54 protein-coding genes and 1 pseudogene (1 of these 55 only partly in view) are annotated in these 56,709 nt (G+C 58.6%); 26 read left to right on the top strand and 29 right to left on the bottom strand.

Annotated elements, in window-relative coordinates:
• On the top strand, positions 1 to 640 hold the 3' portion of the coding sequence (locus K9B32_RS23960; protein WP_224566742.1) for an inositol monophosphatase family protein. It extends 206 nt beyond the left edge of the window; the window shows 640 of its 846 coding nt (coding positions 207–846); the start codon falls outside the window, past its left edge; it ends in the stop codon at positions 638 to 640.
• Here the strand turns inward: K9B32_RS23960 and K9B32_RS23955 are convergent.
• From K9B32_RS23955 to K9B32_RS23920, 8 genes are all read right to left on the bottom strand, one after another.
• Complete coding sequence (locus K9B32_RS23955; protein WP_224566740.1) at positions 631 to 1,482, bottom strand: glycerophosphodiester phosphodiesterase; 852 nt, start codon at positions 1,480 to 1,482, stop codon at positions 631 to 633. The genes K9B32_RS23960 and K9B32_RS23955 overlap by 10 nt on opposite strands.
• On the bottom strand, positions 1,475 to 2,554 hold the full coding sequence (locus K9B32_RS23950; protein WP_224566738.1) for an ABC transporter ATP-binding protein: 1,080 nt from the start codon (positions 2,552 to 2,554) through the stop codon (positions 1,475 to 1,477). Before K9B32_RS23950 ends, K9B32_RS23955 begins: the two co-directional genes overlap by 8 nt.
• Positions 2,555 to 2,591: 37 nt before the next feature.
• The gene (locus tag K9B32_RS23945; protein WP_224566736.1) at positions 2,592 to 3,416 is read right to left on the bottom strand and encodes an ABC transporter permease; all 825 of its coding nucleotides are present in this window, start codon (positions 3,414 to 3,416) and stop codon (positions 2,592 to 2,594) included.
• Entirely contained in the window at positions 3,416 to 4,294 is an 879-nt protein-coding gene (locus K9B32_RS23940; RefSeq protein ID WP_224566734.1) for an ABC transporter permease, read from the bottom strand. The genes K9B32_RS23945 and K9B32_RS23940 overlap by 1 nt, the downstream gene beginning before the upstream one ends.
• Before the next feature lie 11 nt (positions 4,295 to 4,305).
• A complete protein-coding gene (locus K9B32_RS23935) occupies positions 4,306 to 5,451 on the bottom strand; it encodes an extracellular solute-binding protein (RefSeq protein WP_224566732.1) in 1,146 nt (381 codons plus the stop codon).
• A 137-nt stretch (positions 5,452 to 5,588) separates the two neighbouring features.
• Complete coding sequence (locus K9B32_RS23930) at positions 5,589 to 6,056, bottom strand: MEKHLA domain-containing protein (protein ID WP_224566730.1); 468 nt, start codon at positions 6,054 to 6,056, stop codon at positions 5,589 to 5,591.
• An 819-nt stretch (positions 6,057 to 6,875) separates the two neighbouring features.
• On the bottom strand, positions 6,876 to 7,160 hold the full coding sequence (locus K9B32_RS23925) for a DUF982 domain-containing protein (protein ID WP_224566729.1): 285 nt from the start codon (positions 7,158 to 7,160) through the stop codon (positions 6,876 to 6,878).
• Positions 7,161 to 7,270: 110 nt separating this feature from the next.
• On the bottom strand, positions 7,271 to 7,468 hold the full coding sequence (locus K9B32_RS23920) for a hypothetical protein (RefSeq protein WP_224566727.1): 198 nt from the start codon (positions 7,466 to 7,468) through the stop codon (positions 7,271 to 7,273).
• 781 nt (positions 7,469 to 8,249) lie between these two features.
• On the opposite strand from K9B32_RS23920, the gene K9B32_RS29180 reads away from it, so the two are divergent.
• Genes K9B32_RS29180 through K9B32_RS23905 form a run of 3 tightly spaced genes read left to right on the top strand, consistent with a single transcriptional unit; the run spans position 8,250 to position 9,368 of the window.
• The gene (locus tag K9B32_RS29180; protein WP_224566725.1) at positions 8,250 to 8,462 is read left to right on the top strand and encodes a carbonic anhydrase; all 213 of its coding nucleotides are present in this window, start codon (positions 8,250 to 8,252) and stop codon (positions 8,460 to 8,462) included.
• Between the two features lie 52 nt (positions 8,463 to 8,514).
• Entirely contained in the window at positions 8,515 to 8,823 is a 309-nt protein-coding gene (locus K9B32_RS23910) for a DUF1778 domain-containing protein (RefSeq protein WP_224566723.1), read from the top strand.
• Positions 8,823 to 9,368: a GNAT family N-acetyltransferase gene (locus K9B32_RS23905; protein WP_224566721.1), complete on the top strand. Its 546-nt coding sequence runs from the start codon at positions 8,823 to 8,825 to the stop codon at positions 9,366 to 9,368. The genes K9B32_RS23910 and K9B32_RS23905 overlap by 1 nt, the downstream gene beginning before the upstream one ends.
• Before the next feature lie 1,144 nt (positions 9,369 to 10,512).
• Here the strand turns inward: K9B32_RS23905 and K9B32_RS23900 are convergent.
• From K9B32_RS23900 to K9B32_RS23885, 4 genes are all read right to left on the bottom strand, one after another.
• Positions 10,513 to 10,803, bottom strand: a complete 291-nt coding sequence (locus tag K9B32_RS23900) for a DUF982 domain-containing protein (RefSeq protein ID WP_224566717.1) — start codon at positions 10,801 to 10,803, stop codon at positions 10,513 to 10,515.
• A gap of 835 nt (positions 10,804 to 11,638) precedes the next feature.
• A complete protein-coding gene (locus tag K9B32_RS23895) occupies positions 11,639 to 13,930 on the bottom strand; it encodes a xanthine dehydrogenase family protein molybdopterin-binding subunit (RefSeq protein WP_224566715.1) in 2,292 nt (763 codons plus the stop codon).
• Complete coding sequence (locus tag K9B32_RS23890; protein WP_224566811.1) at positions 13,927 to 14,910, bottom strand: FAD binding domain-containing protein; 984 nt, start codon at positions 14,908 to 14,910, stop codon at positions 13,927 to 13,929. The genes K9B32_RS23895 and K9B32_RS23890 overlap by 4 nt, the downstream gene beginning before the upstream one ends.
• Positions 14,910 to 15,383 carry a (2Fe-2S)-binding protein gene (locus tag K9B32_RS23885; protein WP_224566713.1) on the bottom strand — a complete coding sequence of 158 codons (474 nt, stop codon included), beginning with the start codon at positions 15,381 to 15,383 and terminating at the stop codon, positions 14,910 to 14,912. Before K9B32_RS23885 ends, K9B32_RS23890 begins: the two co-directional genes overlap by 1 nt.
• Positions 15,384 to 15,619: 236 nt before the next feature.
• Here K9B32_RS23885 and K9B32_RS23880 point away from each other — a divergent pair, with 236 nt between their 5' ends.
• Positions 15,620 to 16,213, top strand: a complete 594-nt coding sequence (locus K9B32_RS23880) for a TetR/AcrR family transcriptional regulator (RefSeq protein ID WP_224566711.1) — start codon at positions 15,620 to 15,622, stop codon at positions 16,211 to 16,213.
• A 98-nt stretch (positions 16,214 to 16,311) separates the two neighbouring features.
• Here K9B32_RS23880 and minE read toward each other — a convergent pair whose 3' ends face one another.
• Genes minE through minC form a run of 3 tightly spaced genes read right to left on the bottom strand, consistent with a single transcriptional unit; the run spans position 16,312 to position 18,142 of the window.
• Positions 16,312 to 16,572 carry a cell division topological specificity factor MinE gene (gene minE / locus K9B32_RS23875; RefSeq protein ID WP_007797130.1) on the bottom strand — a complete coding sequence of 87 codons (261 nt, stop codon included), beginning with the start codon at positions 16,570 to 16,572 and terminating at the stop codon, positions 16,312 to 16,314.
• Positions 16,569 to 17,387, bottom strand: a complete 819-nt coding sequence (gene minD, locus K9B32_RS23870) for a septum site-determining protein MinD (protein ID WP_224566709.1) — start codon at positions 17,385 to 17,387, stop codon at positions 16,569 to 16,571. Before minD ends, minE begins: the two co-directional genes overlap by 4 nt.
• A 32-nt stretch (positions 17,388 to 17,419) precedes the next feature.
• Entirely contained in the window at positions 17,420 to 18,142 is a 723-nt protein-coding gene (gene minC / locus K9B32_RS23865) for a septum site-determining protein MinC (protein ID WP_224566707.1), read from the bottom strand.
• A 335-nt stretch (positions 18,143 to 18,477) separates the two neighbouring features.
• Here minC and K9B32_RS23860 point away from each other — a divergent pair, with 335 nt between their 5' ends.
• A complete protein-coding gene (locus K9B32_RS23860; RefSeq protein WP_224566705.1) occupies positions 18,478 to 18,819 on the top strand; it encodes a hypothetical protein in 342 nt (113 codons plus the stop codon).
• Entirely contained in the window at positions 18,819 to 19,634 is an 816-nt protein-coding gene (locus tag K9B32_RS23855) for a nucleotidyl transferase AbiEii/AbiGii toxin family protein (protein ID WP_224566702.1), read from the top strand. Before K9B32_RS23860 ends, K9B32_RS23855 begins: the two co-directional genes overlap by 1 nt.
• Positions 19,635 to 19,840: 206 nt before the next feature.
• On the opposite strand, the gene K9B32_RS23850 is transcribed toward K9B32_RS23855, so the two are convergent.
• A complete protein-coding gene (locus K9B32_RS23850; protein WP_007797120.1) occupies positions 19,841 to 19,978 on the bottom strand; it encodes a DUF1127 domain-containing protein in 138 nt (45 codons plus the stop codon).
• Between the two features lie 366 nt (positions 19,979 to 20,344).
• Between K9B32_RS23850 and K9B32_RS23845 the strand changes: the two genes are divergently transcribed.
• A complete protein-coding gene (locus K9B32_RS23845) occupies positions 20,345 to 22,426 on the top strand; it encodes a transketolase C-terminal domain-containing protein (RefSeq protein WP_224566700.1) in 2,082 nt (693 codons plus the stop codon).
• Between the two features lie 3 nt (positions 22,427 to 22,429).
• A complete protein-coding gene (locus K9B32_RS23840; protein WP_224566698.1) occupies positions 22,430 to 23,656 on the top strand; it encodes a dihydrolipoamide acetyltransferase family protein in 1,227 nt (408 codons plus the stop codon).
• A 50-nt stretch (positions 23,657 to 23,706) separates the two neighbouring features.
• Here K9B32_RS23840 and K9B32_RS23835 read toward each other — a convergent pair whose 3' ends face one another.
• The 4 genes from K9B32_RS23835 to K9B32_RS23820 all read right to left on the bottom strand — a co-directional run bounded on the left by K9B32_RS23835 (position 23,707) and on the right by K9B32_RS23820 (position 28,601).
• Positions 23,707 to 25,689: a tyramine oxidase gene (locus tag K9B32_RS23835; RefSeq protein ID WP_224566688.1), complete on the bottom strand. Its 1,983-nt coding sequence runs from the start codon at positions 25,687 to 25,689 to the stop codon at positions 23,707 to 23,709.
• A 30-nt stretch (positions 25,690 to 25,719) separates the two neighbouring features.
• Positions 25,720 to 27,126 carry an aldehyde dehydrogenase family protein gene (locus K9B32_RS23830; protein ID WP_224566686.1) on the bottom strand — a complete coding sequence of 469 codons (1,407 nt, stop codon included), beginning with the start codon at positions 27,124 to 27,126 and terminating at the stop codon, positions 25,720 to 25,722.
• A gap of 112 nt (positions 27,127 to 27,238) precedes the next feature.
• Positions 27,239 to 28,165 carry a helix-turn-helix domain-containing protein gene (locus K9B32_RS23825; RefSeq protein ID WP_224566685.1) on the bottom strand — a complete coding sequence of 309 codons (927 nt, stop codon included), beginning with the start codon at positions 28,163 to 28,165 and terminating at the stop codon, positions 27,239 to 27,241.
• Positions 28,166 to 28,382: 217 nt separating this feature from the next.
• Positions 28,383 to 28,601 (bottom strand): hypothetical protein, encoded by a 219-nt coding sequence (locus tag K9B32_RS23820; RefSeq protein WP_224566682.1) that lies wholly within the window; start codon positions 28,599 to 28,601, stop codon positions 28,383 to 28,385.
• A 115-nt stretch (positions 28,602 to 28,716) separates the two neighbouring features.
• On the opposite strand from K9B32_RS23820, the gene K9B32_RS23815 reads away from it, so the two are divergent.
• The 12 genes from K9B32_RS23815 (at position 28,717) to K9B32_RS23760 (ending at position 41,746) form a co-directional block, all read left to right on the top strand.
• Positions 28,717 to 29,589: a LysR family transcriptional regulator gene (locus tag K9B32_RS23815; protein WP_224566681.1), complete on the top strand. Its 873-nt coding sequence runs from the start codon at positions 28,717 to 28,719 to the stop codon at positions 29,587 to 29,589.
• Positions 29,590 to 29,841: 252 nt separating this feature from the next.
• The gene (locus K9B32_RS23810) at positions 29,842 to 31,584 is read left to right on the top strand and encodes a putative bifunctional diguanylate cyclase/phosphodiesterase (RefSeq protein WP_224566672.1); all 1,743 of its coding nucleotides are present in this window, start codon (positions 29,842 to 29,844) and stop codon (positions 31,582 to 31,584) included.
• Positions 31,585 to 31,643: 59 nt separating this feature from the next.
• Entirely contained in the window at positions 31,644 to 32,102 is a 459-nt protein-coding gene (locus K9B32_RS23805) for a ubiquinone biosynthesis methyltransferase UbiE (protein WP_224566809.1), read from the top strand.
• Positions 32,099 to 33,277 carry a class I SAM-dependent methyltransferase gene (locus K9B32_RS23800; RefSeq protein ID WP_224566671.1) on the top strand — a complete coding sequence of 393 codons (1,179 nt, stop codon included), beginning with the start codon at positions 32,099 to 32,101 and terminating at the stop codon, positions 33,275 to 33,277. The genes K9B32_RS23805 and K9B32_RS23800 overlap by 4 nt, the downstream gene beginning before the upstream one ends.
• Positions 33,274 to 35,631: a SpoIIE family protein phosphatase gene (locus K9B32_RS23795; RefSeq protein ID WP_224566670.1), complete on the top strand. Its 2,358-nt coding sequence runs from the start codon at positions 33,274 to 33,276 to the stop codon at positions 35,629 to 35,631. The genes K9B32_RS23800 and K9B32_RS23795 overlap by 4 nt, the downstream gene beginning before the upstream one ends.
• Positions 35,632 to 35,635: 4 nt before the next feature.
• Positions 35,636 to 36,190: a slr1658 superfamily regulator gene (locus tag K9B32_RS23790; RefSeq protein ID WP_224566669.1), complete on the top strand. Its 555-nt coding sequence runs from the start codon at positions 35,636 to 35,638 to the stop codon at positions 36,188 to 36,190.
• 18 nt (positions 36,191 to 36,208) lie between these two features.
• Positions 36,209 to 36,547: a slr1659 superfamily regulator gene (locus tag K9B32_RS23785; protein ID WP_224566668.1), complete on the top strand. Its 339-nt coding sequence runs from the start codon at positions 36,209 to 36,211 to the stop codon at positions 36,545 to 36,547.
• 60 nt (positions 36,548 to 36,607) lie between these two features.
• Complete coding sequence (locus tag K9B32_RS23780; protein ID WP_411969745.1) at positions 36,608 to 37,780, top strand: helix-turn-helix domain-containing protein; 1,173 nt, start codon at positions 36,608 to 36,610, stop codon at positions 37,778 to 37,780.
• A 311-nt stretch (positions 37,781 to 38,091) separates the two neighbouring features.
• Positions 38,092 to 38,313, top strand: coding sequence for a hypothetical protein (locus K9B32_RS23775; protein WP_007797076.1), 222 nt, complete (start codon positions 38,092 to 38,094; stop codon positions 38,311 to 38,313).
• Positions 38,314 to 38,606: 293 nt separating this feature from the next.
• Positions 38,607 to 38,984 (top strand): VOC family protein, encoded by a 378-nt coding sequence (locus K9B32_RS23770; protein WP_224566805.1) that lies wholly within the window; start codon positions 38,607 to 38,609, stop codon positions 38,982 to 38,984.
• 50 nt (positions 38,985 to 39,034) lie between these two features.
• A complete protein-coding gene (locus K9B32_RS23765) occupies positions 39,035 to 40,579 on the top strand; it encodes a DHA2 family efflux MFS transporter permease subunit (RefSeq protein WP_224566666.1) in 1,545 nt (514 codons plus the stop codon).
• Between the two features lie 144 nt (positions 40,580 to 40,723).
• The gene (locus tag K9B32_RS23760; RefSeq protein WP_007797066.1) at positions 40,724 to 41,746 is read left to right on the top strand and encodes an LLM class flavin-dependent oxidoreductase; all 1,023 of its coding nucleotides are present in this window, start codon (positions 40,724 to 40,726) and stop codon (positions 41,744 to 41,746) included.
• A gap of 14 nt (positions 41,747 to 41,760) precedes the next feature.
• Here K9B32_RS23760 and K9B32_RS23755 read toward each other — a convergent pair whose 3' ends face one another.
• The 4 genes from K9B32_RS23755 to K9B32_RS23740 all read right to left on the bottom strand — a co-directional run bounded on the left by K9B32_RS23755 (position 41,761) and on the right by K9B32_RS23740 (position 44,088).
• Positions 41,761 to 42,348 carry an IMPACT family protein gene (locus K9B32_RS23755; protein WP_224566664.1) on the bottom strand — a complete coding sequence of 196 codons (588 nt, stop codon included), beginning with the start codon at positions 42,346 to 42,348 and terminating at the stop codon, positions 41,761 to 41,763.
• A 106-nt stretch (positions 42,349 to 42,454) separates the two neighbouring features.
• On the bottom strand, positions 42,455 to 42,772 hold the full coding sequence (locus tag K9B32_RS23750) for a plastocyanin/azurin family copper-binding protein (protein ID WP_224566662.1): 318 nt from the start codon (positions 42,770 to 42,772) through the stop codon (positions 42,455 to 42,457).
• An 11-nt stretch (positions 42,773 to 42,783) separates the two neighbouring features.
• Positions 42,784 to 43,308 (bottom strand): DUF4142 domain-containing protein, encoded by a 525-nt coding sequence (locus tag K9B32_RS23745; protein WP_224566660.1) that lies wholly within the window; start codon positions 43,306 to 43,308, stop codon positions 42,784 to 42,786.
• An 87-nt stretch (positions 43,309 to 43,395) separates the two neighbouring features.
• Complete coding sequence (locus tag K9B32_RS23740; RefSeq protein ID WP_224566658.1) at positions 43,396 to 44,088, bottom strand: RNA polymerase sigma factor; 693 nt, start codon at positions 44,086 to 44,088, stop codon at positions 43,396 to 43,398.
• A 244-nt stretch (positions 44,089 to 44,332) separates the two neighbouring features.
• Between K9B32_RS23740 and gabD the strand changes: the two genes are divergently transcribed.
• The 4 genes from gabD to K9B32_RS23720 all read left to right on the top strand — a co-directional run bounded on the left by gabD (position 44,333) and on the right by K9B32_RS23720 (position 51,040).
• Positions 44,333 to 45,787 (top strand): NADP-dependent succinate-semialdehyde dehydrogenase, encoded by a 1,455-nt coding sequence (gene gabD, locus K9B32_RS23735; protein ID WP_224566656.1) that lies wholly within the window; start codon positions 44,333 to 44,335, stop codon positions 45,785 to 45,787.
• A 409-nt stretch (positions 45,788 to 46,196) separates the two neighbouring features.
• The gene (locus tag K9B32_RS23730) at positions 46,197 to 48,146 is read left to right on the top strand and encodes a PrkA family serine protein kinase (RefSeq protein ID WP_224566654.1); all 1,950 of its coding nucleotides are present in this window, start codon (positions 46,197 to 46,199) and stop codon (positions 48,144 to 48,146) included.
• A gap of 25 nt (positions 48,147 to 48,171) precedes the next feature.
• The gene (locus K9B32_RS23725; protein ID WP_224566652.1) at positions 48,172 to 49,488 is read left to right on the top strand and encodes a YeaH/YhbH family protein; all 1,317 of its coding nucleotides are present in this window, start codon (positions 48,172 to 48,174) and stop codon (positions 49,486 to 49,488) included.
• Between the two features lie 10 nt (positions 49,489 to 49,498).
• The gene (locus K9B32_RS23720) at positions 49,499 to 51,040 is read left to right on the top strand and encodes a SpoVR family protein (RefSeq protein ID WP_224566650.1); all 1,542 of its coding nucleotides are present in this window, start codon (positions 49,499 to 49,501) and stop codon (positions 51,038 to 51,040) included.
• 129 nt (positions 51,041 to 51,169) lie between these two features.
• Here the strand turns inward: K9B32_RS23720 and K9B32_RS23715 are convergent, their stop codons facing one another.
• The 3 genes and pseudogenes from K9B32_RS23715 to K9B32_RS23705 form a co-directional block, all read right to left on the bottom strand.
• Complete coding sequence (locus K9B32_RS23715) at positions 51,170 to 52,447, bottom strand: DUF3422 family protein (RefSeq protein WP_224566648.1); 1,278 nt, start codon at positions 52,445 to 52,447, stop codon at positions 51,170 to 51,172.
• 440 nt (positions 52,448 to 52,887) lie between these two features.
• Positions 52,888 to 53,106 (bottom strand): annotated as a pseudogene (locus K9B32_RS23710) (alkylhydroperoxidase domain protein); the annotation flags it as partial.
• A gap of 101 nt (positions 53,107 to 53,207) precedes the next feature.
• Positions 53,208 to 54,956, bottom strand: coding sequence for an adenylate/guanylate cyclase domain-containing protein (locus K9B32_RS23705; RefSeq protein WP_224566646.1), 1,749 nt, complete (start codon positions 54,954 to 54,956; stop codon positions 53,208 to 53,210).
• 255 nt (positions 54,957 to 55,211) lie between these two features.
• Between K9B32_RS23705 and K9B32_RS23700 the strand changes: the two genes are divergently transcribed.
• Positions 55,212 to 55,550, top strand: coding sequence for a hypothetical protein (locus K9B32_RS23700; protein ID WP_224566644.1), 339 nt, complete (start codon positions 55,212 to 55,214; stop codon positions 55,548 to 55,550).
• A 130-nt stretch (positions 55,551 to 55,680) separates the two neighbouring features.
• Here the strand turns inward: K9B32_RS23700 and K9B32_RS23695 are convergent, their stop codons facing one another.
• The gene (locus K9B32_RS23695) at positions 55,681 to 56,181 is read right to left on the bottom strand and encodes a hypothetical protein (RefSeq protein WP_224566642.1); all 501 of its coding nucleotides are present in this window, start codon (positions 56,179 to 56,181) and stop codon (positions 55,681 to 55,683) included.
• A 36-nt stretch (positions 56,182 to 56,217) separates the two neighbouring features.
• On the bottom strand, positions 56,218 to 56,397 hold the full coding sequence (locus K9B32_RS23690; protein WP_132595277.1) for a hypothetical protein: 180 nt from the start codon (positions 56,395 to 56,397) through the stop codon (positions 56,218 to 56,220).
• Positions 56,398 to 56,709: the final 312 nt, after the last annotated feature.

The raw sequence follows: 56,709 nt of genomic DNA, 5'->3' as shown, positions 1-56,709 counted from the left end.
CATCGTCGATGAAATGAACAGGTCATTTCCCTCCTACGCGATCAAAGGCGAGGAAGCGGTTGGCAACCGGAATGCAAAGGATGGCGTGCCTGTCATCTACATCGATCCAATCGACGGGACGACAAATTTCGCCTGGGGCATCCCACATTTCGGCATGACGATCTCGATCGTCGAAGACGCTGAGATCGTCGCCGGCGTCGTCTATGACGCAATGCTGGATGAGCTCTTCAGTGCAGAGCTCGGCGGCGGATCGTACCTGAACGGCGAGCGGATCGGGTGCGTGAGTTCCAAGGGGATCGAAGACGTTCTCGTCGGGGCTGGCTTGCCGATTCCGGGCCAACTCAAGGCCGTGCCCGAGGACGTCTATTTCAACGCGCTCAAGCGGTTGATGGCAACCACCGCTGGCGTGCGTAGGCTTGGTTCAGCGGCATTATCGATCGCCTATGTCGCCTGTGGCCGCCTGGACGGCTTCTTCGAGGATGGTCTCTCGTTGCACGATTATGGCGCTTCCGCCTTGCTGGTGCGCGAAGCGGGTGGCGTGGTTTCCGCTTTCAATGGTGGGCCCGTCACCTCAAACGGAGACATCCTTGCTGGCAACCGGGTTCTACACCCCTGGCTCGTTGAAGGCTTTCAGGCCTGATCTTCCATCAGAAGCCGTTCCAGGCCGACCGGGTCATCCGTTGTGATCTGGTCAGCCTTCAGCTCGATAAGGCGCCTGACGCCCGGTAGGGCGGACGGAACGGCCGAGTTGATCGTGTAGGCGTCAACGACCCGCCCCGCATCATGAAAAGCACCGATCAGATCATAGCCGGCCTGATCGGCGAAGAGTACCAGGCGGTAATCGAGATAGATCATCCGTGCACGGGGCACGGCGCGTTGGGCGTCAGCAACGAAGCCTGCGAAATCGCGGGTTTCCATCAACCTTTCGATAGCGCCGCCGTGACATGGGTCGTAGCCGATTGCCATGTCAGGTACGGCCGTTGAAAGCCGCGCAACAGCAACCGAATCGCCGCCTGAAAGGATGACGGTGCCCGCGACCGGCGAAATGGCTGCCGTAAACGCGGCAAGGTCGACGTCGCGTATGGTGTTTGAACTCTCCTTGAGGTCAAGCTGCAACACAGCGCCAGCATCCCGGTTGATCTGAGCCAGAAGTTGCGCAAGATCGCCAAGCATCATGACCTTGTGCCCACTTGGCGCCCCGAAAGGATCCCGTAGATAAAGGCCACGCAAATAGGCCTCGGATGCCTCGCGAACCGGACCGGATCCTGTTGTCGCCGCGTCAAGGGTCTCGTCATGCAAAACAGCGAAGCCAACCCCGCCAAAGCGCACAAGATCGATCTCGACGCTGGCCCCGAGCTCCATACCTTCAACGATGCGCTCGCCTGTAAAGGATATATCACCGGCAAAACGGTGGCCGCGATGCCACTTCAGCCAGGTGCGATGCCCCGCTTTTTCAATTGCAACTCCACGGCCTTCAAGCATGCCCAAACACCCGATCGTTTTGTCGAGCCGATACGGGGGCGAATTCGTAAACAAGCCGATTTTCGCGGAACGCCCTGAAGGCCGCGGCCACTGGCTCCACGGGCGCGCCCTTTGTCCAGTTGCTGTCGCTCGATGTCATTACCTTCAGCCTTGTTCCGTCGGCGAGATCGACATCGACGATCTTATGGGTGCCAAAATCGATGCTGCGATGAACGATGCCGGTACCTGTCCCCTTCGTCGCGGCAAGCGACAGGGCTTCTGGCCGAATGGCAAGCACGACTTCGCCGTCTGCAACGGGAACCGGGAGCGCAAAGACTGCATGCTGGCTCAAACCGCCCTTCACAATCGCGCAAATGAAGTTCATCGAACCGATGAACCCGGCGACGAATTCCGTCTCTGGTTCTCGATAGATACGATCGGGCGGCCCGATCTGCTCGGTGCGGCCATCACGCATGACGACGATCCGGTCGGCGAGCGCCAGCGCCTCGTCCTGCCCGTGCGTGACGAAGAGCGTGGTAATGCCAAGCCGCTGCTGGATATCACGCACCTCCTCGCGCAACCGCTCGCGCAAGTGCTGGTCGAGGCTTGCGAAGGGTTCGTCGAGCAGAAGGATCTTGGGTTCGAGGACAAGCGAGCGGGCAAGCGCCACACGTTGCTGCTGACCACCAGACAGCTGCGTGGTCATGCGTTTGCCGTAGTCGGCAAGGCCGACGAGCGCCAGCGCCTGTTCGGCGCGTTCCCGGATCTCTCGTTTCGGCAGGCGGCGAAGCTTGAGACCGAACGCAATGTTGTTGAAGACGTCCATGTGCGTCCACAGTGCATGGCTCTGGAACACCATCCCTGTCGGCCGCTTTTCCGGCGGCATTGACGTAACATCCTTTGCATCGATCAGGATGCTTCCCGCAGTCGGCGCTTCGAAGCCGCCAATCATGCGCAACAGCGTCGACTTGCCTGAGCCGGAAGGACCAAGCAGGCAGACCAGTTCTCCGTCTTCGACATCGAGCGAGACATCGCGAACCGCATGGGAGGCGCCGAAGCTCTTCGAGACGCCCTTTATGGTCAAGCGTGCCATGTGAATCCTTTCCTGGCTTCATTCGCCGCAATGAGCCTCATGCTCCCAACCCCTTTGCAAAGGTTCCTGTGCCGACCACCCTGCGAGCAAACATGAGCGCCATGAAAGAGGGAACCCACAGCATCACGGAGAGCACGGCGCCGTATTGAACGACGATCTGATTGTTGATGAAGGTGACCATCAGCACCGGCATCGTTCGGATTTCCGGCGCTCCGATCAGCCATGCTCCTTCTGTTTCGTAGAACGTCCCGACAAAAGTCAACAAGACGGCCGCTACAATCGTCGGCGCCGCTTGCGGCAGCGTAATCGACCAGAAGACGCGCAAAGGGGCGGCGCCAGCATCGCGCGCTGCCTCCTCCATCCGGCGATCGACATTTTGGAAGGCAGCGACCGGAATCCAGATCATCAGCATCAAGGTTCCGACCAACTGGATCAGGACGACGCCCCAGAACGTGCTGATCAGCCCGATTTGCAGAAAGATGCCAGCAATTGCGACCAAGAGCCCGAATTTCGGAAATGCATGCGAGGCGAGGAACGACAGAAAAAGGACATTCCTGCCCGGAAACTTCATGCGCGCGAAGGCATAGGCGGCGGGAAGACAAATGACGGCGGAAAGAATTGTCACAGTGGTTGCCAAGCGCAGGCTAAGGAAAAGGGCCTCCCAGACATCGGTTCGCGACAATGTGAGCGACCAGTAGCGAAGTCCGAATTGTTGCGGGATCACGGAGGGGTAACGCCAGACTTCGCTGAAGGCCCAGGTTCCGACAACAAGGAGCGGCAAAGCAATAAAGAGCGTCAACAGCAATGCCAGCAAGGCGCCGATCCAATCCGCCTCCGCGACGGCAAGCCTTACAGGCTTCATCACACGCCTCCCCTGTTTCGGGCGATAGAGCGCACGTAGAAAATTCCGAATACGAGGCAAAAGCCGAAAGCGATGACAGCTTGCGTCAGGGCGTTGACCGGGTCGTTCATGTCCGAGAACGTCCGCTGCATGAAGGGACCCATCATCTCTGGCGACGCCGGCCCGAGAAGATAAGGGAGCGTGAAGGACGAGAAGATCCCGAGGATCGCAAAAGAGGTCGTGACGAGCAGCGAATTGCCCATTCGCGGCAGGATGATCGACAGGAAGACGCGTAGTGGCGCAGCACCGACATCGCGCGCTGCCTCGATTGAGCTCTTCGCAATATTGCCCAACCCCGCCGTGAGCATCAGGACCGTGAGTGGCAGGTTGTCCCAGACGAGCCCAATGACCGGTCCCCATGGCGTCAGATAGGGGGATGGCAGCTTTGGCAAACCGACCGCATTCAGCAGCACGTCGACGGCGCCGTTTGGACCAATGGTGCGGATGAGCGCGTAGGACAGGATGATCGACGGCACGAACATCGGGAAGATGGCGAGCCCTTGCACATAGGCGCAGAGCGGCCCCCGAGAAAAGCGGAGGTAGAGCGCGATCGGCAGACCGATTGCCAGCAGCAGCACGCCGCAAACCAGCGTCGTCCAAAGCGTGATCCAAAGATTGGCACGACTGTATTGGTCGCCGAAGAAGAAGCGGTAGGAGGCCAAGGAGAGCACCGATGCTCCGTCCGGCTGGGCGACGAAGACCGTGCTCGCCACCGCCGACAGGATCGGGTAGAGGATCAACCAAGCTAGAAGAAGCACAGGCAGGGCAACCAACGGAAGCCCCACCCAGCCCTGCCCACTCGCCGGCGCAGAAAGCCGCGCCAGCAGCGGAAGTGTCATGGACCTGCGCATCAGGTGCGGCTGATGCCCGGCGCGACGTTGCGATACCAGCCGTCGTTGATGGTGGTTTCCCAGTCACCAGCCGGGAAGGTAGGGATCGTCGCCGGAATGACGTCCGCATACTTCTGGCGCAGCTCATCCGAAATGTGATCCCAGGAGACGCCGGGGAAGCCGCCGATTTCGGTGATGATAGCTTCCTGCATCTCCTTGGTCAGCAGGAAAGCAGCAAGCTTCATCGCTGCGTCTTTGTTGGCGCCATTCGAAAACACCGTCATGCGAGAAAAGCCACCGCAGAGCGCCAGGTCACCCAGCTGGACGAGGCCGGTGGTTTCCGGCAGGACGCCCTGCGAAATCGCTTGCAAGACCTGGTCGGACCAGACTGGCGTCATTGTTACGACGCCTTGCGCAAGAAGCTGGATCGACTGCGTGTTTCCGGCCGTATAGGCGCCCTTTTCGTAAAGCGAGGGCGCCAGATCGTTAAGAAGCGCCCAGGCTGGCGTCAATGCCTGGTTGGCGTAGTCGGCTGTGAAGTTGTCGATCGTGAACTTCTTCGGGTCACGGCCGTTGGCTTCATGAATAGCGCGGCGCACGAAGTTTCCGCCGGAACCGCCCTTATCGGGGCGGTTGTAGATGAACTGGCCCGGATTGGCCTTGATCCACGCCGACAGTTGCTCCCAGCTCTTCGGAGCATCCTTCGGATCGAGCTTGGTCTTGTCATAGGCGAGCAGCACCTGCGATCCGCGATAAGGAAGAGAATACTTGCTGTCGACTGCCAACGGGTTGACGTGGTCAAACCCTTCGATGTTCTGCGCGGAGAACTCCACCCATAGACCGGCCTCCGCGCCAGCTGGTGGAAGGCGAGGATCAAAATGCTCAAAGATATCGGCTTGCGGATCCGTCTTCGTATTTAGCGCCGCAAGGGCGCGGTCTGCAATCGCGCGCAAGCCAGTGTTGTCACCGGCGTCGGTGATTTTCACGACCAGATCCGGATGAGCCTTTTCGAAAGCCGGGCGAACGATGTTATTCCAGAAATCGATGATGTTCGCGTCCGATCCGCTGTAGAGATCGATCGTCGTTGTCGCGGCCGATGCAAGGCGTGGCAGCATCAGCATGCCCGCGGCTGCGGTGGTGGTGACAAGGAAATCGCGTCTGTTCATAAGCCCTCTCCATTGGCTCGGATGTAGAAGGCCGTGCTACGCCTCGAGCGTAACAGAGTCATGACAGCAGGGCGATCTCAGCGATAAATTGCACAGCTGTGCAATCCATTGTCGCGATGGCGGATGGGTGAAGCCGATTAGACATCGGTCCAGTTGGAAAAAGCTGCTGCCTGGCCTCGCGACCTGCCGCGCTCATCAAGCAACTGCCAGACAATTCCATTCTCCATCCAGAAGTGCTTTCCAGACTTGGTGACGCGCAGGCCCCGGTAGTCGGCGACATAGCCTTGACGTTCGACGGCATCGAGAAGCAATTGGCGTTCTTTTCGATCCGGAGCCTCGGCAGACAAGCGCGACGGCAGCTTCGTGAACTCATCCCACGTATATTCGAAACGCGTCTGGGCGGCGATATTGGCATAAATGAAGCGCGGATCAGGATCCGTATTGTGGACCAGAACGACAAAAGGCGCTTCACGATAGAGCCAGCCGGGCCCCTGCCCCGGTTGAACAAGCGCCTTGCCGACGAGCCGGTGAAAGCTACCGGTCAACAGCTTGAAGAACTCCAAGTCCGCAGCCAGATCGACTGGTTCAGGCAGCTTGCTTTCCATTCTTCATTCCACCATCTGCAGATAATCGACGAAGATCATCGTCGAGCAAAATGCTAAGACCACCGAAGGGGCAGGACCACCACACGCCAAAGTGTGATCCGACAAGGATTCTAGGCGTCAAATAGCGACGAAGGCAACTCAACGGTTATTCGGCTCGGTCCTGCGAGGCGCGTTGCCACAGCTTCTCGCAGCAGGGCAAAGCGGAGTTCCAACGCAGTGATCTCCGGTGACCTTGGCAGCATGGCCAATTCAGCTGCGAAAAGATCAAACTCCCTTCCCAGGGCGGTCTCATCAAAAGGTGGGTTCACGTGCTCACGACCGATAGATTGCTTGAAGACGCACTCAACCATGGACTTACAACGAGCGCTCAGACTGCGCTCAACCCGCGTGTAGACATGCTCAATATCCAATTAACAAGCTTGCGCAGTGTAGAAAACTGGCACGAGCGACGGCGCGCCTGCTCGCAACCCTTCTCTGCTGATATAGCTCCCAATAAATAGCACGGATCCCAACAATCTACAGCGCGGTCTTTGGAGCTCGCTGAACACCCATCCCTTGCCTAGCCGCGGAGTTTGTCCGGCCACCAATGGCTGGCCAGAACGGCGTAGGTTAGTGGAGTTAGGTCTCGCTGCGCGCCGCAAGGGTTCATGTTCTCGCCGGCAGGTACGGCGCGGCTGGGTACCCCACCCGCGCATGGGCTCGCAAACCGGAGCTTCGGGCAGTAAAGGTTCGTTGCGCAAGCACGACACTTACGGTCCCGTTCGATATCATACAAAGAAGGGGGGACGTAAGCAGAGGCGACGACCGCGATCTGTCAGTTCAAGCACCGCCGAGATTGCCACCGGACAACTGCTGGAAACGCGCAGGCACATCTTCGACCCTGACAAACTGCTCGTGGCTCTTCAGAAATTGCCTGAAACGCTCCTGCGCGACGGCGACTGGACGTTCCCTGCAGGCGGCTTCTCGGACAACTTTCACGACCGTTTCGTAGGTCTGATCTCGCTTGCTGGTCGGCCATTCATCGAGAAAATCGAACACGTCGTCCAGGCCCGCGATTTCCTGGATAAAGTGCTTACGTTGCGCAAAAATCGGCGCATCAAACAAGTCAAGTGCCACTCTATCTCTCCCTGGTTGGGCTTGTTTGGCAAATAGGAGTTATTGGCCGCCTATTGGAGCTCAAAGTCCCCTGCTGATAGCGCAAAGCGTTTCGGCATTCAGTGCGAAGTGATCGCACGTCGCTCATCACACGCCAGGTGCTCTATAATCGCGCGCCGGATTTCGGTAACCGTGTCGAAGAGCCTGTTGTCCAGGTCGATGACATTGAACCGGACAGCGATGAACTTGAGGCGGTTTTCGACAGGAACCGCGATCCCAACTTCCTGACCGTTAAATACGACAGCTTGCTTTTGCATAACAAACCTCTGGCACGCCACACGGGAGCACCATCTTAGAAAAGTGGAAAACGGATTTACGACGCGTCAGTTTGCCGTCGTAGGTCGGTATCGGATCAAGACGCGATCACGCACCCGCTGCACCATTGCGAAGAAACGAAGTCGGACAAACAACGTCACCATCCTCCCTCAAGCGGGGTCAAACCACGGCTGAGTATCGTCGGCAAGGACCTGCATTTCGGAACTCTTCTGCAAAAACGTAGTCGAGAAAATTCGAGCAAGCAACTGATTTTTGTTATTATTTAGCGTTCTGAATCGTATGACAATTACCGCAGGTGCGAAGTGAAAAATGACGTACGTTCGTCCGATCTTATCTTCGCAAGGTTTGACGTTCTCCGCCATAGAAGGCGTCAACCACCAAGGATGCGTTCGTTCGTGCTGGTTTTGGCTACTTATTCATTGGAGGCTCTAGCGTCGCTGCGCCGGACCGGCTCTCCGGCTTCGACGTTGTCAACCTCGGAAGGCGAAAATGAATGCTCTCGCGCGCGACACTGGCGTGTGGTGCGGCGCGTCGACTGTTCGACGGATCGGGCGGACCTGTCGAGCGAAGTCGCTGTTCACGCGGCTCCCGTGCAGCGCATTCGGGACCGCAGCGGTTTTTGGTCAGCAGCCCTTTCATCAACTAAGCCAGCGGCCGCACAAGGCACACTGAGCAAGCGCTCCGTCGGCGGGGCGGGTCTCTCAACGAAGACCGTCGATCCTCAAGGGCAAAGCGGCAGAAAACCAGGAGCCGTTCGCGGCGGTGTTGTCATGCGTCGATTCACGTGTGCCGGTGGAGCTTGTGTTTGACCAGAGCATCGGTCACCTCGTCGTCGTACGTGTCGCAGGGAAATGGTCACACCGGAAATCACCGTCAGCCTCGGATACGGCATTGCTGTTCTTGGAACCAAACGTCTCATGTGTTTTGGCCACAACAGTTGTGCTTCACCGTCTCAACGAACTTACGTCATGGTGAATGGAAAGATCCATTTTAACGTACAAATTCGCGTTACAATCAGGAGGCCACGATGCTTGCTTTCAAAGACATGACTGCAGATATTGAAGAGCCCAATGATGCGCGGATGAATTTCCGGACGAAGAAACGGATCAAGAAGGCTATTCAGCGTGCGGCCGCGCTCTCGGGCGTCGATGACTCTGCGTTCACGATCAACGCGGCATATCAGTCCGCCATGGCGACCATTGCAGCTCATGAAGTGACAGTATTGTCGTCGGCAGACTATAAGGCGTTTTTTGACGCACTCGACAGTCCTCCTGCGCCGACGAACAAGCTGAAAGATGCCTTCAAACGTCATGCCGAGACTGTAGTATCTAAGTAATGGCAGACGAGGAAGTTTCCAAACGTGTCATCGAACCGCTCGATCCTACAAAGCACGATCGGGCGGCTTTTTCTTACGGTATCGGCCAGGTTGACAACTTTTTCAAGAAGACCGCTAACAAGCTGTCAAAGGCCGACAACCTCCGCGTCTACGTGATGACCGACGACGATGGAAAGACCGTAATTGGCTTTTATGCCATCAACACGCATTCCATCCACTACAGCGAACTGCCCGAAAAATACGCCAAGACGCGCCCGAACCACGGAAACATTCCGGCAGCCTATATCTCGATGATAGGACGGGACGAAAGGTACAAAGGCGGCGGGTTTGGCGGAGACCTCCTTGTCGATTGCCTCAAGCGAATCGCCGGGATCGCAGAGCAAATCGGAACGGCAGTCGTCTTGTTGGACGTGCTTGATTGTGGCGACCCCGAGAAAACCAAGCGCCGGATCGCTCTCTATACCGGATACGGTCTCCAGCCTCTGGCATCGAATCCGATGCGCATGTTCCTGCCAGTCGGGACGATCAAGCGGCTCTTAGAATAGCGATGGCTGCTGCCGATTTCCGCTGCCACTCGACGCGGCAATCCTCGCAGCTGGATTAACGGCCCAATTACCGTTGTCAACCAGCTTCAGAAGGCCAAGACATCAGCCCGAGGCCCAGCCCGTGCGGCGTAGGAACAGCCACACGCACCGCGCGGCGGCGGCTGCTTCCCGACTGCTTGCGGGTTCAACGGGCGTTAGCTAAACACTCCCAAGCACCAACATCCCAATGGCAATCCAGAACAGCGCACACACTTCTGCCGCCACCAAGTAACCAATTGCGCGATCACTCATTAATGTCCCCTCCTCAGACGACCTTTCAAATACGTCTACTCCACCAAGACGTGTCTCTTTCGCCATGCAATGTCCCGCGCTCGCAGCAGTTCGACGTACCTGCGCCGAAGGATCGGAATGTCAATGTCGCCTTTTGCCCACTCCTCCAACCAACTTTCGAATTCAGCGGATCCCTCCAGGGGCAGCCCGACCTCTTTGGCACGGTTGAATGCCCTGGCGATAATTGCGCGCCGACCTTCAATTGACATCGCATTCCCTCAAAATAGGACGCCCGTGCCCGCAAACTAGTTGTCAAATGCTTTGCGGCACCAGCAAACGTGACGCGATATCGTGCATAACGCAACGATTTTATTTAAGACGGCACTAAAGTGCAGCCATCCGTCAAACATGGCGGAGTGCAATTTCCCTTCTTCGCTTTGCACAACGGGCAGCGAGTAGGCGCGTTGCTAGAGGAACGACCGCGACACCTTGGCGAAGGCTCAGAACAAGCTCTATTCTTTCAGGACCTCCCCAAGGTTGCTCGACCGACCACTCTCTTTTCCAAGGGCCTTGACGAAATCAGAGCCTTCACCGGACAGCAGAAACGCAGTGTCATCGTGAAACCCACTGCAGCGGTCGGGGCCGACATGCCGTTGCATTTTCTTGGTTGAGAAAGGCGCCTCGTCATCGCGCTCTGCCAACACCCATGCGCTTGGCTGAGCAGCGAAGATTTGATCATTGATGCTTGTCACGAAACGAAGATGAGAACTGCTTATCTTGAAGGCCCCGAATGCGAGGCGTATCGTCCGTTTGTTGCCCGCTCTAGGGCACTGCTCATCATTCTTGAGCCCTGCTCTCTGCAGGGCTCTCTTTTTCAGCCGGCTTTGCGCACCTTCGCCGCGTCATCCGGCAAGACCTGAAGACCTGCCTCGTGGGCGGCTACAACGAATGCCGCTCGAGCACTTGCCGCGTCCGTATAGAATTCCAAGGCTTCCAAAGTCGACATGAGTGCGTGATGGAAGGATGGAACATTGGACCAATCCCATTTGCTGCTTAGGAGAATGGCGGCGAGGTCCTCGACTGTATCAGCATGCCGATAGCGGCCGGTGTTGCCTTCAAATCCAACGTCCATCGGGCTGATAAAAACAGGAATCTCGCCGGCCATCTCCTAAACCCCTTGACACCAGAGAATCCAGTAAATGGAAAAGCGATTCGTTTCGTCCAGTGCCGTTGCGCAACATCGCGCTTGACGACATGCCAAGATGGAAACAAAATGAGAATATTCAGTCGGAAGTTCTCATGACCCATGCGGAACAAGTCATTGCGAATGCCCTGGCAGTGGTTGCCAGCATCCGGTCCGAGCGGGAGCGAGATGCCGAAAGGCGAAAGCGAGTCTTCGGCAAACTCGATGTCAGCCGCCCGCTACCGACAATCCGGGGCAGCAGCTCACGCTTGACCTTCAGTCACCGCAGCTGACTTGAAGCGGAGTTTCGGACAGGCTTTTGTCGGGCGACGGATTCATGTCCGGAGAAATCTGAGCAATGAATAGGATATTCGGCAGCCCCGGCACCGCGGTTACCGTTCAACGCGACGAGGCTCTTGGCACGCTTGAGTGACGCGCTCTGTGCGTTGTGGTAGCGCGCCGATTTCCATCATCGCCACGATGCCCGGCATGAACTCCAGCTCGCTGATGGTGTCTTCCCTGTCGACCCCAGGCCGAGGGGCATGTGCAGATCGCAGATGCCGGGCGCCGTCGATTCTTCCCAGATACGACTTGTAGAGGGCCTCTGCGAGGCCGAAGGCACCGGCTCCTTGATACCTTGGGGTGGGGTCACCCGACGGTCGGCAAGCAAAGGCGCCGACCTTACCCGTTCCTTATTCCGTATGAATTTTGCTCCCGCGCACTCCAATCATGGCGCGCGAGAACTCGCTATTGCGTACGACTTTATGCTGCACGGACACATCGCCCGAGTAACAACGCAACCGATGAAACGCTCAAGTCACAGCAGCTTCTCAAGCGTTATCGGCAGGTCGCGGACGCGTTTTCCGGTTGCGTGAAAGACGGCATTGGCGATTGCCGGCGCGACACCGACGATACCGACCTCGCCAACGCCTTTGCCTCCCAGAACCGAGGCATTGAGGTCGGGGACGCCAACCGAGACAACCTGGATGGGCGGGATGTCGGCATTCGTCGCAACGAGGTAGTCACCGAGATTGTTATTGATGACTCGTCCGTTGCGCGGATCGACCAAACCTTCTTCGAGCAGCGCTTGACCGATCCCCATGATGATGCCGCCGCGCCATTGGCTTTCGGCGAGCTTGGGGTTGTAGATCCTGCCGCAATCGAATGCCGAGACCATTCGAGACACGCGGATCGTGCCGAAGTCTTCGTCCACCTTGACCTCGACGAAATGCGCGCACCAACTGTGCATGGAGAATTCGCCCGCGGTCGGCCCTTGGATGCTTCCCATGGTCGTCCAGGCCTTCTTGTGACCCTCCGGCCCCTGCTCTCCTTCTGGAAGGGTGTTTCGCCGGGTCTCGATGCTGTCGCGACCAAGGGCCGTCATGAGTTCCGAAATGGAGACGGACAGTCCCCCATCGCGGGGCACAGAGATCCGGCCATCCGCGACCAATAGCGTATTGGCGCCCGTATCGCGGAAGGGCGAGGAGCCGTCGTTGAGAGCAAGTTCGATCAGTTCGTCGCGAGCAGCCGATGCCGCCTTGTGAACGGCTCCGGTGATGGCGCCGGCAAGCATCGAGCCGCCAGCGACCGTGGCGCCAGGAAGCGATGAATCGCCAAGTCGGACATTGATGCTTTCCGCGGGAACGCCGAGCACCTCGGCGGCGGTCTGAGCGAGGATCGTATAGGTACCCTGCCCCATGTCGATTGCGCCGCTGACGACTTCCACAGAGCCATCGGCGAGGATCCGGATCAGTGCCTCGCTGGATGCGCGCAGAACGGGGAATGTGCCGCACGCGACGCCCCAGCCGATCAGTTGCCTGCCATCTCGCATCGAGCGCGGGGCAAAGCTGCGGTGTGACCAACCGAACGCCTTACCGCCCTCGGAAAGCGCCTCGCGCAGCCGGCGGGTCGACCACGGCTTGCCTGATTGCGGATCACGCTCCGCGTAATTGCGAAGCCTGAGTTCAACCGGATCGATCCCGACCGCATAGGCAAGCTCATCCATGGCGCATTCGAGGCCGAAGGTACTGGGGTTCTTGCCAGGCGCACGCAGGGCTCCAGGCATGACCGTGTTCACCCGCACGAGGCCGTGTTTCGCGCTGAAATTTTCCACGGCATACATCAATGGGGTCGCCGCGCTTGTCTGCTCGGGAAAATCCGCATAGGTGGCGGTCTCGCTGGCACCCTCATGTACGATCGATTGCAGCACGCCATCGGCATTGGCGCCGAGCGCGATCGTTTGTCTTGTCGCGGCGCGGCCGCCAAAAGCGGTGAACGTCTGCGGGCGCGTTAGAGCGAGCTTCACCGGCCGGCCAAGCTTGCGGGCTGCGGCCGTTGCGATAGCGCCATAGGCGTAGGCTGTGGCCTTGGAACCGAAGCCCCCACCGATAAACGGCGAGACAATACGAACATTCTCATATGGCAGCCCGTACCACTCGGCATAGGTGCGAGCCATCCCGTGCGTCCACTGGCTGGGTTCCCAGATGGTCAGTTGGTCGCCTTCCCACTTCGCAACGAGGCCATGCGGCTCGATCGCCACGTGATATTCGCGCGGCGTTCGGTATTCGGCCTCGATGCGGACCGGCGAAGTGGCGAGCGCGGTCTCTGCGTCGCCCCAAGTCACCGTAAGCGCATCGAGCGGCCTTTCCTCACCCGCCTTGGGATCATCGAAGTCAACGATCGCCGACACCTCCTCATAGGTGACGTCGACCAGCCGGGCAGCTTCGGCAGCCTGCTCCAGCGTTTCACAGATCACGGCAGCGACCGCCTGGCCGTTGAAGGCGATATCGTTGGACAGAGGATAGTAAGGCTGGTTCTCCGGCCGGTTTCCGTACCAGTCGGAAGCCGTCTTCAAGCCGAGTTCGACATCGGGTGTCAGCACCAACAGCGTACCGGGCGCCGCTTGCGCCTTTGTCGCGTCAACCTTCACAACCCGACCCGCGGCGATCCGGCTCGGCACGAGGACCGCGTAGACCAGACCCTCGACCGGTTGTTCCAAAGCATATGTCGCTGCGCCGGTGATTTTCAGCCTTCCATCGAAGCGCGAGAGGCGACCGCCGATCGTACCGTCAGAGGCATCGCCGCGTTTGCGGGGTTCCATGATGGTCATGCGTGACCTCCCATATTCAGAATGGCGCGCGCAACGACACGCGGCGCAAGTTCGATCTTGTAACGATTGCCGCCGTCAGCAACGGCGCCTTCCATGGCCAATCGGCTTGCTTTCTCGACTGTGCCGGCATCGAGGACCTTGCCGATCAGCGCCTTCTCGACCGAGCGTGCGCGCCACGGCTTGGTGGCAACGCCACCCAAGGCGACGCGGATGTCGCGGATCGTCTTGCCGTCCGCCTCCAACTCCAGCCCGACGGCTGCGCTTGCGGCAGCGAACTCATAGGACTGCCGATCGCGAACCTTGAGGTAGGTCGAGGTCCTGGCGACCGGCGACGCAGGAATGTTGATGGCCATCACCATCTCGCCACGCTCAAGGAGCGTTTCACGTTCTGGTGTGTCGCCGGGAAGCACGAAGAAGTCTTCCGCCGTGACTTCGCGGTCACTGAGATCGATCGTTGCCTCCAGGGCTACCAGTGCAACGGCAAGATCACCCGGATAGGAGGCAATGCAGGCCCCGCTGGTGCCAAGCACCGCGTGATTGCGCGTCACACCACCAATCGCAGAGCAACCGGAGCCGGGATTACGCTTGTTACACGCGGAAAACGTTCCGGGATCGCGGAAGTAGGGACAGCGCGTCCGCTGCAGAAGATTACCGCCGATCGTCGCCATGTTGCGCAACTGCGGAGATGCTGCCAGCAAAAGCGACTGCGAAATGGCGGGATAATTTGCCCGGATCCCCGGGCTACCGGCCACATCTTCCATTTTCGCAAGCGCACCGATCGTAACGCCATCGGCATCGGCCAAAATCTGCGACATCCCGGCAAGGTGAGTGATGTCGATAACGGAATCGGGCTCGACAACACCGCATTTGGCAAGATCGAGAAGCGTCGTACCACCGGCGAGCAGCATCGCGCCTGATTGCAGGGCATGCTGGCGGGCATCGTCGAGCGAGCCAGCTCGGAAGTAGATGAAGTCCCTCATCATGCCATCTCCGCCGCTTCGCGCACTGCCGTCACGATGTGATTATAGGCACCGCACCGACAGAGATTGCCGGCCATGTATTCTCGGATCTCTTCGTCCGAGCCGACCCGCCCCTCACGGATGCAGGCAACGGCCGACATGATCTGGCCAGGTGTGCAATAGCCGCATTGGAAGGCGTCGTGCTCCAGGAAGGCCGCCTGGACCGGATGCAGGTCGCCGTTTTCGGCCGCAAGCCCTTCAATCGTCGTGATGTTCCGCCCTTCAACCTGTGCGGCAAGCGTCAGACAGGCAAGCACGCGCTTGCCGTCGACATGGACGGTGCATGCACCGCATTGTCCCTGGTCGCAGCCTTTCTTTGTTCCGGTAAGACCCAGTTGCTCACGCAACGCATCGAGTAGCGTCGTGCGCGGATCGACATCGAGCTCATGCTGCCCTGCGTTGATGTCCAAGGAGAGATGAACCGTTCGTGTCATGATAAGCTCCTGCTATCGTCACGAGATTGGAGGTCGAAATCCAAAAAAAGAGGTGGCGGCTCAGGATCAGCGCGCTAGCTAAGCTCATGGGAAGCAAGCCTGGGCACGTTTGAACATGACATCCTGCCCCGTTCTGGATTAAGAGGTAAAAGGCACTCCATAAAAACGGAGGAGCCTCCGTTTAATCTAGTGACTTGCCGCCGAGCGTCAAGTCCTGAATGTGCTTGGAGCTTATTTTGGCCTCGGCCCCGCCGAAGACGGAACCGTCCACACCACCGCCAATGCGCGCGGATGCACGCCGCAATCGCGAGAAACTCGTCGACGTTGCAGCAGCCGCCTTTGCGGAGGCAGGCGTCGAAACTTCGCTGGAAGACATTGCCCGCAGGGCCGGCGTCGGCATCGGCACGCTCTACCGGCATTTTCCGACGCGTGAGCATCTGGTTGAGGTGGTCTACCGCCGTGAGTTGGAAAGCCTAGCGGCTGCCGCGAGGCAACTGGCGGCAAGCCATGCGCCTGATGTTGCACTCGAAGAATGGATGCGCCGCTTTGTTGGTTATATCGCCGCCAAGCGCGGGATGGCGACCAGCCTGAAGATCCTGATGGACTCCAATGCCTCTTTGTTTGCTGAAGGCAGCGGCCTTTTGCGAGGTGCCGTCGACGGGCTGCTCAAGGCAGCCGCTGAGCAAGGCCTCATTCGAAGCGATATCGATACGACGGACCTTCTGCATGCCCTTTCGAGTATCTATTCGCTGCCGGCGTCCCCGGAATGGCGGGATCGCTCGAACCGGCTTATCGGCTTGTTGATGGACGGGCTGCGGACACAGAAATAGTCGCCTCACTCTCCGTGAGACGACGTGGCACCGCCTGATTGCATATGTGCTCTCTCGAGGCAAAAAAGAAGCGGCGCTCTTGGCGCCGCTCTCGTCTTTCAGGCCGCCCGAACGCTCGCGCCCAGCGGAATTTCCACATCGATTTCGAGGATCGACATATGCTCGTCGCGATCCATCGTCACCCGAACTCTTTCGCTATCGACCTGCACATGCTTGGCGATAACGGCGAGGATTTCCTCGCGCAGCAAGGATACGAGGTCGGACCCTGCCGAGACACGCTCATGCGCGAGCAGCACCTGTAGACGTTCGCGGGCCGCCGGCGCGGTCCTCTGTTTGCCAAAGAAGCTGAAGATGCTCATGCAGCGGCCCTCCGTCCGAAGATCTTGCCGAAGATGCCCCGCTTCTCTCCCGGGATGGTGACCGGCAGCTCTTCGCCGGCCAATCTGCGCGCAGCATCGAAATAAGCCATGGCAGGTGCGCTGCGGCTGTCGGCCAGGGTGACTGGGGCACCGATATTGGACGCACGCAGCACATCCGTGCTTTCAGGAATGATGCCGAGCAGTGGAATGGAGAGGATCTCCAGCACGTCATCGACTTTCAGCATATCGCCGCGTTCAGCACGGTTGGGGTCGTAACGCGTCAGGAGCAGATGTTTTTCCATCCGTTCGCCACGTTCGGCCTTCGCAGTCTTCGAGTCGAGCAACCCGATGATGCGATCGGAATCACGGACCGAAGAGACTTCGGGATTGGTGACGACCACGGCGATGTCGGCGTGGCGCATGGCGAGCGTTGCGCCACGTTCGATCCCGGCGGGGCTATCGCAGATGATCCAGTCGAAATGACGCTTCAGATCGTTGATCACACGCTCGACACCCTCAGCCGTGAGGTTGTCCTTGTCACGCGTTTGCGAAGCCGGCAACAGGAAGAGTGTCTCCAGCCGCTTGTCGCGGATCAGCGCCTGAGAAAGCTTGGCGTCGCCCTGGATGACATTGATAAGGTCGTAAACGACTCTGCGCTCAGCGCCCATGACGAGATCGAGATTGCGCAGGCCGACATCGAAGTCGACCACGGCCACCTTCTCGTTCCTCTGTGCTAAGGCCGCTCCGAGGGCTGCAGTGGATGTGGTCTTGCCCACTCCGCCCTTGCCCGAAGTGACGACGATGACTTTCCCCATCTTTCTCTCCTGTGTGATAGCCAGCTTCGGGCCTAGATAAGTTTCTCTGCCTTGATCGAGTCGCCTTCCAGCCAGAGCTGGACGGCCTGTCCGCGCAGGTGCGGCGCTATGTCTTCCGCCATCTTGTAGATACCGTCGATCGCGACCAGTTCGGCTTCAAGCTTGCGGCAGAAGATGCGCGCCGACGTATTCCCGACTGATCCCGCCATCGCGCGCCCCCTGAGCGTGCCGTAGACATGAACCGAGCCCCCGGCGATAATTTCCGAACCGGATGCGACGGAGCCGATGACCGTGACATCGCCTTCCGGAAAAATCAGCGACTGACCCGAGCGAATCGGCTCGCGAATGACGATCGACTGCAGCGCCGGCCGTGTCTCGACGGCCGCTGACTGCGTGCGAACATCGATGACCGGTTCCTGCTGCGGAACCTCGAAGTCCGAGACCGGGCGCCCGCCCTTGAGAGCCGGCGGCATCCCAGGCCCGATCAGCGAAGGCCGGCAGCCCTCGATGCCCATGATACTGACGTTGCGCTGCGCCAACTCAGCGATCAAACCCTTGAGCTGCGCCCGGTCAATCTCCAGGTCGCTGACATCAAGGACGACCGGTCGCCCCAGGAAGAAGCCGGCGGAGCGCGCGGCAAGATCGTCTAGTCTTACGAGCCAGTCATCGAAGGGAAGATCTGGCGAAAGCATGACCGCCAGGAAAGAGCGGCCCTTGATGCGGATCGAGCGAGCGTCTGTTAGCACTTTGGTCATCTAGGTTAAGAAATCGTTGAACATTTCTATGTCTGATTTGGTTAACAAATGGTTAATTTCCGATGCCCGGATCGTTAACAAATCTGAGTTCGCGCACACCCAAAACTCGCAGCTGAGCGTCGGGTTAGCGCTCGATGTTCGATGCGATTCCATTTGCTCGTCGGGGGGGGGTGAGGGCGACGGCTACCAGGGTGTCCGTGATGAATCGATCGGTTTTTTGATCGAATTCAGCCTGGAGAACTCAGACTAAAAACTTTGTGCTTTTCGTCACAGATATAGATACTTGATGAGTATCCGGGATACGCCTATATTGGTCCCATGTAGGGGCTTTCACTATGTCTGCAAAAGAACGCATCAAGAAGTACCGAGAAACTGGAGGAGCATCCGATCTCGTGAGGGTGGAGGTTCTCGTTCCCAAAGCACGCAGAGATGAGATCGTGAGTGTCGCGGCAGAATTGCGCTCTGCGCATCGGGCTGAAAAGAGGCGTCTTGTGGAATTTATCAGGATTGCTACCGAGAGGTATGGGCTGAGAGTTTTCGATAACATCGACATCGAAAAGCTGAACGATCTTCCGCAGAAGGCGCGAGTTGTCGCCAACGCCCTTATGGAGCGCGGTGATGCGCGAGCTTATGCGATGGGACGAAAAATGGTCGTCCAGCTAGGAGATGGGCGCTGATGGCACTGACACAGATCCAAAAAGAAATCATGGCCTCCATCGCCGGGAACAGATCTGACACCAGCTACATTGCTGGCGGCCTGGTCTTAAATATGGATTGGCCACGAATGTCCGATGACATTGACATCTTTCATGATACCGACGAGGAAATTGGGGTTTCTGCGGATACTGATATCGCGAAATTAGAGGCTGACGGCTTCAAAGTCTCGATCGAAGTCAACATCTACGGTTGCGTTGAAGCAAGTGTAAGGCGCGGCGGGGAACGCACCCTTGTCCAATGGATGAGCGAGACCCGGACACGCTTCTTTCCACTTGTCAGAGATGATGAATGGGGAGCCCGTCTACACCCTGCAGATCTTGCCGTGAACAAGGTGATCGCTGCCTCTACGCGGACGAAGGCTCGCGACTACGTCGATCTGCTGATGATCGAAAACCACATGTGCCCGCTAGGGCCAGTAATTATGGCCGCGGCAGGCAAACCTCCTTACTTCTCGCCATTGCGTATAATCGATGAGATTCGGCATAAAGCCTTGTCCGTCACGAATGAGGACTACACGACGGTTCGTGGCCTACCTTCTGATTGGACTGCCGCAATGATCCGGGACGAACTCATTATTGCTCTGGACCGCGCAGAGAACTACCTGCGCAATGCGCCTCCCGAACTCGTAGGGATATTGGCCATAGACACTGCGGGCGTTCCGTTGGAGGTCTATGACCTCAACACCGCTGGGATCGGATATCGGAAAGCGACCTCTGAGCCTGAAGTGACGCCAGATTTGCCTGAAGCAGGCAGCCGCTGGGAGGATAAAGCCTAACTCGGCATGAGTGGGTGCTGTGGACTTCTCACTCCTATCGCCTGGTGGCAGTTGCTAATTCCGGAGTTCTCCTCGTTCGGCCCTTCGTTCGCGCCAGAGCTGCGACCAGCTTACAATGGGATCTCCACCCACAAGAGTGTGCCCATGCTGGCGCACCAACAAAGCAACGCTCGAGCGGGCCTTGATCTCTTGGTCTTCTGGAGGTCTTAGCGACCGTAAACCAGGCGCTTGATATCGCCACGGGTGACGCCGATGTCCTTCAGTGCTGCGTCGTCGAGTCTGGAAAGATCCCGGTATGCCTTACGGAGCTGAAGGAACTCTCCGATCCTGTTGCCGATTTTCATGTCATATCTCCTTGTGCGTTGCACAATTATATAGCTCATTGCTTCCTCAATGAGCACTTCGAAAACCGCATAAGAGGCATCTCGAATTTGCAATCTCGACATGCAGGTTGAGAAGAAGCACGCGGGGCAAGGCACTTGGCGTCTCGCGTCCGATTTGCCGGCACCTCACCGCCCGACTCAGCACCCGTCAGACCAACGCGAGCCAATCAGCGAACCAGAACGAGCATTTCGAATTGATTCTTCGCAATTGCGCGCTACGGCGAAATGAACGTTTCACCCTACTGCTTTTTTCTCTCAAAACTGAAACGCAGTCCTTCTTAAATCGCACTAAACTCATCAGAGATCAGAGATTTAGGAGAATCGACGATGGCGCAGGCAACAGCGGTTCTATTGCGTGGCAGGAACGCACCCGATGAGGGAATCGACTGGCAACGCGTTACCTACCTTCTGCACCTCTCGCGAATTCTTGACGAGATGGAGGAGACGCGGCTCGTCCCGGAGAAGAAGGTCCTCTATCAATTCTCCGCCCGTGGCCATGACATGGCGCAGATCATGCTCGGCTTGCAACTCACGAACCACCACGACGCCACCTGCGGCTATTACCGGTCGCGCCCGCTGCTTCTTTCGCTCGGCGTTGATCCGGCCGATGCGCTCGGTTCCGCCATGGGTCGCGCCGGCGGCTATTCCGATGGCCGCGATATCGGCGTGGTCTTCAACTATCCGAACCGCAACGGCGCTTCAGCTCTGCCGATGTGCGGCGGTGTCGGAGCTCAATACACCCCGACGGCGGGCTGGGCCCAAGCGCTGCAATATTACGCAACGGTGCTTCAGGAGCATGACTATCGTGATGCGATCGCTGTCGTGCTTGGCGGCGACGGTTCGGTCGCATCGAACGGTTTCTGGTCTGCGCTGACGATTGCCACGACGCAGTCGCTGCCGATGTTGTTTTACGTCGAGGATAACGGCTTCGGAATCTCGGTCCCTTCCGACATGCAGACGCCTGGCGGAAACATCGCGGCCAATCTCGCAAGCTGGCGCGGCCTGACGATCTTTGAAGGCGATGGGTGCGATCCCGCAGCGGTGGCGCGATTGACGCAGCAGGCAGTCGGCTTCGTCCGCGAGCGTAGAATGCCGGCACTTTTGCGGCTTACTGTTCCCCGATTGGAGGGGCACAGCTTCCAGGACACCCAGTCGTATAAGAGCGAGGCGCTGGTCAAAGCGGAGTGGGCTCGCGATCCGCTACCACGCCTGCGAGACTACCTGGTTCCCGCAGTGATGAGCTCGGACGAGTGGGAAGCCTGCCGGCTTGAGGCTGAGGGCACGGCAGAAAAAGCGCGCGCCGAGGCCGAGGACCGGGTTGTTGCCGCTCCCGAAACGGTCACCCGCCATGTCTTCTTCGACGGCGAAATGCAGGCGATGGGTGGTCAGCATTGCGACGGCTATCGTGCCCCGGAATGCACCGACGAGGCGGCACCGGACGGCCAGCGTATCAATATGGTCACGGCGATCAGGCGTACGCTCGATCACGAATTGACGATCAACGAGCGTGTGGTGCTGTTCGGCGAGGACATTGGCCCGAAGGGCGGCGTTCATGCGGTCACGCTGGGACTGCAAGACAAGTTCGGCAAGGAACGGGTCTTTGACACATCGCTCTCGGAGGAAGGCATCGTCGGCCGCGCCGTCGGGATGGCGCTTGCGGGTCTCGTTCCCGTTCCTGAAATTCAGTTCCGCAAATATGCCGAGCCCGCGACCGAACAGATCAATGATTGCGGCACGATCCGCTGGCGCACCAACAACCGGTTCGCCGCACCTGTTGTCCTGCGCATGCCGGGCGGTTTTTTCAAATGTGGCGATCCTTGGCACAGCCAGACGAACGAGGTCGCCTTTGTCCACCAGCCGGGCTGGAAGGTCGCCGTGCCCTCGAATGCGGAAGATGCCGTCGGGTTGCTGCGCACCGCCTTGCGCGGCAACGATCCTGTCATCTTCTTCGAGCACCGCGCCATGCTCGATCATCCGTGGGCACGACGCCCTTACCCGGGTGACAACTACGCCCTGCCCTTTGGCAAGGCACGCTTTACGCGCAAGGGCGATGCGATCACGATCGTCACCTGGGGCGCCATGGTTCCCCGCTGCGAGGAGGCGGCGGAAGGCATCTCTGCTGATGTCATCGATCTTCGCACGTTGATGCCCTTCGACCGCGCAAGCGTCGTTTCCTCCGTCCGTCGCACGCGACGGTGTCTCATCGTCCATGAGGATCTTGGAACCGGTGGCTTCGGCGCGGAAATTGCCGCCATCGTTGCCGACGAGGCCTTCATGGATCTCGACGCACCGGTCTCGCGATTGACGATGCCGGATATCCCAAGCCCGCACAATCCGGCCTTACTCGACTGGGCGGTGCCGTCAGTTGACCGCATCAGGCAGAAGATCACGACGCTCGTGGAGTACTAAGACATGGTTGATTTCGCCGAAGTCCTCGTCCCCGTCGAACAGGAGGGCACGAAGGCAGTTGTCCGCAACTGGCTGAAGCAACTGGGAGAGGCGGTTGCTTTGGACGATCCACTTGTCGAGCTTGAAACGGACAAGGTCACGCAGGAGATTTCCGCACCCGCGGCCGGAATCCTCGACGAGATCGTCATGGCATCAGGTGCGGATGCCGAGCCCGGCGCGGTTCTCTGCCGCATTCGTCTGAGGGCAAGCACTGCCGGAGAGGACCATGCGCCGGAGGCTCCACCCTTGCCACCGGGCGAGACTGGCAGTGAGAGCGGCGACCGCTTCTCGCCGGCAGTTCGCAGTGCTGGCGAGCAATACGGCATCGACCCGGCTGAGGTCGTCGGCACCGGCAGGGATGGACGTGTTACGCGTATGGACATGGATGCGGCGTTCGCGCTGAAACAGAAGATCGAGCGCGATGAGATGCCATCGTCCGTCAGGACCCCGATCAGCCCCGATCCAGGCGTGCTCGCCCGCGATCAGATCACTCACCGCTCGCACATGGTTGCTCACACTCCCATGCGGCTTTCCATCGCGCGGCACATGCTGGAATCGGTTACGACTGCCCCACATGTCACGGCGATCTTCGAGGCCGATTTCAGCGCGATCATCAAGCATCGCGACAAGAGCAAGGCGGCATTTGCCGCCGACGGCATCAATCTTTCCTATACGGCCTATATCATCGCCGCCTGCGTCGCGGCGATGCGGGCTGTGCCTGAAATCAATGGCCGTTGGCATGACGATCATTTGGAGGTCTTCAACGATATCAACATCGGCGTCGGCATGGCGCTTGGCGACAAGGGCTTGGTCGTTCCGGTCATTCCGCAAGTCCAGGATCTCTCGCTGGCTGCGATTGCTGCCAGACTTCAGGACCTGACCATGCGTGGGCGCGCCGGCGGCCTCACCAAAGCCGATATGCGCGGCGGTACCTTCACGATCTCAAACCACGGGGTGTCAGGCTCCCTGATCGCTGCACCCATCATCATCAATCAGCCGCAATCGGCGATCCTTGGCGTAGGAAAAATGGAAAAGCGTGTTGTCGTGCGAGAGGTCGATGGCGTCGATACCATCCAGATCCGACCAATGACCTATGTGTCCTTGACGATCGATCATCGCGCGCTGGACGCTCATCAGACAAACGCCTGGCTGACGCGTTTCGTCGAAGCCCTCGAAGGCTGGCCGGCATAGCGCCGGCGGCCCCGCAAAGGAATGGGGCACCGTGAGGCGCCCCTTTGCTATCATTTGGCGTTGCGGATCGTCAGCGCCGGATTATGCGCAAAGAAATTGTGCGGCTCGATATGGATCGTTTTCCATTCGGTCGACATCACGGGCCAATCCTCCATGCGCGGGATATGGTGGAAGCCGGCCGTGAACCAGGTCACGATATCCTTGCCCATCAGCGGCTTGTTGGCCTTGACCCATTCCGGCAGCGTATCCGCGCCATCGCTCTGCATCGCATACTTGCCGCCCGCATACTGCTGATCGATGTTGTAGACGGTGTTCCAGACCGAATACTCGATGTAGGCGTTGCGCTTCATCGGCGGATCCTTGGCAAAGTCGAACGGGCCGTAGGCAACGTCGCCATGATGGATCATCCAGCCCGGCTCTTGGCCGAGATAGCCTTCGCGGGAGGGATCGGAAATCATGAAGTAGCGCGGCTTCATCGCCGACAGTTGATAGCGCGCCTCCATCTCGGTCTTCGGCATCGTGTGCTGCACCGTCCACATCGAGCGCCGCGGGTTCTTCGCGTCGACCTTGGCCGGAACGATATCCATCGTCCCGAAATGGTTGTCCGGCTGATCGACGTCGAAATCGATGCGGAAATTGAAGTAGTGGTCATGGTTTGCCGCCACCAGGTTCGGTGCGATCAGCGTTCCATGAGCCGTGTCTTCCGCGGCCGTCGGATCGTTCATCGAGGTCGATGCAACGCCCTTTACTGCGTCCAGACCCGTTGCCCCGATCATGATCCTGATCTGACCGTCCTGCTGCAGGCGATAGTCGATCAGATAGTCATAGTTTCCGACTTCGGAGGCAGTGCGCACGACCAGTTCCGTCGCTGGACGGCCCTCGGCCGGGATCGGCTTTTCCGGGGTCTGTGCGAAGACTTCGAAATGGCGCCATGCCGGATCGCCGATGCTGCGCTCGAAGACGCAGATTGCGTTCGGAATGGTCAGCGGATTGCCCTTGTCGTCGGCAATCGTTGCGGGCAGGAAGGTCGCATAGTCGGGGCAATCGACACCAGAGCGCAGCGGGCTCAGGAACAAGCCGAAGCCATACTCCCCGCTGTCCATATAGGTACGCCAATACCAGCCTTCTGTCGGGTCCATGTAAGGTACGAACACCTCGGACAGATGCGACTGGTAGATCACCGAACGCCACTTGCCCCCATCCTTCACGTCGAGGTTGGAGACGACGAGGCCGGGGCGCTTGTCAACGCGGAAGTTCATCCGCCACATATCCCATTCGAGGTGGCTGCCGGTGATCTTGTAGTTCGGGCCGCCGGGCTGGGAGAGCTTCGCAGGGTTGATCTCGGGGCGCAGCGGCTCGCGCTCGGCAACTTCCTTCTCGGTGTAACCCCAGTTGTCCTTGGGGCCGTCGATCACACCGGTGTCGATGACGCGAAGGACTTCCTTCTTACCGATATCGTAAACGGCAAACAGGCCCTCGATGGGCTTTGCGTAGAAGTTCGATCCCTCGGGCACCTTGTAGCAGGGCACCTTCATCAGACGCGAGTTCTCGTATTCATCGGTGAAGAAGTTGCCAGCAGTCAACGGCAAGCAGAAAGCCTGTTCCGGCGTCAGACCACGCTTCTTCAGGCCGGCGATCATGTCGGGATTGGCAAGCGCACCTTGAAGAGCGTCCATGAACTCGGCGAACAGCACCATCGGCTGCCCTTTGATCGGCGTCGTGCTCTCAACCGTGCCCTTGGTGATGTTGACGACTGCCTCCTTGAACCCCTGCGGGCTCGTCAACTGGACCTTCGCCTCGCGGTCGATCTGGTCGTCGCCTTCCTTCCAGGAGAGAACCTCCTCCTTGGTGGGTTCCTTGAGCTCGATCAGCGGATAAAGCGTATTGTCGTCGACCACTTTCTGGTCGCGCAGGATCTTGTTGATCTTCTGATATTCCTCTGCCGTCAGCCCATCCAACGGATGAGCGATAGCAGCTGGCGCGCCAAGCGCCAGAAGCAAGCCGGCCGAAGCCAGATATCGCTTTATATTCATTGCATCCTCCCTATTGCATGCCTTCACTGATCAAGCGAATACCACCTGGATATTCGTGTATTCCTGCAGCCCTTCCTCGGCGAATTCGACGCCGAACCCGGAAGCCTTCACGCCGCCGAACGGGGCGTTCGGCTGAATGGCGCCATGCTTGTTGATCCAGACCGAACCGCACTCCATGCGGCTGGCAACCACCTTCGCGGCTGAGATGTCGGACGACCAGACGGAGCCTCCGAGGCCATTGGCGCTGTCGTTTGCAAGTGTAATTGCCTCGTCGACGTTGCTGTATTTGATGACAGGAAGCGCAGGACCGAACTGTTCCTCGTCGACAAGCGGATCGCCGTTCTTCAAACCAGCAATGATGGTCGGCGGAAAGAAAAGTCCCTCGCCCGGCTCACCGCCCAGCAACACCGCTCCTCGCTCTTTGGCATCCTTAACGAGACGCGAGAGCTTTTCGAACTGCATGCGGTTCTGCACGGGGCCGAGAACGCTGCCCTCCTCCATGCCGTCGCCGACAGGAATGTTGCGCGCGTAGGCGACAAGGGCATCGCAGACGGCATCGTGGATCGACTCATGGACATAAAGGCGCTTCATCGCCGCGCAGGTCTGGCCGTTGTTGATGAAAGCGCCCCAGAACAGGCCCTCGGCAATTGCCTGCGGATCGGCATCGGGCAGGACGATCCCGGCATCGTTGCCGCCGAGTTCGAGCGTCAGGCGCTTCATCGTCTCTGCGGCAGAGCGCATGACTTTCTGGCCTGTGGCACACGAGCCCGTAAACACGATCTTGCTGATGTCGGGATGGGCCGACATTGCCGCACCGATGTTGAACTCGCCGTCGTCGCCGGTCACGACATTCAGTACGCCGGGCGGCAGCACCTCGTTCATGATTTCAACCAGGCGAAGTGTCGCAAGCGGCGTCAGCGGCGACGGCTTGATGACGACGGTGTTGCCGGTTCGCAGAGCCGGCATGACGTGCCATATGGCGATCATGACCGGGAAGTTCCACGGGGTGATCGAGCCGACGACGCCGAGCGGCTTGCGATGAAGTTCGATACGCCCTTCGCTGTTGTCCTGGAGGATTTTCGGCGGCAGCGACAGCGCGGTCGTATAGCCTGCCCAGGCAACGGCGCCACCCAGCTCCCAGCGCGAGCCGAGCCCGTTCAGCGGCTTGCCCTGCTCGAGTGTGACGAGCCGCGCGAGTTCGTCGGCGTGTGCTTCAATGTGGGCGGTAGCGGCCGCACAGGCGGCTTGCAATTCCTGCTCGCTTCTGGCCGACCATGCGGGAAAAGCTGCCTTGGCGGCAGCAACGGCAGCGTTGAGCTCTGCAGCGCCCATGTTTGGCGCACGGCCAACTTCGCCTCCCGTGGCCGGGTTGACCACGCTGAAACTGCGCTCGCCGGCCATCGGCTTTCCGTCGATCGTGGCGCTATGGATCGTCATTCTCACCTCCTCCGAATGAGGTCCCGACCATCGGACAGGACTGGAAGCGGAGACTAGGCGATAACAGGCATCAGGACTTGGACTGAGCCGTCTGCATCTATGGACAAATCCGTCAGTGGCGGCGCGCAAAAACGCCCGGTGCGGAGCCGTATTTCTTTCGGAACTCGCGATAGAAATAGGAAAGATCGTTGAAGCCGGCGTCGTAGGCGACTGCGGCAATCCCGTCGGTCGGCTTGGTGGCACGCGGCTGCGTCAGCGTTGCATGCGCAAGTTCCAGCCGACGGCTGAGCAGCCGATGGCCTGGCGTCTCGCCAAGCAGACGGAAGTGTCGCTGCAACATGCGCTCCGAAACATTGAGCCGCCTTGCCAACTCGCCGGGCCCGAACGTCGGATCGGCACGGTGCCGATCAATCATGGCGAGCGCTCGCGACAGCAGGGTTTCGCTGGGTCCCGCAGCTTCGGCTGTCTTAGTACTGTGAAGGTAGGCGCCCAAAAGCGACAACATCGCCTCGCCGAGCTGCGCCGACGCTCCAGGCTCTGTGAGCATCTTGGTAATCACGGCCCGCATTGCCAACCAAAGGGGATCGTCCCGACTGATGGCGACGCCATCGGTACAGGCCTTGCCAAACCGATGAAGCATCTCGGCGCGTGGCATATGGACCGACAACTGGCTGGAGCGCTCACCGTCATAGACGAACGACGACGGCCGAACGGAATCGACAAGGAACATGTCTCCCGGGGCAAGCCGGGCTGAACGCTCGCCCTGCTCCACGCGACAGTGCCCCTCGTCCTGGATCAGCAGGAACAGATGCTCACCGGGGTCCTGCCGGATTGATTTCATCCCACGCTGCACGTGGCGGGCATCAAGTGCGACGATCGCAGTATCGAAAAGCCCCATACGACGCGTTGCCACATCGCCGGCCATCACATTGGTGCGGGCCATCGGTTCAACGTCGAATGCACCGCAAACTTTCCGGATTTCCTCCTGCAGAACCTCTACGGCCACCGGCTTGTGGACCGGCGTTACCAGCGACTGCATTCTCCCCTCCCTGGCTCCTGCAGACTTCACTTAAGCGTTCCTGTCGTATCGCATCCTATTCCGAATTGATACAGGTCGTCCATCAGCACATTCTCACGTGCGTATCGGATGCCGGTCGGTCAAGGCGCTTCAGGAATGCGTCAACGCAGCGTCTCGCTCGAGGCGTTCGGAACCCACTCGAGGATGACACACAGCGGACGAGTGGAGACACCTGCAGCTATAAGTTCCAGAACCAGGACTTGCCGATCTCAGCCGAAGCCTCCTCCGGCGTGATCCCGATGTCCTGAAGCTGATCCCTCGTCAGCTCCGCGATTGTTCGCCGGCTGCGACGTTTCTCCAAGCGCCAGGACAGAAACGCCAGTGCGCGTCTCAGAGCGCTTCGCAGCGCGGCGGCGTCGCTTTTCCAATCCAGTTCCTTCCCGACGTCGGTCGACATTTCACTCTCCTGTCATCAGCGATCCACCGTGCGATCAGCAGAACGCCAATAGGATAAGGCTGGCGAATACATCGAAGGAAGGTTATCATACTTATACAAAGCATAGGGATTTTTTATGATACTCAACCTTGATCAACTCTTGGCTTTTGTAACCGTCATCGATCTAGGGAGTTTCACGGCGGCGGCCGACAAGGTTGGCCTTACTCAACCGGCCGTCAGCCTGCAGGTCAAACTGCTCGAGCAGCGGCTTGGGGTTCGGCTGATCGAGCGCGTGGGGCGACGCGCACTGCCATCGCCAGCCGGCTCGGATCTCCTCGTTCACGCAAGGCGCATCCTGGAAGAATGCGGTGCGGCGGCCGATGCAATGACGCCACATCGAGAGGGCTCGGCCGGTCGAGTGAGGATCGGCAGCGGCGGGACAGCGTCAATACACCTGCTTCCTCGCGCAATCGCGTCCGCGAGAAAGCGAATGCCGGGACTTGAGATCACCGTCCGGATCGGCAACACCGAAGAGGTCTTGCGTAATCTTGAGGCAAACGCACTCGACCTCGCCGTCGTAACCCTTCCCGCCTCCGGCCGGTCGCTGGAGATCGAGCCTTTCTACGAGGACGAGCTGCTGGCAGTGGCTCCCAAAGACAGCGAAATACCCGAAGGAGGACCCGACGCCGCGTTTCTCAAAGACAAGGTTCTCATGCTCTACGAGGGCGGCAACACGCGCGCTGCCACGGACGGCTGGTTCGCCGACGCGGGCGTCCGGATACAGCCTGCGATGGAGTTCGGAAGCGTTGAAGCGATCAAGGAGCTGGTCGCCGCAGGATTGGGCTGGTCGCTGCTGCCTGCGCTCGCGTTGAAGCAAGACCGTGCAGGATTTCTCATGACGTCCCCCGTCAGGCCGCGCCTGGTTCGTCAGCTCGGTATTGTTTTGCGCCGGGACAAGCACCTCACCAAAGGTCTGCGAGAAGTCATGAAGTGTTTGCGCGAATTCTGAGGCTAGCTTTAGCGCGAATGCAGTTGGCGGCGTGGCCGTTGCTGTCATGTGTCGTTCTCATGATCCGACAAGGGCACTGTGTGCGTACATCGCGCATCCGTCGTTCGCCGAATAGGCACAATGGTGCCCTAAGGTAGCGTTTTTGATTGACTACAACACGGCATGCGCTAGCTCTTATACAGACAGCTGATTCAATACTGGTGGGATGCATCGAAATATTTAGGCCAAGCGCAACGAGGAGGCCCAACCCATATGCCGGAAAATCGTGCGAATTGGCCTAAGCTGGTTCCACAAGGATCCGAATTCTTCAGCCGCGCCGAGGCAGTCTTCTCGCTCTGGGATTTCGACCTCGTTCTGGTCGATTGGTCCGAAGAACTTGCAGGGCGCTCGGGGTTCAACGAGCAGCCTCCCACGAAGTTGGGTGATGTTTACCCGGCGCTGGCAAATCCTCCCTCCGCAGACCTCGTACAACTCGTCATCAATACCGGCCGGCCGCAATCCATCCGGTTAGGTGTATCAACCCACGACCGGTACGACCTGTTGCTGCTGCCGGCCAAAGAGGGGTTGGCGATCGTCGAAATCGGCGCTGCTGATCGCAACGAGACGACAACTGCACAAGAGCAGGAACGAGCGCTGCTCCTGCACCAGGCAACCCATGACGTCCTGACGGGACTGCCCAACCGCCGGCAGTTCAGCGATGAACTGGGGCGGCTTCTTCCTACCGACGACAACAGCGCTCTTGCGCTGATGCAGATCGACCTGGACGACTTCAAACCAGTCAACGATACGCTGGGGCACGGCGCTGGAGACATTGTTCTGAAGCTTGCCGCCGGCAGGATCCGAAGCGTGCTTGGCATGGACGAGACAGCCTTTCGCCTTGCCGGTGACGAATTCGCGGTCATCCAGACTGCTCAGGAGCAGCCCCGTGAGGCCGAGCGACTGGCTGACGCGCTGGTTGGCGAATTCATGAAGCCATTCGTGGTAGACGGCATCACTGTCTTTGTGGGAGCCAGTATCGGCATTGCGATTGCGCCCCGCGACGGCGATGAGGGCGAGCAATTAATGAAAGCGGCCGACGTCGCCCTCTATGCTGCCAAAAAGGAAGGACGCCGTCGCGCGCGAACCTTTGACCCCAGCATGTTGGTGGTGCTGGAACAACGGGAGCTGCTGAGGCGCAGCCTCAGGGTCGCGCTCCAGCATGGCGAGTTCTTCCTCGAATATCAGCCTCTTGTCGACAGCTCGCGCACCGTAACCGGCTTCGAGGCTCTCCTGCGCTGGCGCCATCCGAGGCTCGGCGTGATCCCTCCGATCGCCTTTATCCCGATGGCAGAAGCAGATGGGCTGATGAGCGAAATCGGCCAATGGGTGCTGGAACAAGCCTGTCGGGAAGCTCTGAGCTGGCCGGACCATTACACTGTTGCCGTCAACTTGTCCCCGGCGGAATTCTTGACAGCGGGTTTCACTGATCGCGTGTCGCAAACTCTCGATCTTATCGGTCTTCCCGCCGAACGCCTGGAACTCGAGATTACGGAAACCGTTCTTCTGGAGCGCACGACCAACAATCTCGATACTTTGAACACCCTCAACGTACTTGGCATTCAGATCTCGCTCGACGACTTCGGGACGGAGTACTCATCCCTGAGTTACCTGAAGAATTTTCCCTTCGATAACATCAAGATCGACAAATACTTCATCAACGACCTCCTGGACGACGAAAAGAGCCAGACGATCGTGCGCTCTGTCATTGCGCTGTCGCACGGGCTCGGCATGCGCGTCACTGCCGAAGGCGTGGAGACAGCCGAACAGGCCGCGTGGCTGCTGGAGGAGGGCTGCGACAGACTGCAGGGGCACTTCCTGAGCCCACCGATGGATGTGGACCGCATTGGCCAATTCATCGGCCACCGGAAAGCGCGACGGGGAAACGGCGGCGCAACGAGGACCATGACGGGTCCGGAGGGAGCCGGGATGGCGATTGGCCAAGGAGGTGCGGGTTGAAAAGGCAGGAGGCGGCGGTGGCAGCAGACACGGCTTTCGAGCAACTTCTCAATCTGGAAATGGAGATGGCAACGTTCACGGCCGACTGGCTGCATTGCGATCAGCTCTCGAACTATGTCGCCCGAATGGTCAGCCACGACCGCCGTGATCCGCTGCGCCACTCCAACCTTCTTTCCTCGGCCCTCAACGAACTCCTCGAGATGTCGTTTCGTTCGAACGCGCAAGAGGGTGAACTGATATGCGTCTTCTATCGTCATAAGCAGATAGAACGGATCGAGTTGAGCTTTCCGTGCCCGTCGCAACAGCGTCGCTTTTACGCTGAACTCGTTCAGGGTCTGAAACACAGTGGACAACTGGCACACTACGTTGAGGTCATCGCCGACGAGACGGCTCCCCTGGAGCAAGCAGTCCTATTGGGATTGGCGGTCAACTATGACGCGGACATAGAGCTACGCACTTCGACTGCCGACGCGCTCACCTTCGTTGTCGACCTGCCGCTCGAGAGGCTGCTCCATTGACCCCGAACAGTTCTTCACCTGTCTTTACGACGCAATTCGACACCGGCAATCAGGAATTTGTAGCAACCGGCGTTTTCAGACCCCGTTCGATCACCGACATCGCGGATGATCTCTTACTGCTGCGAGACAAGATTGAAACGGTCCAAGGGGTCTTCTACGTCAATCTGAAACGCGTCACGCACATGAACAGCACGGCATTCCGTGCCCTGGCGCGGGTCCTGGTCGACGCCTCCCGCTCGCGGCCGGAGCTCAGGATTGTCGTTCTCACATCGAGTGTTGTCACATGGGCAACGCAGATGTTTCGGCACCTAAGCGAACTCTCGCCCAATATCTCCATGGAGATATATGATTCTGCCTTTTATCCCGGTCAGACATTTGTCGAGAACGAGAGCTTCATCCCTATCCTCCGGACACAGACGAAGATGACCTGGCGTCACGAGCGGGAGATCCTGCCACGGCACGGACTTCGCAGCGGCATGACGATCGCCGACATTTGCTGCGGCATCGGTGATTTCGCAATGCTTGTCAGGAAGGAATTCGACCCAGCCAGGATAGTCGCGCTCGACCATTCCATGGCAAGCCTCGACTATGCGCGCTCCGTTGCGGAAGACTTCTGCGTCCGCGATATCGAGTACACTTATGGCGATGCATCGCAGATGTTGTTCGAAAGCGACCAGTTCGATTTCGTGACGTGCCGGCACTCCCTGCAGATCTTCAACCGACCCGAACTCCTCTTGAGGGAGCTTTATCGCATCTGCAAGCCGGGCGGCAGGGTCTATGTCACCAACGAAAAGAACTCCCACTGCCTGGGTGAGCCCCGCGCCGACAGCATCCAGTGGACCTATAACGAGGTTGCCAAGCTCTTTCGCCATTTCGACATGGACGTCGAAATGGGGCCAAAGGGGGCGCGCCTGTTGCTGGATACCGGTTTCGAGGATGTGAGGATCGAGAGCTTCATGGTCACTAACCTTGACGGCGATCCGCAGGAGTTCGCCGACGTCATTGAAGCCTGGGAAGATGTTTACGCGGGGGAAATGTCCGCCAGACGAGGAGACCCCCCCGAGTTCGTCGCGCGGTTCAGGCAGGGCTTTAGAGATCACATCTTTGCCGCCCTTCACCCGAGAGGCTATGCCGGTTGGCCTATTTGGGCAGCGTCGGGGCAGAAGCCGCTATGACCGGTGCCTCGAAGAAGCCGAGCCTCGGATTGCGCTCGTTTCGGACGAAATTCATCATCGTCGTCGGCGGCGCCGTGCTTTTCGATCTTCTTGTCAGCGGCGGCCTTGCGCTCTGGAATGTGCAACGGCTGTCGCGCGATGCGACCACTCAGGTCGGTGAGGGCCTTGAAAGGGCAAGCCAGGACTATATCCGCTCCTCCACCGATTCCACGGTCGCGCAGGTCGGCCTGCTTCTCGACCAGGTGCATTCCGACGTTAAAGCCCTGGCCGGCGTACTACAGGCGCAGATCGATCGACCGACCCGAAACGACGAGATTGGGGCAGCAATGGTCAAGGCCGACCCCGATGCTGTGACGGTAAGCTTCAATAATACAGGCGGCTGGGCGCAGAACGCCCCCGGCTCAGAATCCGTCGTCAGTGTCTGGGGATATCTCCTCGACAAGGATCATCATCCGCTGCCGCAAGTGCAGGCCGATATTGAAACCAGCGCTGTTCTTGATCTCGTTGCCCCGAACCTGCTGCGAAATGGCGCGTCCAAACTTCAAATGTACTACATCGGCCCGAAAGAGCGGCCGATCTTCAGAACTGCTCCCTACACGGATCAGGCGCAAACATTCGACAAGCTCTATCCCGGCCACAATGAGGCGAACTTCTGGGACTTCTTTTTTCCGGGTATCTACGAGTCATGGCAGCAATGGGCGCGAGATCCAGCCTCTCGCCCCGTTCCTGAATACATTACCCAGACTGCCCCCTACACCGACGCCATAACTGGAAAGCTGATCGTCAGCTTCTTCCATCCGCTCTGGACGGCCGATCACCGCGACGTAGCTGGGATCGTCGGCACCGACATAACGCTCGATCAGCTTGCCGAAATTGTCGAACACGTGAAGGTCGCGGAGAGCGGTTTCGGCTTCCTCGCCATGTCAAACGGCAATGTCGTTGCAATCAACCGAACCGGGGAGAAGGTCATCGGCTTGCGCGCGGCAAGCGACGCGACCACCCAGGGCGTGACAGGCGTTGACCGCTCGCTCCGAAACAGTTCGCAAAAAGCCATTGCCTCTCTTCCGCTCGATACGGATGGTGTCATTCAGCACATCTCACTGAACGAGAATGGCGAGGACGTGCCCTATCTGGTGGTCACCAAACAGCTCCGACCGTCCAATCTATGGGTCAATGGCCCGGTTCAGCGTGAAGTCATGTCGCTTGGCATTGTCGTACCGGAGCGGGAGATCTATGCCTCGCTCATCGCTGCCAGGGAGCAGATAGCGCGGGCAACCAATCGTATCCTGCTCTATCAGATCCTCGCGGTTCTCGTGTCACTGCTCATCGTCGCAGCCGCAGTCTTTGCGGCGTCGAAGCGCATTACCAGCGGGATCAGTGCTCTGGCGGCTGCCGCAAAGCGTATTGAAGCGAAGGACTATTCCGTGCGGGTGGCGATTACCAGCAAGGATGAGGTCGCGCAGGCCGGCATAGCTTTCAATCGCATGGCCGAACAGATCAGCTTCCACACCGAGAACCTCGAAAATCTGGTCGAGGAACGCACGAAAGAGATCGAGGAGGCAAAGGAAGAAATCTCGGCATTGAATACGCAGCTGAAGAGCGAAAACCTACGCCTCGGCGCCGAACTCGATGTGGCCCGACACATCCAGATGATGGTGTTGCCACGCGCAACGGAGCTCGGCGCGGTAGAGCATTTGGAAATTGCCGCTTATATGCGTCCCGCCGACGAGGTTGGTGGCGACTACTATGACGTCTTGCAGAATGGCAGGACCCTGAAGATCGGTATTGGCGATGTTACAGGTCATGGCCTGGAGAGCGGCGTGCTGATGTTGATGGTGCAATCGGTCGCCCGAGCCTTGCTCGAGGCGGGAGAAACCGACCCATCGAAATTCCTTGCATACCTGAACCGAGCGATCTTCAAGAATATCGAGCGGACGAGGACCAATAAGCACCTCAGCTTGTCTTTTCTTGACTACGATGGTGAGCGCCTCACGATCTCTGGACAACATGAGGACCTCATTGTCATTCGCCAGACAGGCGAGGTCGAGCGCATAGATACCGGTGACCTCGGCCTGCCGGTTGGACTTGAATCCGATATCTCGCCTTTTGTTGATACTCGCGAGATATCCTTCGAGAAAGGTGACCTGATCGTGCTTCATACGGACGGTGTCACGGAAGCCGAAAATACACGGGGCGAGCTGTTCGGCATCGATCGGCTTTGTCAGAGCGCACGGCGCCTGCATGGCCAGACCGCCGAAGAGGTAAAGGACGGTATTATCGAAGGGCTGATGACCTATATCGGAACGCAGAAAATACATGATGACATCACGCTGGTCGTGATGCGGCATAGGTGATGACATGACCGTCACGCTCTTTGGACAGAAACACCTCACCTCCCACGATACTACGCACGCGTTCCGACTTCGGTTGTTTGACGGTCCGCTTGATCTCGCCTGGAAGCATTCCGGCATGACGTCTGACTTCATCGCCGAGATGATGGCGCCAAGGTTTCGTCCATCGAAGCGGATCTACAATCAGCTCAAGCAGGACATCGGTTATCTCGCAAACGAACTGATCGAGAACGCCATTAAGTTTCGCATTCGTGGAGAAGTCGTGGTAGAAGCGCGTGCACAACCGGATTGTTTTCGACTCAGGGTGTCCAATTTTGTCGACAGCCAGACGGCCGACAGATTCAAGCAACTGCTGGGGAAGGTAACGAGCGGCGATCCCGGCGATCTGCTTATCAGGCAGATCGAGTCAAATGCCACGACCGCGACCGGCGATGCGTCCGGCTTGGGTTTGCTAACCTTGATGAGCGACTACGAGGTGCAGTTTGCGTGGCTCTTCGAGGAAGACAATCCTCGCGAACGAACAAGGCTTGAAACATATGCCGCGATGGCAATTCCGGCATGAAACGGCAGGAGGTGCGCCATGGAAATTAGAGAAGAAGCCTACCGCGTCTGGTCCGAGGGCAGCACCGTCTATTTTGATGGGACAATGCGTCTGTCGGGACCTGACGCGTATGCGCCTGTCCAAGCACTTGCGATGAAGGCGCTCGAAAACGAGGGGGGCAAAACCACTTTGGACCTGACGGGCCTGGAGTTCCTCAATTCCTCGGGCATAAACCTGCTCGCCAAACTGACGATCGAAGCGCGCAACCGCCCGGACATTCATTTGACCGTGCTGGGGTCATCACAGATTTCGTGGCAGACGAAGTCGTTGCCCAACCTCAAGAAACTGCACCCTGGCGTGGATCTAAGGATGACCTGACGGCGTACGACTGAGTGGAAAGAAAGGGCAGTGCTCGCCTGATCGATAATGGAGGCCGAATTGCCAGACGACGAACGATCTCGCTCCTCCCCCGCACCATCCGATGCCGGCGTCGGCGACGACGGCAGGGCTGTGCAGATGGAACGTCGTCGCTTTCCTCGCGAGACGAAACCACAAGAAGAGCAGCCCGCACCGCCACCAGCATTGAAGCCGTTGCGGTTTTCCACGCGCGACCTCGAACCGGAACAGCAATTTGCCGCCTGGCAGTCTTACGTCGCGCCGCTTGTCGATATCAGGCGCCCGGATGGTTCTCCCATGGGCTATGTGGCCGACCACGCGGCTTGGAACCTCGGCGGAATGCTCATCGTGCAGCAAAACACCCCCGCCCATAGCTACATGCGTTCGGAAGCGAAGGTGAGGTCAAGCCCCATCGATCACTGGCATATTTCTGTATTGCGCAGCGGCCGGACATGGACGGAAGTCGGTGGACACGTTTCCGAGGGCGAACCTGGAAAGGTGGAGTTGCGCAGTTTGGGGCATCCCTTTCGCGGTCGATCGACGGACGCCCAAACCCTGTCCCTCTATCTGCCTCGGGAACTGCTCCATCCCGCCTCCACCGAGATCAAGAACAACATCGCGCTTTCCGGAACGCGTGCCAAGCTACTGATCGACTATCTGGACGGCGTCGAGGCGAAGCTCGCTGAGCTGGCGGAGGTTGATCTTCCGCATGTCGTCCAGACCATCCGTGACATGATCCTGACCTGGGTTTCGTCATCGTCAGCACACGTCTCATCCGCAGAGCCGCACAACAATCTGCCGCTGAAGGAGCGCGTCTACCACTTCGTCCAGCACAATTTGATGTCGTCCGAGCTAACAACCGATCGTTTGTGCCGGGAATTGGGCATCTCGCGCACGCGGCTCTATCAGGCTTTCGAACCGGACGGCGGCGTGCATCACTATATTCAGCGACGCCGGCTTCTGTCCGCACACGCCGCTTTGAGTGATACGTCCAACCGGCAACAGATCGTCGATATCGCCTTTGCAGCAGGTTTTTCCTCAGCCGCGCATTTCAGCCGCGCCTTCAGCAAGGAATTCGGCTACAGCCCGCGCGAGGCGAGGCACGTGGTCATGCCGTCTTATCTCGGGCACTCGGTCGAGCCCGAGTCCGAGGCCGAGAGCGCTCAATCCTTCGACACGTGGCTGAAAACACTCGGGCACACCCGCCGCGCCTGAGCGCAGCCATCCCTGTCGCGTTAAAGCGGGCCATCGGCAGGATGCCGAAGGCTGATAGCCCCCACCCGTTCGGCCACGCCGATCGCCCGCGTCACGCCCAGCCGTGTGCCAAAATCAATCATGCGCGAAAGTGGCTGGGGCACTACCAAAGGCAGCAGAAATGGACGCTGCTGCAAGTTTCTGGATGCGCAGCTAACGACAGGCGCCCCGTAAGCCCTTAATAAAGAAGCATAATCGCAGTGCAGTCAGTCAGACGGAACGCACAGCAAATGCGCTCCCTTCGTCAATGAAGCAACTTTCAGGGGCATGTCATGGAACCGACGAATCCTACGATCCAGATCAGCAATCCTCGATATCCTGCGAATGATCCTTATCGCGTCGTCGAGCGCGAGGAAGTCCTTGCGCAGGCCTTTCGGGCTTTCGTGCAGCGAGCCGTTGCTGCGGGTTGGAAGGAATCGGAGGTTGCTCTGACTTTGGCCGATATCGCCGATGACTACGTAATGGCTCTCGCTCGAAGGGTTACGGCAAACTAGTACCGAGTACCGTCCGCGTATCGCAGCTGGGGGCAAACGCGGAAATGCCGACATCCCTTCAACCGGCCCGGGGCCCGCCGCTTTGCAGATGACGCGAAGCGGCGGGCCTCGGTCGTTGCGCCCTGGCTAGCCCAGTTCAACATCCTTGGACGCGTCCTCGATAGATCAAGTCGGCGCCAAGACCGACAATCTGGAGCAGTCATTTGCTTTACAGATATCACGCTGTACAGTCTGCGAGCAGCCATCGGCAGCGGCTCGAATGCGCATGACTGCCGCGCCCAGAAGGAGGAATGATGTTTCATCATGTTTCTATCGGCGTGTCCGATCTTGAACGTGCCCGCAAATTCTACGATGCAGCACTTGGGCCTTTGGGCTATGCGAGGCTTTCAACGAGTGACAAGTGGCTGGGTTATGGCGCCGAACAACCCCAGCTTTGGATAAAGCTCGCGGAGCGCCCGGTTGTCCCCGACATGGAGTCGGGACTGCACTTCTGTTTTGTTGCCGATAGTGAGGAAGGTGTCAGAGGCTTTCACGCAAAAGGTATAGCCAATGGCGGGACGGACAATGGCGAACCCGGCATACGTCCAGAGTACGCGTCCTTCTATTATGCGGCATTCGTCATCGATCCGGATGGCTATCGCCTGGAAGCCTTTTTCCACCACCCTGAATGAAGGCCCGCAACCCGGGTCGCCTCGAATACCCCTGATCGCAAGGCAACCGCATGTCGCAACACCTTGAGCCGGCCTCCTCTCGTCCGCCTTCAGCGGTGATTTGGGTCGGCTTTATTGCGATGTGCGTCGGCATGTTCATGGCGATCCTGGATGTGCAGGTCGTCGCCACATCCCTGCCAACGATCCAACAGGCCATCAATATCGATCCAGACCAGATGAGCTGGATCCAAACCGTCTATCTCATCGCGGAGGTGGTCGCCATACCGCTCACCGGCTTGCTGACGCGCGTCTTGACGATGCGATGGTTATTCGTCGCCTCCATCGGCCTGTTTGTCGTCGCTTCCGCCGGCTGTGCGGCAAGCAGCGACTTCAGCGAGTTGGTTGCCTGGCGGGCGCTTCAAGGCTTCTCCGGCGGCACGTTGATTCCCGCGGTGTTTTCGGCTGTTTTCATCCTTTTTCCAAACGAGCGGCAGGCAATTGCCACAACAATTGCGGGCGTACTGGCGGTTCTGGCCCCAACTGTCGGCCCGATCATCGGCGGCTGGCTGACGTCGACCTACTCGTGGCACTGGCTGTTCCTCATCAACATCATTCCCGGGATCGTCTCGGCGCTCGTGGCGTGGCGGTTCCTGCCGCAGCAGACGGGCGACACCTCCGAACTTCGAAATCTCGATAGTCTGTCACTTGTCATGATGGCGTTGGCACTGACGAGCCTCGAGTTGGGACTGAAGGAAGCGCCGACGAGCGGCTGGATCTCGCCTTATGTTCTGAGCCTGCTGGTGGTAAGCCTGGTCTCTGGGGCCGCGTTTGCGTCGCGCTCGCTGCGCAGGACACGCCCGATCGTCGACCTGCGTCATTTCCACGATCGGAATTTCCTGATCGGTTCGGCCCTCAGTTTCGTGCTGGGGATTGGCCTTTTCGGCTCGGTCTATCTCATGCCGGTCTTCCTTGCCTTCATCAGGGGGCACAACGCCCTGGAAATCGGGACGACGATGCTGGTCACGGGTATCACGCAGCTGATCGCCGCGCCGATCGCCGTTGCGCTGGAAAAGCGAACGGATCCGCGCCTGCTTTCGGCCGCAGGCTTCGCATTGTTCGCAATCGGATTGGGGATGAGTGCATTTCAGGATCCGCGCTCCGACTACGACGCCATGTTCTGGCCCCAGGTCGTGCGCGGCGCAGCGATCATGTTCTGTCTGCTGCCACCGACCCGCCTGGCGCTCGGAACCTTGCCGCCGGCGCAGGTGCCTGACGCAAGCGGGCTCTTCAATCTGATGCGCAATCTTGGCGGGGCGATCGGCATCGCAATGATCGATACGATCATCTACACGAGGTCGGAGCCGCTTGGGCAGAGGCTATGGGATCAACTGCGAGCCGGCGACGCAGTCGCAGCAACGTTTGTCGGGGCTCCAACCGGCACGGTCACCGGCAATGCAGGCACCTTCAGTCCCGACACCATCGCCGCGCTGGATCCGCTGGTACAGACGGCAGCAAGCGTCCAGGCGATCAACGAGGCTTGGCTGATCGTCGCCGTACTGACAGGCTGCGCACTGCTCTTTCTGCCATTCGCAAGACCGGTCGCTCCGCCGCAATGAAATTGCGCGAAGGCCTTTCATTTGGTGATGCCAACCGCAAAGAGTGAACAGAGCGTTCAGTCGTCTTTTCATGGCAGATGCCGCTTCCCATGTTAAACCAATCGCAAATCCCACGGCAAACCGTGACATCCAACGGGCAAAATCATGAAGAAAATCGGCTTTCTCTCCTTCGGCCACTGGACGCCTTCGCCCCAGTCGCAGACCCGCTCCGCAGGCGACGCGCTGCTCCAATCGATCGACCTCGCCGTTGCCGCCGAAGAACTTGGTGCGGATGGTGCCTATTTCCGCGTCCACCATTTTGCTCGACAGCTTGCCTCCCCCTTCCCCTTGCTGGCGGCAGTCGGTGCCAAGACGAAGACCATCGAAATCGGTACCGCAGTCATCGACATGCGCTACGAAAACCCGCTTTATATGGCTGAAGACGCCGGAGCCGCGGATCTGATCGCAGGCGGGCGTCTGCAACTCGGCATCAGCCGCGGTTCGCCCGAGCAGGTCATCGATGGCTGGCGCTATTTCGGCTACCAACCACAGGACGGCTCGACAGATGCCGATATGGGCCGTGGCCATGCCGAAGTGTTCCTGGAAGCGCTGAAAGGGGAAGGCTTTGCCCAACCGAACCCGCGTCCGATGTTCCCGAACCCGCCCGGCCTGCTGCGCCTTGAGCCCTATTCGGAAGGATTGCGCGACCGCATCTGGTGGGGTGCCGGATCCAACGCAACCGCCGTCTGGGCAGCCAAGCTCGGCATGAATCTGCAAAGTTCGACGTTGAAGGATGACGAAACGGGCGAACCCTTCCACGTCCAGCAGGCCGCACAAATCCGTGCGTACCGAGAAGCATGGAAGGAAGCCGGCCATAGTCGCACGCCGCGCGTATCGGTCAGCCGCAGCATCTTCGCGCTCGTCGACGATCGCGACCGCGCCTATTTCGGTCGCGGCGGCAAGGAACAGGATTCGATCGGCTATATCGACGAAAACACCAAGGCCATCTTTGGTCGTTCCTACGCGGCCGAACCGGAAGCGTTGGTCAAACAGCTCGCCGAAGACCAAGCGATTGCCGAAGCCGATACCCTGCTGCTGACAGTCCCCAATCAACTTGGCGTCGACTACAACGCCCATGTGATCGAGGCGATCCTCAAGCACGTAGCCCCTGCCCTCGGCTGGCGTTAGACCCTCGCGCCCGTCTATTGCTTCAGGGCGAGCACGCTGCGTCCGCTTGTCGTATCAGCGATCAGACGGGCAATTTCCTCTGACTTTGCTTCAGCAAAGCTGGCAGTGATCTCCGCACCGGCGCCCGAGAACGTCTCGCTCAGGATCTGCACGCCCTCGAAGGCGGTGAGCCTTGCCTTGAGGATGGCAAGGTCGGAAAACCCGGCGCGGATCGTCCCTTGCAAAGTTGGAACGAACTCGACGAGCTCGCCGGCCCGGAGGCAGGCGGCAGCCGTGCCGCCATAGGCGCGGATCAATCCACCGGTGCCAAGAAGAACGCCGCCAAACCAGCGCGTCACGATAACCACGACCTTTTCCAGCGATTGACCGTCAATCGCCTGCAGTATGGGTTTTCCGGCTGTTCCACTTGGCTCGCCGTCATCGCTGAAGCGGTACGTCTGACCAATACGCCAAGCCCAGCAGTTATGGTTTGCATCGGCCTGGGAGTACGCTGCAAGCGCCTCCTTAGCCTCGAGCTCACTGGCGATCGGTACGCCGATCGCCAGAAACCTGCTCTTTTTCACGATCTGCTCAAGGGATGTGGGACGTTCCAGCGAATACATGACAGCTGTATAGGGCAGCGCGAGCGCCGAGCGAAGATGGTTTATCAGGCGACGGCGGACATGACAGTGGACAGTCTCGCCGTGGACGCAGCGCTGCCGAACCCCACTATTGTGCCGGCATCGAGATCCGACCCTTCATGTTCGGATGAAAGCGACAATAGTAGTCGACCGGGATGGTTGCCTTCAGCACCACACTTCCCGATTTGCCGGGAGGAATGACCACCTCCCAGTCTCCCTTCATGGTCGCCGTATGGGCAAGAATGTCCTTGTTGATCCATTCAATGGTGTCGCCTGGCCTTGCGCTAATCTCGGCGGGCGAAAACATCATCTTTTCGATTGTCACCGTGACTGTTTCCGCCCGCACCGGAACGACACCTGTTGTCAATGCAGATACCGCAGCGATCCACAGATGCCGTCGCAGCATGTCGAAATCTCCTATTTGAGGTCGGCAGCAACGTGCTCGGCGTGCTGTTGGTGGCCCTGGAAGATTTTCAGACCGGTTTCGAGCAGTTCCTTGAGTTCGGCATTGCTCGCCGAGGGGATCAACAGCGTCTCGAGCGCGCCGTTGACCTGCTTATGGTAGGCGACTTCGTTGGCGACGTAGGCCTTGTCGAAGTTCGCGCCGTTGAGCTTGGCGAGTTTCGCCCGCTCATCGGTCGCAGCCTTGGCCAGCGCCTTGCTCGTATCGTTGTCCTCAGGCGTAACCTTGAGCTTCTTGACCAATGCGAGAGCCTGCGTATTCACGGCCTCATGGTCTCGCACCATGTCCTCAGCGAAGGCAACAACATCCTTGTTCTTGGATTTAGAGATCGCAAGTTTTGCTGCCTCTACGTCGATGACGCCGGCTGTATAGGCGATATGAGCGATCTGCGGGTCCGTCGGTTTGTCCGCGGCCCATGCCGATGGCGCAAGTGCGAACAGGCAAAGCGCGGTCAAGGTTGTCATCTGTCGGGTATGCATGGAACCTCCTTGGCCCGAGCCGACGAGGCTGGGCGTTATTATCTAGAACGAACATTGGATGCCGGCCCGATGATTAGGTTCCCGCGATTAATCGGGAAAGCCGAGACGGCTCATCACGGCGGCCGTCAGACGCTCGCAACGGCGACCGGCAAAGGGAAATGCGGAAAGGAGCACGGGACCGATCTGCTCGTCGAGGCTCTCCCGCACCAGGCGTCTGGCGCGATGCAACCGGGTCTTGACGGTCTCGGCCCGCAGGCCAAGCAGCGACGCCGTCTCCTCCATGCTCAGCCCCTCGATGACTCTGGCGACAAAGACGGTTCGATAGATATCGGGAAGCGCATCGGTTGCCTGCTCGACCAGCTGCAAGATTTGTCTCTGCGCCATCGTCCGCTCCGGATCGCCACTGGGGTTGTCGACAGGAAACTGGACGATCGTCGCTCCAACGCTTTGCTCCATCGAACTCGCCAAGGTTGTCCGCCGTTTTTTTCGCAGACGCCCGAGTGCCTCGTTGATCACAATGCGTGATAGCCAGGTCGCCAGCGACGACTCTCCCCGGAAGCGATTAAGATGTGCAAATCCCAGTACATAGGCTTCCTGAACAACATCTTCGGCTTCGCTGTCGTTGCGAACGATGCTTCTTGCGAGCCTAAAAAGCCGCTGATTGTGAGACGTCATGATTGCGCGAAATGCATGGCGATCGCGTGCAGCCGCGCGACGCGCCAGCTCGACATCGGCGAGCGTATCGAGTGCTTCTGCCCGATCGGTTCGAATGTGCGACATTCTCATCTCCTTAGCATGGCTATAGATGGCGCTCGATCGGAAAGGTTCCCGAAAATCATGCGCCTGTATTTAGGCTGTCAAAGGCGTTGCCATCACCGTGGGCCCGGCGCTCATCTGCATGTTGCGACCGTTTTTAAGTGGATGAGTTTGACACGGCAGAAAAGATGCCGACATTGCCGTAAAGGCTTTACCGAAGCGGCCGCAGAAAGCGGGACCAACGCAGTTGCTGGATGGGATGGATAAAATGGACCTCAAGGACTCGACACTCTTTCGTCAGGCAGCCCTCATTGGCGACAAATGGATCGAGGCCGATCCGTCGAATGCGATCGAAGTCAACAACCCCGCGACCGGCGAAATCATCGGCCGCGTACCGAAGCTTGGAGCAGCGGAAACGAAAGCGGCAATCGAGGCCGCACGCATTGCCCAAAAGGGCTGGGCAGCGCGCACCGCCAAGGAGCGTTCGGGCATTCTTCGCAAATGGTTCGAGCTGATGATCGAGAACAAGGATGACCTCGGCCGCATCCTGACGCTCGAACAGGGCAAGCCGGTTGCCGAAGCCACCGGTGAGATCGTCTATGGTGCAAGCTTCATTGAATGGTTCGCAGAGGAAGGCCGGCGCGTCTATGGCGATCTGGTTCCCGGTCACCAGCCCGATAAGCGCATCATGGTGATGAAACAGCCGATCGGCGTGGTTGCCGCGATCACCCCGTGGAACTTCCCGAACGCGATGATCACCCGCAAGGCGGGGCCCGCCTTTGCTGCCGGTTGCGCCATGGTGCTAAAGCCGGCCAGCCAGACGCCGTTCTCGGCCATTGCGATTGCGGTGCTTGCCGAACGCGCCGGACTGCCGAAAGGGCTGTTTTCCGTCATCACCGGCTCGGCACGCGAGATCGGCGCCGAGATGACCGCCAACCCGACCGTGCGCAAGTTGACCTTCACCGGTTCCACCGAGATCGGCGCCGAGCTTTACAAGCAGAGCGCTGCGACGATCAAGAAGCTCGGGCTGGAACTCGGTGGCAACGCCCCCTTCATCGTCTTCGACGACGCTGATCTCGATGCGGCCGTCGAGGGCGCGCTGATCGCCAAGTTCCGCAACAACGGCCAGACCTGCGTGTGCGCCAACCGGCTCTACGTGCAGGACGGCGTCTACGATGCCTTTGCCGAGAAGCTTGCGGCAGCCGTCGGCAGGCTGAAGACCGGCAACGGCTTCGACGAGGGTGTCATTCTCGGGCCGCTGATCGATCAGCCGGCTCTGGAAAAAGTCGAGGAGCACGTTGCCGATGCACTCGCCAAGGGGGCGAGCGTCGTTCAGGGCGGCAAGCGCCATACCCTCGGCGGCACTTTCTATGAGGCGACGGTGCTCGCCAACGTCACCAAGGAGATGGTCGTTGCCCGCGAGGAGACCTTCGGCCCAGTGGCGCCGCTCTTCCGCTTCAAGGATGAGGCCGACGTGATCGCGCAGGCAAACGATACCGAGTTTGGCCTGGCCTCCTACTTCTATGCCAAGGATCTTGCCCGCGTCTTCCGGGTGGCCGAGGCACTCGAATACGGCATGGTCGGCGTCAACACCGGGCTGATCTCGACGGCAGAAGCGCCATTTGGCGGCGTCAAGCTCTCCGGCCTGGGGCGAGAGGGCTCAAAATACGGCATCGAGGAATTCATGGAGATTAAATACGTCTGCCTCGGCGGCATCAGTTAAACGCCCGGGGCTGGCGCGGACCGCACGGGTCCCCACACTCTTCTTTGGTAGGAACGACAGGGGGTCTAAGGCCACCATCCAATACAATGCGACCAGCGAAAGGTGTAACTTTGTTCGCCGACGTAGCGTTGTATCAACCGAAATTACGCCATTCCTACCGATAGCGTGATTACCTTAGCCATGGTTATTGCACGTCTTTCGTGCCATATTGGCAATCAGCACTGCTCAACATTTGAGTCGCGATCGAGCGCAAGAATGGAGACGATAAAGATGCTGTATGGCCTTCCCAAGCCAATTTCGAATTCCTCTAAGTATTTGAAGGAACGAATACTAGGTTTTGCCGTTTTGTCAGTAGGCGCGCCGACAGGGCAGCCATCCCGTTTCAACCAGCCGGCCGCGGGAGAGCATCATGCAAAAAGGTGAAAGCGACGTCTTCGATCTTTTCTCGGAGATTTACACAAGCGCTGCGCAAGAAGAATTGAGCCTACAGGAATACTTGCTCGCCTGCCGCGATGATAAAAGCCTGTATGCGACAGCACAGGAGCGAATGGTCGAAGCAATCGGCGAGCCGACCCTGATCGATACCAGCGCAGATGAGCGGCTTGGCAGAATTTTCGCCAACCGCACTGTCAAGATTTACCCATCCTTCGCTGATTTCTACGGAATGGAAGATACGATCGAGCGGATCGTCGGCTACTTCAGATATGCCGCGCAAGGGCTCGAGGAACGAAAGCAAATCCTCTATCTGCTTGGGCCGGTCGGCGGCGGCAAGTCATCGCTTGCCGAGCGCCTCAAGAGGCTGATGGAGCAGCGCCCGATCTACACCTTGGCCGTTAACGGCAAAATCAGTCCCATCTTCGAGTCTCCTCTCGGCCTCTTCCACCCTGAACGGATGGCAGGGCTGTTGGAAGACAAGTACGGGATTGCACGACGGAGGCTTACGGGCCTGATCTCGCCCTGGGCAACGAAACGGCTCGACGAGATCGGCGGCGACATCTCGAAGTTCAGTGTCGTCAAGCTGACACCTTCCCGCCTGCGGCAGATCGCAATCGCCAAGACCGAACCGGGTGATGAGAACAACCAGGATGTGTCTGCGCTCGTCGGCAAGGTCGATATCCGCCAGCTGGAAAACTTCAGCCAGGCCGATCCGGACGCCTACTCCTATAGCGGCGGACTGAACAGAACCACACAAGGACTTCTCGAGTTCGTCGAAATGTTCAAGGCGCCCATCAAGGTGCTGCACCCGCTGCTGACTGCGACGCAGGAAGGCAGCTATAACGGCACCGAGAACTTTGGCGCCTTCCCCTTCCAGGGCATCGTCGTTGCTCACTCCAACGAGTCCGAGTGGCTGCACTTCAAGAATAACAAAAACAATGAGGCGTTCCTCGACCGCATCCTCGTCGTCAAGGTGCCCTATTGCCTGCGGGTTACCGAGGAGCGGCAAATCTACGAGAAGCTGCTGCGCGAGAGCGAACTGGCAAAGAGCCCGTGTGCCCCCGAGGTGCTCGAAAATCTCAGCCGCTTCACGGTTGCAACACGGCTCCACGTCCATGAGAACTCACCGCTTTACACCAAGATGCGCGTTTATGACGGTGAGAACCTGAAGGACACCGATCCCAAGGCGAAGTCCGTGCAGGAGTATCGTGACGCCGCCGGCGTTGACGAAGGCATGACCGGTATCAGCACGCGCTTTGCCTTCAAGGTTCTATCGGAAACCTTCAATTACGACACCAAGGAGGTGGCAGCCGACCCCGTACACCTGATGTACATCATGGAGCAGGCGATCCGACGCGAACAGTTTCCGAAGGAAACCGAGGCACGTTACCTTGATTTCATCAAGTCCGAGCTTGCTGCGCGTTACGCCGAATTCATTGGCCATGAAATCCAGAAAGCCTACCTGGAATCCTATAGCGAATATGGGCAGAACCTGTTCGACCGCTACATCGCCTACGCCGATGCATGGCTGGAAGACCAGGACTTCAAGGACTACGATACCGGACAAATCCTCAACAGGGAGATACTCGATAGCGAGCTGTCGCAGATCGAGAAGCCGGCGGGCATTGCCAATCCCAAGGACTTCCGCAACGAGGTCGTGAAATTCACGTTGCGCGCTCGCGCCAAGAACCATGGGCGCAATCCCTCCTGGACGAGCTATGAAAAGCTTCGCGAAGTCATCGAGAAGCGCATGTTCGGTCAGGTGGAAGATCTCCTGCCGGTCATTAGTTTCGGCTCCAAGAAGGACAGCTCGACAGAGAAACAGCACGCCGAGTTCGTCCAGCGCATGACGCAGCGTGGCTACACGGTTCGCCAGGTCCGGCGGCTCGTCGATTGGTACATGAGGGTCAACAAAGCCGGTTGACGATGCCGAACCGGGAGATTGGCAGATGCCGAATTTCATCGACCGCCGGCTCAACCCGAAGGACAAGAGCCTCGGCAACCGGCAGCGTTTCCTGAAGCGTGCCCGCGAGGAACTGAAGCGGGCCATCAAGGAACAGGTCAAGTCCGACAAGATTGCCGACGTGGACGCCGCCCATGGCGTCCCGATGCCGAAGCGTGGCGCAGGCGAGCCGACCTTTCAGCCCGCCTCCGACAGCGGTGAGCGCGACTATATTCTGCCCGGCAACAAGGAATACATGGCGGGCGACAAGCTGTCGCGACCGCAAAGCGGTGGTGGCGGCAGCGGCCGCGGCGCTGGCCGCGGCGAGAGTGAGGATGACTTCCAGTTCATTCTATCCCGCGACGAGGTTCTCGACCTCTTCTTCGAGGACCTTGAGCTGCCTGATATGGTCAAGCTGAACCTCAAGGAAACGGTGACCTACAAGCCGCACCGCGTTGGCTTCAGCACAGCCGGAACACCCACCAACATCAATGTCGGGCGGACCATGCGCAACAGCTTCGGCCGCCGCATGGCCTTGCAGCGGCCGAGTGAAGCCGCAGTGAAAGCGCTTGCCGACGAGATCGCCGCCCTGGAAGCCGAGAAGGAGCAGTCCACCGCAAACCGACGGCGCCTACAGGCGCTGCGCGAGGAACTGGAACAGATGGAGCGCAGACGTCGGCGCATTTCCTACGTCGATCCGGTCGACATTCGCTTCAACCGCTTCGAGCGCCAGCCGCTTCCCAATGCCAGCGCCGTGATGTTCTGCCTAATGGACGTGTCGGCATCGATGGGTGAGCGGGAAAAGGATCTTGCAAAACGCTTCTTCGTCCTGCTCCACCTTTTCCTGACCCGCCGTTACGAACGGATCGATATCGTCTTCATCCGCCATACCGACGAAGCGCGCGAGGTCGACGAGGAGACGTTCTTCTACAGCAAGCAGAGCGGCGGGACGGTCGTTTCCACCGCACTTGAGGAAATGCTTCGTGTGATCGAGGAGCGCTATCCGGCGCATCTGTGGAACATTTACGCCGCGCAGGCCTCCGATGGCGATAATATCAGCGGCGATTCCGAACGCTGTGCGGCGCTGCTTCGCGACCATTTGATGCGTCTTTGCCAGTATTATGCCTATGTCGAGATCATCGACGAGCGCGAAACGGAAATCTTTGGAACGACCGACAACGGCACGTCGCTGTGGCGCGCCTATCGCACGGTCGACGGGGAAGTGCCCAATTTCCAGATGACGCGGATCTCCCGACCCGCAGATATCTATCCCGTGTTCCGCAAGCTCTTTACCCGACAGCCTGCCATGCGCACGCGCAAGTAAGGACGACCAAATGGCGAGACGCTCGAGTTCAGGCCTGCTGTTTGATGGTTCCGATTGGAATTTTGCGACTCTTTCGCGCGCCTACGATGCCATCGAGACGGTTGCGCTCGATGAGATGGGATTGGACGTCTATCCCAACCAGCTGGAGATCATTTCCTCCGAGCAGATGCTGGATGCCTACTCCTCGGTGGGCATGCCCCTGATGTACCAGCACTGGTCCTTCGGCAAGCGCTTCATTTTCGAGGATCACCTCTATCGCAAGGGACAGCGCGGCCTCGCCTACGAGCTGGTCATTAACTCCAATCCCTGCATCACCTATCTCATGGAAGAAAATACCATGGCAATGCAGGCGCTCGTGACCGCGCATGCCGCCTTCGGCCACAACCATTTTTTCAAGAACAACTATCTTTTCCGCCAATGGACCGACGCCGGCGCCATTCTGAGCTACATGGACTTCGCGAAGAAATACATTGCCAAGTGCGAAGAACGCCACGGGTTGAGCGCAGTGGAGGCGATCCTCGATTCAGCGCACGCCTTGATGGATCAGGGTGTATTCCGCTACCGTCGCCCGCCCCGCCTTTCTTCTGAAAAGGTCAGAGAGCGCGCCCGGGAGCGACTGGAATACGAAGAGCAGACCTACAGCGATTTGTGGCGTACGCTGCCGCTGGCAACGGAAAGCCGCGACCCGGAAGATGCCGAACGCGATGCATCCGAACGCAAGAAGGTTCTCAATCTTCCAGAAGAGAACCTGCTCTATTTCCTGGAAAAGCACAGCCTCATTCTCGATCCCTGGCAGCGCGAGCTTCTCCGGATTGTTCGCGTCATTGCGCAATATTTCTATCCGCAGCGCCAAACCAAGGTGATGAACGAGGGCTGTGCGACCTTCGTGCACTACACGATCATCAACCGCCTCTTCGATCAGGGCCGGATCAGCGAGGGGGCGATGCTGGAATTGCTGAAAAGCCACTCCAACGTCGTGTTTCAGCCCGCTTTCGATGACCCGCGCTTTCCTGGCATAAACCCCTACGCCTTGGGGTTCGCGATGATGCAGGACATCGAGCGCATCTGCATGGAACCGACGCAGGAAGATCGCGACTGGTTTCCGTCGTTTGCCGGCAATGGCGACTGGCAGGGGACGCTGCTCGACGCCTGGGCAAACCACCGGGACGAGTCATTCATGCTGCAATATCTCAGCCCGGCGATGATCCGTAAGTTCCGCCTGTTTCTGCTCTCCGATCGCTCCACCGACAACTATTGCGAAGTATCCGCAATCCATAACGAGCGCGGCTATTCCAAGATCCGCTCGGCGCTCGCCCACAGTTACGACGTCGGCGCCAGACAGCCCGATATCCAAGTTATCGATGTCGACCTGCTTGGTGATCGGCAGCTTCGGCTGCAGCACAATGTAAAGAACGGCATCCTACTGGAAGAAGGCACACGCGATGCCACGCTGAGCCACATTCGCCGCCTCTGGGGCTACGACGTAAGCCTGAGCGGCGTCGATGCTGAAACCGGCGCGGTTCTCTACGAGTGCTCGACAGCTCAGATCTGAAGCCGGATTGGTCCCCCTGAGGCCCGTTGGCACGACATCGCCGCTCTCGGAATCAGCGAATGCGTTTGCCTTGCCACAGCCCGGATTATGCCTTGGTGGACGTTGCGGCATCTGCACGACGCCGAAATGTCAATGCTTGTCCTCTTCCGCATGTCTGCGCCTGATGCTTCGCACCACGAGCCACATACCAGCAACGACGATCGGGACAGACAGGCCGGTCAGCGTCTCGGGCGACACTTCGAGGCCGACATTGTGCGCGCCTTTTGCCACGTAGCCGAAGAGCCCGACGACATAATAGGAGATTGCCGCCACCGACAGGCCTTCGACCGTCTGCTGCAGGCGCAGCTGCAGCTGTGCCCGACGATCCATCGAGTTCAGCACCGTCGTATTGATACGCTCGAGTTCGACGTCGATCCAGCTTCGCAACAGCGCGGTGGCCCGGGCCAGTTTGCGCGAAAGATTCGCCTGACGCTCCTCGACCGACTGACAGGTGCGCATGGCCGGTGCCAGTCGCCGTTCCAGGAAAGAACCGAGCGTCTCGCTGCCAGGTATCGCGGTTTCGGCGAGCGCGCGAATGCGCTCCTGGACGATCTCGTAGTAGGCACGGCTGGCTCCGAACCGGTAGAGGCTGAGCGCCGCATTCGCCTCCAGCTCCGCCGCAAGGCGCGTAATCTCGGACAGCATCTGATCCGCCTCGTCGCGGGCGTGCAACTTCATCCGCTGTGTAATCGCGGTCAGGCCGGATTCGATCTGACGTATTTCGGGCGAGAGCGACTGCGCAAGCGGCAGGCCCATCATTGCGAGCGTGCGATAGGTCTCGATATCGAGAAGGCGCTGGACCAGCGCGCCGCGCGCACTGTCGGACATGCCGCGATCGATCACCAAAAACTTCGTCAATCCGTCACCGTCTTGGCGGAAATCGGTCAGGATCGTTGCCTGGCCGTTTCTCAGCTCGCTTCGGCACAGGCTGGTCGGATCGAAGACGGCAATCTCCTGCGCTGTATCCGATGTATCGGGCCGGATCTCCAGACGGATCCCTGATATGAAGGGCCCCGGCGGCGAAAAACTGTCTCCGAAGGGATGAACGGCTATCGGCGCGCCAAACCTGTCAGGCGATGGACAGTCCCAAAAGTATGTTGAGAACTCGGTGTGCCGCTCCCAGCGCAGCGTTCCCTGCCCCCAACTTATCGCATGATGGCTGGTTTCGCGGGCAGGCGGTGCAACGCCGCTGGAGCGGGATAGGTCGGCGAGCATCTCATGGTCGTTATCCCCGGCGCTTTCCGTCAAAAAAGCGAGCTGGAATATGACGCGTGGCGCCTGAACAAGCGCATAAGGCCGGGCATGAATCTCACCCAAAGCGCGTCCTCGAAGATCCGCAGGCGGAAAGCCAAAGCTTCCTTGCGTCATCCATGCATTCCTTTCGGTGGCGGGTTTTCCGGTCATCGATACTGGTGCCGCGGGCAGGTTGAGATGAAGAGGGAACTGAACAGGCTGGATTGGTCGCTTGCGATCAGCGTCAACACCTTCGTACGCCCCTCGCCAACTCGCAAGGAGATTTCTGATATCCATGATGATGTCCCCACATCGCCCCTCAGGCGAGGGCATGCAAGCATCTCGTCATATGCCTGTCCAGCGCGATCGGTTCGCGCGACCGTTTGCCACAGGCAAAGCATCAAAGAAGCAACTCATCTGCAGTGAGATTTAACGAACGAGGATTGCCTGGAAGTCGTTGACGTTTGGTATCCGTGGGTCCGGGTTTGACGGCATCCGAGAACGCATCGAAGGCCGTCCTGGCGTCGTTTCGATCAAGATAATCCGCGGCATCATCCGCAACTGTCACAACCGCGCTATGGTTTGTCCATCTCGCCGAGCGAGAGCATCAATCGGTTCGCCCAGTTGAAGAAGGCTGCGCCGTGTATTGCATCCGCGATCTCGAGATCGTCTAGCCCTCTTCCGAAGCTCTGCAAGCTCTCGCCGAAAGCCGACGACGTCGCTGTCAGTGCCACGGATGCCTTCACGACCGCGTTCCACCGACGATCAAGATCGGCTTCGATGCCTTCGTCGAGACGATCACCGCGGGCGCTTCACGAGATGCTTAGCGGAACCTCGCAGACGGTGTTTCATGGAACGACGAAAACTGCGATAGGGTGCTCGGCAACTCGTCCAACTACTCCGGCAGACCCGCGAGTCGCAGACCTTCGATGTATTTGGCCATGAGTGTCTTATCGAGATAGGGAGCACGGGAGCTGTACCGTTTTATCGAGAAGTCAGGATTGACCTTCAGGAGTTCGCTGGCGGCATGGCGCGCTTCCTCCAGCCTCCCCAGTTGGGCATAGGTCGCTGCAAGCAGGCGGTAGGCAGGTCCAGGCTCGGCCATTTTCTCCAGAAGGGATAGCGCCTCCGAGTATTTCCCCGAAAGAAATTTGGCTGCGGCGATATCCCAAAGGTACCAGTCGGGGCGGCTCGGATTGAGCCGAACGGCGAGTTCCCCCATCCTGATGGCATCTTCCAAGCGTCCAAGGTAACCAAGAGCATCACAATATTCCGCGAGGAGGTCACAGTTGTTGGGTGCTAGTTCTCGAGCACGCTCATAGCAGGCTACGGCTCGTTCAGCTTCCCCCCTCCAAAGATGGACAACGCCAAGAGCCCAATGAGTATCCGCATCGATAGGATTAAGTTTCAGGGCCTTGCTTAGCAGGGCCGACGCGGTCGCAAGGGCGGTGTCGATTTCGACGATTTCGTTCCATTTCAGCTTTCTTAGCTCGATCCAGGCCAACCCAATGTATGGCCGTGAGTACTCCGGATCATCTTCGATTGCGGCAAGATACATCGCCTTCGCAAGTCGGACCTCATCCGGGTTCGAGCCCTGATGAAGATGCCTGCCTCGCAGGTAAAGATCATACGCCTTCAGCGACGTCGCGGGCTTGCTCAAGACACGCTGCCGCTCTGCCTCTTCGATCTTGACGCTCAGAGCAGCCGGTATGGAACAGGATAACTCGTCTTGGATGTGAAAGATGTCGACAAGGTCGAAGTCGTATTTCTCCGCCCAGATTTGCTCTCCGGCAACATTGGTCAAGTTGGCGTTCACTCTGACACGATTACCAAGCCATCTCACACTGCCGTCCAGCATGTAGTACGGCATCGGCTCGACGTGCGCCGGTTCTGAGGGCGGTCGTTGAACGACGACCGTCAACCTGGAGAACCGTGCCAAACCGGCAACGACATCTTCTGTTATTCCAGCCGCGAAATATTCCTGGTCCGGATCGCCACTCAAATTGGAGAAGTTCGAAACGTACAGCAGTGTTCTATTCGGCGAAAACTCCCGCCCACGGTATGTACCGATTGACTGCACTCTCGGCTCAAATGTCGACGTGCGCTCGGGACTCGACGCTTCTCCACTCTCGTCGACAATGATGTTGAAGATGCGAATTGGCCGCTCAATGTTCTTCAGCGCGTGCTCGCCTGCATCTTCGAAGCGAATGCCCAGGCGCTTGCCCAAAGTGTCACGCACCGATGCGGATATCGCTATGCCCCCCGGTCTGGCGATGTTTTCGATGCGTGCTGCCACATTGACGCCATCGCCATAGACATCGTCGTCCTCAAAGATGAGGTCGCCGATGTTTATCCCGATCCGAAATTCTATCCTTCGATCAGCGTGGACCTGCGCATTGCGTTTTCGCATCTCCAATTGTATCTCGAACGCGCATAGAACCGCCTCTTCAGCAGTCTGAAACTCGGTCAGCATCCCATCGCCAACAAGCTTGATTGTACGGCCCTGATACGATGCGATTTTCACGTCCCAAAGTTCGTGCCGGTGCAACTTTAGAGCCGAAAGTGTGCCCTTCTCGTCGATCCCCATCAGTCGACTGTAGCCGACCACGTCAGAGGCCATGATGACAGAAAGCCTTTGCTTCATTGTCGCCCCACCACCCATCAAGCCCTCAACGGCTATTTAGACTAGCATATATGCAACCATGAGACACTTCCCGTCGCGCCCGCTAAAAAGGTCGACTGAGCCGTGTTTCGCTCGCACCTAGACAGCAAGTCTTGGACCAGCAACAACTATGCGCCAAAAGCCGCCGTTCCACGTCCCGCGCTATTTGTCGGCGGGGTGACTTCCGAAGCGAGGCGTATAAATTGGCAACCTTTAAGATGAATGGAGGATGTGCTGATGCCCCGCTTTCTTGCCGTTTACACCATGAAGCCCGAGGACCTGGCGTCCTTTCGAAACCTGCCCAAAGCCGAGCAGGATGCAGTCGACGCCGTCGGCATAAAAGAGTGGTCGGCGTGGGAAGAAAGAAACGCTTCGTCCATCCTTGATCCTGGCGGAATGGTGGGCAAGACGACACGCATGACCAAGGCGGGCGTCAGCAGTGCGGTGAATTCGTTCTGCGGCTACTTGGTGGTCGAAGCGGAGAGCGCTGATGCCGCTGCACGACTGTTCGAAGACCACCCGCATATCACCGTTTTTCCGGGCGACGGGGTGGATATAATGCCTTTTTTGACGTGAGCTCTTTGCGCGGGCATCACCACGGCCGATGATCTCACCTCAGCGACGAGGGAGTCCGCATGGGGCCGGAAGGCGACAACAGCCTTGTCCGCCAGAGCGCTACAAGCGGTCATCGTTCACAATACTGTAGTTACGGTGCCTGACCAAAGAGGAAGTAGGTCCGGTCGTCGAACCTTATCTTGATGATGGCAGCGGAAGGCCCACTAGCACAGTCTTCTTGGGAAAAATTGTGAGGCACGGCATCAGAAATTGCCGCCGGCAGCTTTCGATTGCCAAAGAAATCCAGTTTTTGTGATCGCTTGATCCGTTCCATTTCGATGCCTTGCTTTCTGACGAAAACAAAGGCGAAGTGTCCCTCATCGGAGGAATACTCGACCTTCGCGAGATGAACATTTACCCTTGCGGCGAGGTCGCCGCTTATGTCCAGTCGATCCTGATATGGGCGGAGAATACATACCGCCTCGAAATCTGGTGCCGTCAAGGTGCCCATTTTTCGAATGCTGCCCATGGGAGTACCTAGCAGCGGCTCATGCAAAGAGGTCGTGTACAACGGACTTGCTAAGCACACGGGCGGTGCGGCGAAGAGGGCTGCTAAAAGAAGAATACGTCTCAACAAGATCACATGCAGCATCCCTTGCAAAGTCCTTCTTTCCCTACTGAAGCGCGGTCAAGGATACTCGCGCTTGCACATCGCTACTAACGAAGGCACCGCCTCGGGCTTTGAAATGGCCATTTCCTCAATGATATCGGCAAAGTTTTGGGTGGCCTTGTGGGCTTGCTCCCTTGTGCCGCCTACTGCCAGAACATTTGCAACGCCCTGTTCATATAAGACCTTGAACTTGGCCATGTATCGATCGGAATTTGCTTCGTCCCCAGTGTCCTTACTAGCCCTTGCCAAGGCTCTGTAAAACACTGCGCATGCCATCGGCCTATCATCATAGGCCGATTGCCGCTTCGGCTCCGCCATAGCGGAAAGCGAAATCAAGTAGATTCCCACTGTTGATGCCAGAAGTGTAATCGCCCTCAAGACCGTTCCCTTTAGCTAGCAGTCTTGTTTATGATCGCTCTTTGGTTGCGATGCCTATCACGGCGCAATTTCCAAACGGTAAGGCAAATCACTACAAATTTCGATGTCTGCAAAGGGCCGAAGGCAGACGAT

Origin of the sequence: Rhizobium sp. 3T7, from assembly GCF_020166565.1 — a bacterium.
In the GTDB taxonomy this organism is placed as follows: Bacteria; Pseudomonadota; Alphaproteobacteria; order Rhizobiales; family Rhizobiaceae; genus Rhizobium.
This window is presented reverse-complemented; position numbering and strand designations above follow the sequence as displayed.

Bases quoted from the DNA above. Each gene is read 5' to 3' on its own strand.
- K9B32_RS23955 (WP_224566740.1), bottom strand. From the start codon at position 1,482: ATGCTTGAAGGCCGTGGAGTTGCAATTGAAAAAGCGGGGCATCGCACC.
- K9B32_RS23950 (WP_224566738.1), bottom strand. From the start codon at position 2,554: ATGGCACGCTTGACCATAAAGGGCGTCTCGAAGAGCTTCGGCGCCTCC.
- K9B32_RS23945 (WP_224566736.1), bottom strand. From the start codon at position 3,416: ATGAAGCCTGTAAGGCTTGCCGTCGCGGAGGCGGATTGGATCGGCGCC.
- K9B32_RS23940 (WP_224566734.1), bottom strand. From the start codon at position 4,294: ATGACACTTCCGCTGCTGGCGCGGCTTTCTGCGCCGGCGAGTGGGCAG.
- K9B32_RS23935 (WP_224566732.1), bottom strand. From the start codon at position 5,451: ATGAACAGACGCGATTTCCTTGTCACCACCACCGCAGCCGCGGGCATG.
- K9B32_RS23930 (WP_224566730.1), bottom strand. From the start codon at position 6,056: ATGGAAAGCAAGCTGCCTGAACCAGTCGATCTGGCTGCGGACTTGGAG.
- K9B32_RS23920 (WP_224566727.1), bottom strand. From the start codon at position 7,468: ATGCAAAAGCAAGCTGTCGTATTTAACGGTCAGGAAGTTGGGATCGCG.
- K9B32_RS23910 (WP_224566723.1), top strand. From the start codon at position 8,515: ATGCTTGCTTTCAAAGACATGACTGCAGATATTGAAGAGCCCAATGAT.
- K9B32_RS23905 (WP_224566721.1), top strand. From the start codon at position 8,823: ATGGCAGACGAGGAAGTTTCCAAACGTGTCATCGAACCGCTCGATCCT.
- K9B32_RS23900 (WP_224566717.1), bottom strand. From the start codon at position 10,803: ATGGCCGGCGAGATTCCTGTTTTTATCAGCCCGATGGACGTTGGATTT.
- K9B32_RS23895 (WP_224566715.1), bottom strand. From the start codon at position 13,930: ATGACCATCATGGAACCCCGCAAACGCGGCGATGCCTCTGACGGTACG.
- K9B32_RS23890 (WP_224566811.1), bottom strand. From the start codon at position 14,910: ATGAGGGACTTCATCTACTTCCGAGCTGGCTCGCTCGACGATGCCCGC.
- K9B32_RS23885 (WP_224566713.1), bottom strand. From the start codon at position 15,383: ATGACACGAACGGTTCATCTCTCCTTGGACATCAACGCAGGGCAGCAT.
- minE (WP_007797130.1), bottom strand. From the start codon at position 16,572: ATGAGCATCTTCAGCTTCTTTGGCAAACAGAGGACCGCGCCGGCGGCC.
- minD (WP_224566709.1), bottom strand. From the start codon at position 17,387: ATGGGGAAAGTCATCGTCGTCACTTCGGGCAAGGGCGGAGTGGGCAAG.
- minC (WP_224566707.1), bottom strand. From the start codon at position 18,142: ATGACCAAAGTGCTAACAGACGCTCGCTCGATCCGCATCAAGGGCCGC.
- K9B32_RS23860 (WP_224566705.1), top strand. From the start codon at position 18,478: ATGTCTGCAAAAGAACGCATCAAGAAGTACCGAGAAACTGGAGGAGCA.
- K9B32_RS23855 (WP_224566702.1), top strand. From the start codon at position 18,819: ATGGCACTGACACAGATCCAAAAAGAAATCATGGCCTCCATCGCCGGG.
- K9B32_RS23850 (WP_007797120.1), bottom strand. From the start codon at position 19,978: ATGAAAATCGGCAACAGGATCGGAGAGTTCCTTCAGCTCCGTAAGGCA.
- K9B32_RS23845 (WP_224566700.1), top strand. From the start codon at position 20,345: ATGGCGCAGGCAACAGCGGTTCTATTGCGTGGCAGGAACGCACCCGAT.
- K9B32_RS23840 (WP_224566698.1), top strand. From the start codon at position 22,430: ATGGTTGATTTCGCCGAAGTCCTCGTCCCCGTCGAACAGGAGGGCACG.
- K9B32_RS23835 (WP_224566688.1), bottom strand. From the start codon at position 25,689: ATGAATATAAAGCGATATCTGGCTTCGGCCGGCTTGCTTCTGGCGCTT.
- K9B32_RS23830 (WP_224566686.1), bottom strand. From the start codon at position 27,126: ATGACGATCCATAGCGCCACGATCGACGGAAAGCCGATGGCCGGCGAG.
- K9B32_RS23825 (WP_224566685.1), bottom strand. From the start codon at position 28,165: ATGCAGTCGCTGGTAACGCCGGTCCACAAGCCGGTGGCCGTAGAGGTT.
- K9B32_RS23820 (WP_224566682.1), bottom strand. From the start codon at position 28,601: ATGTCGACCGACGTCGGGAAGGAACTGGATTGGAAAAGCGACGCCGCC.
- K9B32_RS23815 (WP_224566681.1), top strand. From the start codon at position 28,717: ATGATACTCAACCTTGATCAACTCTTGGCTTTTGTAACCGTCATCGAT.
- K9B32_RS23810 (WP_224566672.1), top strand. From the start codon at position 29,842: ATGCCGGAAAATCGTGCGAATTGGCCTAAGCTGGTTCCACAAGGATCC.
- K9B32_RS23805 (WP_224566809.1), top strand. From the start codon at position 31,644: ATGGAGATGGCAACGTTCACGGCCGACTGGCTGCATTGCGATCAGCTC.
- K9B32_RS23795 (WP_224566670.1), top strand. From the start codon at position 33,274: ATGACCGGTGCCTCGAAGAAGCCGAGCCTCGGATTGCGCTCGTTTCGG.
- K9B32_RS23790 (WP_224566669.1), top strand. From the start codon at position 35,636: ATGACCGTCACGCTCTTTGGACAGAAACACCTCACCTCCCACGATACT.
- K9B32_RS23785 (WP_224566668.1), top strand. From the start codon at position 36,209: ATGGAAATTAGAGAAGAAGCCTACCGCGTCTGGTCCGAGGGCAGCACC.
- K9B32_RS23775 (WP_007797076.1), top strand. From the start codon at position 38,092: ATGGAACCGACGAATCCTACGATCCAGATCAGCAATCCTCGATATCCT.
- K9B32_RS23770 (WP_224566805.1), top strand. From the start codon at position 38,607: ATGTTTCATCATGTTTCTATCGGCGTGTCCGATCTTGAACGTGCCCGC.
- K9B32_RS23765 (WP_224566666.1), top strand. From the start codon at position 39,035: ATGTCGCAACACCTTGAGCCGGCCTCCTCTCGTCCGCCTTCAGCGGTG.
- K9B32_RS23760 (WP_007797066.1), top strand. From the start codon at position 40,724: ATGAAGAAAATCGGCTTTCTCTCCTTCGGCCACTGGACGCCTTCGCCC.
- K9B32_RS23755 (WP_224566664.1), bottom strand. From the start codon at position 42,348: ATGTATTCGCTGGAACGTCCCACATCCCTTGAGCAGATCGTGAAAAAG.
- K9B32_RS23750 (WP_224566662.1), bottom strand. From the start codon at position 42,772: ATGCTGCGACGGCATCTGTGGATCGCTGCGGTATCTGCATTGACAACA.
- K9B32_RS23745 (WP_224566660.1), bottom strand. From the start codon at position 43,308: ATGCATACCCGACAGATGACAACCTTGACCGCGCTTTGCCTGTTCGCA.
- K9B32_RS23740 (WP_224566658.1), bottom strand. From the start codon at position 44,088: ATGTCGCACATTCGAACCGATCGGGCAGAAGCACTCGATACGCTCGCC.
- gabD (WP_224566656.1), top strand. From the start codon at position 44,333: ATGGACCTCAAGGACTCGACACTCTTTCGTCAGGCAGCCCTCATTGGC.
- K9B32_RS23730 (WP_224566654.1), top strand. From the start codon at position 46,197: ATGCAAAAAGGTGAAAGCGACGTCTTCGATCTTTTCTCGGAGATTTAC.
- K9B32_RS23725 (WP_224566652.1), top strand. From the start codon at position 48,172: ATGCCGAATTTCATCGACCGCCGGCTCAACCCGAAGGACAAGAGCCTC.
- K9B32_RS23720 (WP_224566650.1), top strand. From the start codon at position 49,499: ATGGCGAGACGCTCGAGTTCAGGCCTGCTGTTTGATGGTTCCGATTGG.
- K9B32_RS23715 (WP_224566648.1), bottom strand. From the start codon at position 52,447: ATGACGCAAGGAAGCTTTGGCTTTCCGCCTGCGGATCTTCGAGGACGC.
- K9B32_RS23705 (WP_224566646.1), bottom strand. From the start codon at position 54,956: ATGAAGCAAAGGCTTTCTGTCATCATGGCCTCTGACGTGGTCGGCTAC.
- K9B32_RS23700 (WP_224566644.1), top strand. From the start codon at position 55,212: ATGCCCCGCTTTCTTGCCGTTTACACCATGAAGCCCGAGGACCTGGCG.
- K9B32_RS23695 (WP_224566642.1), bottom strand. From the start codon at position 56,181: ATGCTGCATGTGATCTTGTTGAGACGTATTCTTCTTTTAGCAGCCCTC.
- K9B32_RS23690 (WP_132595277.1), bottom strand. From the start codon at position 56,397: ATGGCCAAGTTCAAGGTCTTATATGAACAGGGCGTTGCAAATGTTCTG.